This is a genomic window from Mameliella sp. CS4 (genome assembly GCF_019392335.1).
Taxonomy (GTDB): Bacteria; Pseudomonadota; Alphaproteobacteria; order Rhodobacterales; family Rhodobacteraceae; genus Antarctobacter.
The window spans coordinates 1-54,581 of the sequence record NZ_JAHXRQ010000019.1; the positions used below are offsets into that span (position 1 = coordinate 1).

The window sequence follows — 54,581 nt, forward strand, 5'->3', positions numbered from 1 at the left end:
GACCTTCTTCTCAGCGATCGCACTCGCCGCAACCGTCATCTTCTGGCTTTGAGTGAGAACGAGTCCTGACCCTAGACGCGCTCGATCCCCGGATCGCGATTCCAGCGATGCAGGCGATGAACGACAGCGTACGAAACGCGGTCTTTGCCCCGGCCTTTTTCGGCACGCCGCTGGTCTGCGCCCTGGCGGCCTTTGCGGCATTCCAAGCGGGACACAAGGGCGCAACACGCGCCTTTGCCGCTGCCGCGCTGGTCTACCTGGCGGGCGGGATCGGCGTGACCATCGCCGTGAATGTTCCGATGAACCGCGGTCTTGACACACTGGACGTGCCGCAGGCCCTGGCAGAGGCCTAGGCCATCTGGTCCGCCTATTCGCCGCGCTGGCAGGTCTTCAACATTCTGCGAACCATCGCCTCGGGTATCGCGCTGGTGCTGGCAGGCCTGGGCCTTCTCACCCTGGCACGGCCCATCTCCCGGGCCTGACCGGTCACGCCTTCAGCAGGGCTCGCGCCGCCGCGCGGGCCTCTTTCGTGACGGTGTCACCCGAGAGCATCCGCGCGATCTCGTCCTCGCGCTCTCCCTCGGCCAGCGGCACGACCTCGGACAGGGTCACCTCGCCATCCACCCGCTTGGCCACACGCCAGTGATGCCCGCCAAGCGCTGCAACCTGCGGCGAATGGGTGACGACCAGAACCTGACCGCCTTCCGACAGCGCCTTGAGCCGGCGCCCCACGGCATCCGCCGTGGCCCCGCCGACGCCGCGGTCGATCTCGTCAAAGATCATCGTGGCCCCGCGCCCCTGCGCCTCTGTCAGGCAGACCTTCAGCGCCAGCAGGAATCGCGACAGCTCCCCGCCAGAGGCGATCTTGTTCAGCGGCCCCGCCGGGGCGCCCGGATTGGTGGCCACGGTAAAGGCCACCATGTCGCGGCCCTCGGGCCCGGCGGGCGCCTCTGTCACGGCGGTATGGAAAACGGCCCGTTCCATCTTGAGCGGTGCCAGCTCCCCCGCCACCGCCTTGTCCAGTGCCTCGGCCGCCGTCCGGCGCATCTCGGTCAGCGCCGAGGCCGCTGCGTCATATTCCGCCTCTGCCGTGTCGACCGCCTTGCGCAGGTCGCCGATGCGCGCCTCACCCGCGTCCAGCGCGGCCAGCTTTTCCGACAGCTCCGCCGCCAGCCCGGACAGATCGTCCGGCATCACCTGATGCTTGCGCGCCAGACCACGGATCGCGAACAGACGTTCCTCGGCCTCTTCAAGCTCCAGCGGATTGAACTCCAGCGCCTCAAGGCAATCGGCCACGCCATTCGCGGCCTCGTCCAGTTCCGCCATCGCGCGGGCCAGCGCCGCGATCGGCGCCTCCAGACGCCCCTCTGCCTTGTCCGAGGCGCCTTCGAGCCAGCGCAGCGCATTGGCCATCGCCCCCTCTGCCCCGTCGTATCCCAACGCGCTGGAGGCCTGGGCGATGTCGTCGCGGATTTTCTCGGCCGATTGCATCATGCGGCGGCGCGCATCCAGCTCGGATTCCTCGCCGGGCTGCGAGTCCAGCTTGTCCAGTTCATCGACCGCGTGGCGCAGGAATTCCTCTTCGGACTGCACCGCTTCAAGCGCGGCCTGCGCCGTCTCCAGCTCTTTGCGGGCCGCGCCCACGGCGCGCCAGCGGCGGCGTACCTCGGCCAGGCTGTCGCCCGCGCCCGCATAAAGATCCAGGATCGCCCGGTGCCCCCTGGGGTCCAGCAGCCCACGGTCGTCATGCTGGCCGTGCAGTTCCACCAGCGTCTCTGACAGCCGCCGCAGAACCTCGCCCGACACGCGCCGGTCGTTGACCCAGCCGGTCTTGCGCCCGTCCCTGGTGTTCACCCGTCGCAGGATCAGCTCATCCGAGGCGGGCAGCCCCGCCTCCTCCAGCACCGCCCAGGCGGCATGGGTTTCGGGCAGCTCGAATTCGGCCACCACCTCGCCCTGCTCGGCGCCCGACCGCACCAGTTCCGCCCGCCCGCGCCAGCCCAGCACAAAGCCCAGGCTGTCCAGCAGGATCGACTTGCCGGCACCGGTTTCCCCGGTCAGCACGTTGAGACCCGGCTGGAACTCAAGCTCCAGCCGTTCGATGATCAACATGTCCCTGATTTCAAGCGCGCGCAGCATGGTCCGCCATTGCACCGGGCACGGGCCCGGTGCCTCTTACAGCCACTCGCCCTTGATCATCTGGCGATAGATGGCCGACAGCCAGTTATCGCCAAGCGCCGTGGGCTTCAGCCCCTGCTTCTGCAACAGCTTGTACCCGTCCTCGTACCATTCGGTCGACTGGTAGTTGTAGCCAAGGATCGCCCCCGCTGTCTGCGCCTCGTTCAACAGGCCCAGGGACAGGTAGCTTTCGATCAGGCGGAACAGCGCCTCCGGCGTGTGGGTCGTGGTCTGGAAGTCCTCGACCACCACGCGGAACCGGCTGATCGCGGCGCCGTAATGCTGCCGCTTGAGGTAGTACCGGCCAACCTCCATCTCCTTCGCCGCAAGATGGTCGAAGGCGAGATCGAATTTCAGGATCGAGGAGCGCGCATATTCGCTGTCGGGATAGCGTTCGATCACCGTCCGCAGCGCCTGCAAGGCCTGAAAGGTCAGCCCCTGGTCGCGGCCCACCAGTTCGATCTGGTCGTAGTAGGACAGCGCCAGCAGGTACTGCGCATAGGCCGCATCGTCATCGGCCGGGTAGAAATCGATGAACCGCTGCGCCGCAGAGCGCGCGTTCTCGTAATCCTTGTTCTCGTGATAGGCGTAGGCCTGCATGATCAGCGCGCGCTTGGCCCAGTCCGAATAGGGATAAAGCCGCTCGACCTCGCCAAAGTAGAAGGCCGCGTCCTTCGGGTCCTTGCGCGACAGTTCGTATTCACCACGCTCGAAGATTTGCTTGGCGGTATAGGTCTCAAGCGGGACATTGCCCGGCCCGACCTCGCGCCGCCGCAGCGAATCGCATCCCGGCAGGGCCAGAGCCACCGCCAACGCAACGATCACCAGTTTTCGCGATCTGCCCCCAGACATGCCCGAACACCCTCTACCTCGTTCGACGTCCCCTTGACGGGCCGCCCGTTGCGAGGGGTCTAGCACAGAAAATTCCGGTGCAAAATGTCTTACGGCCCGATTAATGCGTGCCATGCTGCCCATGCGTGCGGCTCAGGCCACAGCGGGTATTTCGTGGCGCCCGACTCCGGCGCCCGGCAACCGTGCTGCCTGCCCGCTGTCGCAGAGCACAACGCGATAGGCATCGGGCGCGGCAAAGAGCGCGCGCAGCAGCGCGTTGGTCATGGCATGGCCCGCCTTGTGGCCCTCGTAGTGGCCCAGGATCGGTGCCCCGGCCAGAGCCAGATCACCCAGGGCATCCAGCATCTTGTGGCGCACCGCCTCGTCCGAATGGCGCAACCCGCCCGGGCTCAGCACCCGGTCGCCATCGACCACAACGGCGTTTTCATAGGTTCCGCCCAGGGCCTTGCCCGCGGCGCGCATCGCCTCGACATCCGAGGCGCGGCAAAAGGTGCGGCTGTCGCACAGTTCCCGCACAAAGGCCCCGTTGGCCAGGTTCATCGTCTTGGTCTGTTCACCGATGGCCGCATCGGAAAAGGCGATATGGAACTGCATCGACAGCCCCTGCCCCGGATGTCCCGGCGACAGACGGGCCCAGCCCGTATCCGTCTTGACCTCGACCGGCGCCAGCACCTCGATGGCGCGCACCGGGGAAGCCAGTTCGCGCAGGCCGCGGGCCAGGAGACCGCGCACGAAAGGCACGGACGACCCGTCGAGGATGGGGGCCTCGGGTCCGTCGATCTCGATCAGGGCATTGTGCACGCCACAGCCGGACAGAGCCGCCATGACATGTTCCACCGTGGACACCGAGGTGCCCGCGCGGTTGACGATCTTCGTGCAGAGCGGAGAGGCCTCGACCGCATCCCACCGGGCGGCAATCATCGTGTCGCCCAGACGGATGTCCGTGCGTTTGAACCAGATGCCGTAATCGGCACTGGCCGGACGGATTGTCAGTCGCGCAGGTTGGCCCGAGTGAAGGCCGACACCTGAGAATGTGATCGAAGACCGAAGCGTGGTTTGCACGAGGCTGCCCCTGTGTTGCGCACGTCCCCCCAACCTGGACGCGGCTTTGGAGACGGGGGTAACCAAGCTGTCGCAGGGCCTCAAATCAAAGATTGTAACCGTGTGAAACATGGTGCGGAAACGGTCGGCAAAACCCCGCCAAGTGCATGAATTTTGCATTATAAGGCACTGTCTTTAAACTGAAAAATTGCGTGTCGAGAGGGCCTGCAACCAGCCGAGTCTCTCCCCTGAAAAACCGGTTTCTTGCCAAAGTGTTGCTGTTTGTGAACACATTGAAACACAGGCTCCCGACATGAAACCGCCCCCTGCCGGGGCAGAGGGCGGTTTCACGAGGTGTGGGAATATCAGCAGAAAGACTGGTCTCCTGCTGAAATTCCAGGCTTGGTTCAGTTGGCCTGACGGCGCAGGAAGGCCGGGATTTCGATCCGGTCGTCTTCTGCCTCGGGCTCTTGGTCGTGGACCGGCGCCGGGCGATGCGCCTGCACCGGCGGCTGGGCACGGCGCGGTTGCTGCTGCTGAGCCGCATGCTCGCCGTGGCCGGTCATACGACCGATCAGCGAGTTGACGCTGAAACGCGATTTTTCCTCGGCCGGGGCGGGCTGCGGCTGCGGCGCGGGCGCCTGCTGCTGTACTTCTTCACGGGTCCGGGCCGCGGCGGCCTTCAACCGGTCCAGCGTCGCCGGGCTGGGTGTGCCGGGGGCCGCGGGACGCGGGGCCACGAAATCCTGCGGGTCGGCTTCGATCGTATCGGGCGCCGGGCGGAACTCGGCCACCTGCGGGCGGTAGGCCGGCGGCGGCAGGCCATCATCCGCGGCCTGCTCCTCAATCACCTCGTCGTAGTCGCGGGACTGAACCGGCTCGGCATGCTCATGGCTGTCCATCTGACCAAAGAGCGAGGGTTCCGGCTCGGGCGCGCGCTCGGCAACCACCGGCTGCGGTTCGGGCTGCGCCTCGGGTTCGGCGGCGTGGGCCGAATTGCCCAGCGGCTGCGACAGTTTGCGGCGCGGCACCGGCACGTCGTGCACGTTCTCGGTGGCGTCGATGCCGGTGGCGACGACGGACACGCGCATCTGGCCGGCCATGCTGTCGTCCAGCGTCGAGCCGACGATGATGTTTGCGTCTGCGTCCACTTCCTCGCGGATGCGGTTGGCTGCCTCGTCCAGTTCGAACAGGGTCAGGTCGTGGCCGCCGGTGATGTTGATCAGCACGCCCTTGGCGCCTTTGAGGCTGATTTCGTCCAGCAGCGGGTTCGCTATAGCCTTCTCGGCCGCCTGGACCGCGCGATCCTCGCCGTCGCCCTCACCGGTGCCCATCATGGCCTTGCCCATCTCGTCCATGACCGCGCGGACGTCGGCAAAGTCGAGGTTGATGAGGCCCGGACGGACCATCAGGTCGGTCACGCCCTTCACACCCTGGTAGAGGACGTCGTCAGCCATCGAGAAGGCCTCGGTAAAGGTCGTCTTCTCGTTCGCCAGGCGGAACAGGTTCTGGTTCGGAATGATGATCAGCGTGTCGACGACCTTCTGCAGGCTGTCGACGCCCGCCTCGGCCTGTTTCATCCTCTTGGCGCCTTCGAACTGGAAGGGCTTGGTCACGACGCCGACGGTCAGCACGCCCAGTTCACGCGCCGCCTGCGCGATGATCGGCGCGGCGCCCGTCCCGGTGCCGCCGCCCATGCCGGCGGTGATGAAACACATATGCGCGCCGGCCAGATGGTCGACGATCTGCTCGATGCTCTCCTCGGCGGCGGCCGCACCGACGCTGGCGCGCGCCCCGGCGCCCAGACCCTCGGTCACCTTGACGCCCAGCTGCACGCGGCTTTGCGACATGCTCTGCGCCAACGCCTGGGCATCGGTGTTTGCGACGACGAAATCGACGCCCTCGAGCTGTTTCTCGATCATGTTGTTAACGGCGTTGCCGCCTGCCCCGCCGACGCCAAAGACCGTAATACGGGGCTTCAGCTCGTCCTGCCCGGGCATCGAAAGGTTCAGTGCCATGATATGTCCGCCTGTCTTTTTATTCCGGTTTCAGGCCTGTCCACGGCCTGTTCCCTTGAATCCTACCTTTTGAGGCCCCGTCCGTCACGCGAAAAACGCAAAAAAGCCACAAAATATGGCCATTTTTGCGGCTCAATTCCGCCGATTTGGAAGTTATCCACATATCTGGTGTGATACGCCATATCTGGCGCAAAATACGGTACAGGGCGCAGGGGCAGCCCCTGCGCGGATTCATGTCTCGACAATGTCCGGAGTGCCTGCCCGACCCTCCTGGCGCCTCTTATCCACGGGCACCTGTGCATAACCTAACGCGCCCCCAAACCGGTGTCACCCGCGAAAACGCGCCCCGACCTCAGAATTCTTGCCACACCCAGAGCCGCGCTCAGCCTGCTCCCTGTTGCCCCCTGAAGCAGACAACAGGCGCAGCCTGTTCAACCGGGTCGGCGGGCGGGCGCCTTTGCGGCGCCAGCCGCAAACAGACCCGTCCCGGCGCCCCTCACCAGTTGTCGCGGAACCACTGGACCGCCCGCTTCAACGAGCGCGCCGGCAGCCGGTCCACCGGGATCTCGAAATCCCACCATTCGTCCTGCGGATGCGCCGCGAAAAGGCACAGGCCCACCGCCGTCGCGAACCCCGGCCCTGTCGCCGCCTGCGGCAGCCCATGCACGCGCAAGGGCCGGCCCAGCCGCACCTGCTGCCCCAGGATCTTCGAGGCCAGACCGTCCAGCCCCGGGATCTGGCTTGCCCCGCCTGTCAGCACGATCTGCTGCGACGGCAGGTGATCGAACCCCGCCGCGTCAAGCTGCACCCGCACCTCTTCAAGGATCTCCTCGACCCGGGGCCGCATGATCCCGATCAGCTCTGCGCGGCTCACCGTGCGGCGGTCGTGTTCCCAGTCGCCGGTGTCGCCGCCGATCTCGATCATCTCGCGGTCGTCCATGCCGGTGGCCACGAGACCGCCGTAAAAGGTCTTGATCCGCTCCGCTGTCGCCATCGAGACCTTCAGCCCCTGGCTGATGTCGCGGGTGACGTGGTCGCCGCCCATACGGACGGAATCCGCGTAGATCATGTGCTTTTTGATGAAGATCGACACGCCGGTCGCGCCGCCGCCCATGTCGATGCAGGCCGCGCCAAGCTCCTGCTCGTCCTCGACCAGCGCCGAAACCCCGCTGACATAGGCCGAGGAGGCCAGGCCCGCCAGTTCCAGGTCGCAGCGCTTGACGCAATGGGCCAGGTTCTGGATCGCCTGCGCCTCGACCGTCAGCATGTGCATGTCGCAGCCCAGTTCGTTGCCGATCTGCCCGCGCGGGTCGATCAGGCCTGACCGGTGGTCCAGCACAAAGTTCACCGGCTGCGCGTGCAGCACCTCGCGGCCATGACCGAAATCCGGCACGTCGCAGGCCGACAGCACCCGCGCCACATCCTGTTCGTCCACCGTGGTGCCCAGAACGTCCGACTTGCCCGCCAGGCCATAGGACCGTGGCTCGGCGCCCGAGAAGGCGGCGATGACGTGATCCACCCGGATGCCCGCCATCTTCTGCGCCGCCTGAACGGCGGTCCGGATGGCACGCTCGGTGGCGCCCATGTCCTGCACCTCGCCGAAACAGACGCCGCGCGACCGTGTCGTCGCCGCGCCGATCACGCGAAAGCCGGACTGTCCCGCCAGCGAGCCGATGCCATCGTCCGAGGGATCGGTTCCGTCAAAGCGCAACACGAGGCAGGCCACCTTGGACGACCCCACGTCCAGGATGGCCACCACGCCGCGCTGCATCGCCGCGCGCCGCATGTTCCGCATTGCCCTCTGGGACTCGTACAGCTCGATCATTGTTTGACTTCCCTACCCGCCTCGATCGCCTTGATGCGCCGCATCTCCTGCGTGGCTGCATCGGTCATTCGTATCGTCGGCCGCCGTGGCAGCCTCAGGTCGACCGCCACCAGGTCGCGCGCCAGAAGGTCCACTCCTTCCGTCACCGCCATGGCGATCACCTGTTCCAACATCCGTTCAGCGCCCTGTTCGGGCAGCATGATGCGCTGGCCCCGGTCCAGAACCACGTCCCAGCGCCGCGCGCCGATCCGCTCGAACCCGCGCAGCCGGTCGCGGATCGGGCCTGTCAGCGCATCCATGCGCAGGGCCTCCTCGACGACCAGCGCCATGCGGGCCTGCGCCTCTTCGGCCAGTTCGGCCTCTGCCTCGCTCCGCTCCGCCGCGGGCTTCTGCAGCACCGCCGCCGCCTCGGGCTGCAGGATATCCCCCGCGATCACCGGCAGGTCGGCGTAATCCGCGCGATGCTCTGCCCGCGCCACAAAGATCCCGCCCTCGTCCAGCAGGTCCACCCCGGCGGTGGTCCGCCACAGCACCACCGGCTGGCGTTGCACGACGTCCACCTGCAGCACCCCGCCCTGGCGGACGCGCAGCTCGGCGGATTTCACCTCGTCCAGCGCGACCACCCGGCGTTGCAGCCGGTCCAGGTCCATGTCGAACGAGCTGATGGGAAAGTCGAGCGGCAGTTCCGCACGGATCATGTCCGTCAGCGTCTCGTTCGCGCCGTCGACCACCATCATGCGCACCTGGAACTCGGGGCGGTTCTCGACCGCCGCCCGCACTTCCGAGATCATAAGGGTGAAATCCTCGCGGTTCTGCTCGACCGAGAACCAGGCCGCCCCGGCACCGAGGCACAGCGCAAACGGCAGCAGGACCCGCAGGGAAAAGCGAAAGAACGGCGTCAGCATGAGCCGTTCGATCCGGTATTTCAGCCGCGACGCCCGTGGGTCCAGCCGCGCCATTTGCGGATCGTCGCCCTCGCGGAACTCTAGCGATCGCATGAGGCATCCTCCACCATCCAGGCGCAGAACTGGCCGAAGGTCAGCCCGATCAGCCCCGCGTGCTCGGGTGACAGCGAAGTCGGCGTCATGCCCGGCTGCGTGTTGGTCTCCAACAGGATCAACCCGTCGAGGCCCCTTGCCTCGTCCCAGCGGAAATCGGTGCGCGTCACTCCCCGGCAGCCCAGCGCCCGGTGCGCGCGCAAGGCGTAGTCCAGGCAGGCCTCGGTGATCTCCTGCGGGATATCGGCCGGGCAGACGTGGCGCGAGCCACCCGCCTTGTATTTCGCGTCGTAGTCATACCAGCCGTCGGTGACGATATCCGTCACACCCAAGGCGCGGTCGCCCATGACACTGGTCGTCAGCTCGCGCCCCGGCACAAAGGCCTCGACCATGACCACTTCGGGCATGGTCTCGTCCAGAACCGGCGGGCCGTTGGCCTCTTCGTGTACCAGGTAGACCCCGACCGACGATCCTTCGTTATAGGGTTTGACCACATAGGGCGGCGTCATGACGTGGTGCGCCTGCACTTCGGCCTTGTCCGCAAGCAGGCTGTCCGCCACCGGCAACCCCGCGCTGCGGTACACGTCCTTGGTCTTTTCCTTGTCCATCGCCAGGGCCGAGGCCAGAACTCCGGAATGCGTATAGGGGATGTGCAACCATTCCAGCAGCCCCTGGACACAGCCGTCCTCGCCCCAACGCCCGTGCAGGGCGTTGAACACCACGTCAGGCGCGGCCTCCTGCAGACGTGCGGCCACGTCCGGCCCCGCGTCCAGTTCGATCACCTGATATCCTTCGCCCCTCAAAGCGGCGGCGCATTCCCGTCCGGAAACCAGCGAAACCTCGCGCTCTGCAGAGGGTCCGCCCTTTAGCACCACCACTTTCGGGAGTGTCCTGCTCGACATCCCCAAATCGCCTCAACTGCCCGGGGGCCATGCCCCCAATTATGAACGAGGCGGCTTGCACCCCATTCCATCGCGCGGGGTTCACCCCCGTCGCCTTTATCTGTCGCGGGTCATCCCGCGAAATCTGGTGCAACCTGCCTGTGGTCGCCGGGCCCTGCTCTTGCTCTTGTCGTTTAACGGAGGCCCAAATCAGCGCGCCGGCTCACCGACCCGCATGATTTCCCAGTGTAGCTCTATTCCAGAGTGTTGGAAAACCTTTTTTCGCACTTCCTCGCCCAGCCCTTCCAGCTCTGCCGCCGTGGCGCCGCCGGTGTTTACCAGGAAATTCGAATGCTTGGGCGACATCTGTGCCCCGCCCATCGTGGCGCCGCGCATTCCGGCCTCGTCGATCACCTTCCAGGCCTTCAGGTCGTGGCTGTCATCGGCCCGACCCGTCGAGGAAAATCCCGCCGGGTTGCGAAAGGTGCTGCCAGCGGTGCGGTCCTTGGTCGGCTGCGTCTCGTCACGCGTCTTCAACTGCGCGTCCATGCGCGCGGCCAGGTCTTCGGGATCGCCCTCGGCGCCTTCGAACACCGCCTCGACCAGCACCCAGCCCTCGGGCAGGTCGCTTTGACGGTAGGCCAGGTTCAGATCGCCCGCCGGGATTGTCACCAGGGCGCCTGCGCGGGTCACCGCCCGCACCTCGATCAGGTGATCGGCGACATAGGTGCCATAACAGCCCGCGTTCATCCGCACAGCGCCACCGATACTGCCCGGGATGGTGCGCAGGAAGGTCAGATCCACGCCCGCCTCTGCCGCGCGCCGGGCCACATGCGCATCCAGCGCCGCCGCCCCCGCCGTGACGCGGGTGCCCTCGACCGAGATGCCGTTGAACCCGCGTCCCAGCCGGATCACCACCGCCCGCAGCCCGCCGTCCCGGACAATCAGGTTCGATCCCACGCCCATCGGAAAGACCGGCACCTCTGCCGGCAGGTCCGCCAGGAACGCCTGCAGGTCGTCCAGGTCCGCCGGTTGATACAGCCAGTCCGCCGGCCCGCCCACGCGCAGCCAGGTCAGTTCGCTCAAAGGGCGGCCCGGGGTCAGCCGGCCGCGCGGTTCGGGAAGCTCTGTCATGGCAAAGGTGCTAGGCCGCGTCGCGCGCTTCCGCAAGGGGTCAGCTGCGATCCGCCGCCGCCTCGGCCTTGTGCCGCCGGACGCGGCCGATCAGCGCGCCGCTCCCCAGCCCCACCAGCGCCGGCAGGACCCCCAGCATCAACCCGATGGCATAGCCAAGCGCGTCCCAGCCCTCGCCCGCCACCTGCAGGCGGTAGATCAGCCAGGCCCCGACGCAGATCAGGACCAGGGCCAGCACCGCCGCCGCAGCCCCCATCGCAAACCGCAACAGCACCCAGCCAAGGCCGAGTGCGCCCAGCGCCACGAGGGCGGGTATCAGGTAGATCATCTGTCAGCTCCTCCGGAATGGCGACAATCTCGCCATCCCCGGCGCTGCACGCCAGTCAGGAGCGCCTTACCTTGCGGTCTGCCGCACCCAGCGCAACAGGTAGCGCAGCGGCCAGCGCAGAATGCTCATCCCCGCGAAGAGGACAAAAAGCCCGACCCACGGGCCATTCTGGTAGGTGACATAGCCGACCAGCGGGATCCCCAGCGCGATCAGCACATAGGCGCGCGTCCAGTGATTGTCGCGCGACGGTATCATCGCAAGCACATTGGCCAGCACGGCCCAGGCACAGGCGAGGATCAGAGATAGTGACATTGTCTGCCCTCCGTGCCCCCCAGAGGTGCCCATAGAATGCGCCAGCCGCGCGGTTCACACAACCCCTGCGATAGATGCAATTGCAGAAAAGAAGGATGCCCCGGTCATCCCTAGCCGCTATGGAACACAGAAGTCCGGCGGCAGGACGCGCATCTTCACGAGCCGGTCACGACCGCCAGTGGAACCTTGATCCCGTGGCCGTCGGGCATGACCGTGAGCACGCCATCGCCGGTATCGGCATCAAGTTGAAAGTCCCCGGACCCGGTCGCGAACCACAGGCCCGTTCCGTCCCAGAGCAGGAGCGGCGACGTCTCTTCCGAGAGAAAGACAACAACCGCTGCCGTCCCCTGACCGCCGCGCGACACGCCGAAATCGCACCGCGACCAAGCGGCCTCGCCGACGGGTCGGCAATCCAGCTTGCCGATCTGGTCGAATTCGCCACCTTCGGCCCGGCTGCGGGCCGAGACGGGTTTCAGAAACTCGGCGGCGGCCCAGCCCTTGCGCCCGGTGTCGTCGAGGAACACCACCGAACACCAGAGCCGTGCGCCATGCGTCTCGCAACCGTTGTTCGTAAATGTCGTGCCGACCCGCGCCCGATCAACGATACGGCCGTCCAGCTTCGGGTTCGCACGGATGTTGAGCCGGCTCGACACGCCGCTCACGACCACGCGGTCGGCATCGGCAACGTCAACAGACAGACCACGCGGGCCGTCCTGAGCCACTGCTGCACCTGCCGCGCAAACCATCAGCATCGCGGCAAAAGCCCGTGGCCGATTGGCAAACCCGGTCATCCCCCGAACGCTCCGGGCCAAAGACTGCCCCCACGCCAATCGTGTTTGCGGCAGGGCCGTGCCCGATGCCGGCTTGGGCGTCCGCGTGCGCATCGCGCATTCGACGCGTGTCTCACGGTTCATTTTCATCTTGGAAGCCCCATCAAGACATGATGACAAAATCGCGGCCCGACCGGTTGTCGGGATGCAGCGGCAGGTCGGTAAAGACAAAGATCATCCCAGGATGCACATATTCGTGCATGACCTTGTTGAAAGCCGCGTCCGACTTGACCCGGTTCAGATCTCGCATCCCGTCGCTGCCATCTGCGCCGTAGGTCAGTGCCTCCCAGTGCATGCCCTTCTGCTCTTCGTGCGCGCCACGCAAGACGAAGACGTGAGAACCGAGCGGCTTTCCATCCCAGATCAGCGGACCCTTGGCCACTTCCCGGTCATTCTCGAGAATGACGACCGTCTCGTCCGTCGACGACGCGATCAGCGATGTCACCGGATGCGCCTCGTCGATGTCCCAGTCAGAGGGATGTTTTTTCGGCTCGAGCGTGGCCAGCACGTGCTCGAATTCCTGCTCTGCATATCCGGCGAGGATCATTCCGGGATGCACCACGGATTCCGGCGCGGAATGGCTGTCAGCGACGATGACGGGCGTGCCCAGGTGGGTCACGTCAAAGAGGCGCGCGGAAAAATCCAGCGGCAGCCGCACGCAGCCATGCGACGCCGGGTAGCCCGGCAGATTTCCCGCATGCAGCGCGATACCGTCCCATGTCAGTCGGTTCATGTTCGGCATCGGCGCGTTGTTGTAGGTCGAAGACCGGTGATCGCGGTCTTTCTGAAGAACCACGAAAACGCCCGTCGGGGTGCCGTGCCCCGGCTTTCCGGTCGAACAGGTCGACACCGCGATGCGCACGCCGTTGCGGTAGACGTGCACGCGCTGCTCCTCGATCGAAACCACCACGGCCACCGGCCCGTAAGGCTGCCGCTCGGGGTGCCAGGTGAATTCGCCTGGCTGCAACTCATGAATTTCCTTGAAGACATGTTGCCCGACAACCGGAGCGGCCGCGAAAACCAGGCCGGTCCCGCAAGCAATTTCGAAAAGACGCCGCCGCGTCAGACCTGTATTCTTCGTCATCCGGATCACTCCCGCACAAAGACCACCGAAACCGGTTTGACACAATTCTAGGTGCGGAGATTGGGCCTGTCCACCAGATGTTGGTTGAAATGCGACGATTCACACCGCTCGGGCGGGCCGCCGGCAAATTAGGCGACAATGCCTTGCCGGCGTCGACCGAAAGGCGACGGGACCACGCCGAGAACATACCTCCGGCATTGCGTCCCAAAACAAACGGCCCCACGCGTGGGGCCGTTTTTCAATCGTCAGCGAAAGCCTTTCAGACGCCGCACCATCTCCCCGTCCAGGCGCGAACGCCCGCGCGGTCCTATGGTTATCCTTCGGCTTTTTCCAGCCGCTTGGGCAGGTTGTTCGCCCAGGTCGAGATCGTGCCCGCGCCGAGGCAAACCACCATGTCGCCCGGCTGTGCCTGTTCGCGCACCAGCCGTTCCAGGTCGTCCTCGTCGCGGATAGCGCGGGCGTAGCGGTGGCCGTGGCGCACCAGCCCGGCCACAAGGTCGTCCCGCGTGGCGCCCGGGATGGGGTCCTCACCGGCGGCAAAGACCTCGGCAATGGCCACGACATCCGCCTCGTTGAAGCAGGAGCAGAACTCCTCGAAATGATGGTGCAGGCGCGTGTAGCGGTGCGGCTGATGCACCGCGATCACCCGGCCCTCGCAGGCCTGGCGCGCGGCTTTCAGCACGGCGGCGATCTCGACGGGATGGTGGCCGTAATCGTCGATTATGGTCACGCCGTTCACCTCGCCCACGCGGGTAAAGCGGCGGTTCACACCGCCAAAGCTCGCCAGCGCCGCGCGGATCTCGTCACCGGACATGCCCAGGTGACGCGCCACGGCAATGGCCGACAGCGCGTTGGACACGTTGTGATCGCCCGGCATCGGCAGGGTGCAGCCCTCGATCGTCTCGCCCGTCTGCTGGAACACCACGTCGAAATGCGCCACGCCCGCCTTGTAGGTCAGCCCCACCGCGCGCACGTCCGCCTGCGCGTTGAAGCCATAGGTGGTCACGCGGCGGTCGGTGACGCGGCCCACCAGCGCCTGCACCTCCGGGTGATCGGTGCAGCAGACCGCCAGCCCGTAGAAGGGAATATTCGACACGAAATCATAGAACCCCTGCCGCAGGTTCTCGATCGTGCCCCAGTGCTCCATGTGCTCGGGGTCGATATTGGTCACGATGGCAATGGTCGCGGGCAGGCGGTTGAAGGTGCCGTCGCTCTCGTCGGCCTCGACCACCATCCATTCGCCCTGCCCCATGCGCGCGTTGGACCCATAGGCATGGATGATCCCGCCGTTGACCACGGTCGGATCGAACTTGCCCGCGTCCAGCAACGTGGCGACCATCGTCGTCGTCGTCGTCTTGCCATGCGTCCCGGCCACGGCGACGTTGGATTTCAGCCGCATCAGCTCGGCCAGCATCTCGGCCCGGCGCACCACCGGCAACCCGCGCCGGCGCGCCTCGTCCAGTTCCGGGTTGCCCGGCTTGATCGCCGAGGAAATCACCACCACCTCGGCCTTGTCCAGGTTTTCGGCCCGCTGGCCTTCAAAGACATGGGCGCCCAACTCTTCCAGCCGCCTGGTGATCTTCGAGGATTTCAGGTCGGACCCCTGCACCTTGTAGCCGTGGTTCAACAGCACCTCGGCGATGCCGGACATGCCGATGCCGCCGATGCCGACGAAGTGGATTGCGCCCACGTCTCCGGGCAGTTTCGTCGCCCCCGTCATGCAGGCCCCCCGCTCAAGCTCCAGATCCTTCATGTCCCGCCTCTCCTTTTTCGAGGTTATTCTTGTCCTGTCCCCGTGGCGCTGCCGCCATCGTTTTCTTGTTCCGGCCCATGATGCCGGTCACGCTCATTCCGTCGTCATCCTGCCAGCGGCCAGTTCCTCGACCAGCCAGGCCAGGTGTTCCGCCGCTTCGGGTTTCGCCACCGACAGCGCCCCGCGCACCATCTGGATGGCCCCTGTCTCGTTCGACAGGATCGCATGGATCGACTCTGTCAGGCTCTCGATGGTCAGCTTGCTTTCCGGAATGCGGATCGCCGCGCCCGCATCCACCAGCGCCTGGGCATTGGCCACCTGGTGATCGCCTGTCGCATGCGGATAAGGGATCAGGATCGAGGGCCGCCCGATCACCGCGATATCCGCCACCGAAGAGGCGCCGGACCGCGAGATTACCAACTGCGCCTCGCTCATCCGCGCGGGCACATCGTGAAAGAAGGGCTGCACATCCGCCGAAAGCCCGTGTTCGGCGTAATAGGTCGCCACGCGCTCTTCGTCCTCGTCACGGGCCTGGTGGCTGACGCGCAGGTTGCCCACCATGTCCAGGGGCAGCGCGGCAATTGCCGGCGGCACCACGTCCGACAAGGTGCGCGCGCCCTGAGAGCCGCCGATTACCAGGATCGACATCGGGTAAGGACCGGGCGCGATGTATCCCGCCCCCGCCCGTTCGGCCACGGCCCGGCGCACCGGGTTGCCGGTGTGGATGCCCTCGACTCCTTCGGGCAGATCCGTGGGCCAGGTGCCGCAGGCCATGACATTCACGCGGGTGGCAAACCAGGTGTTCACCTTGCCCAGCACACCGTTCTGTTCGTGGATCATGCGCGGCAGCTTCAACAGCCAGGCGGCGGTCAGGGCGGGCACGCTGGGATAGCCGCCAAAGCCCACAACCACGTCCGGCCGGTCGCGCCGCATCCCGAAAATCGCCGACACCACGCCCGAGGCCAGTCGAAACGGCACCGCCAGCTTGGCCAGCGGTCCACCCCGGTCGAAGGTCGCGGCAGAGACCTGCTCGATCTCGACACCCTCGGGAAATCCACCGGTGTAACGTGCGCCCCGCGCGTCGGTCGAAAGCTTCACGCGCCAACCGCGCGCCAGCATGATTTCCGCCAGCGCCTGGGCGGGGAACATATGGCCTCCGGTCCCGCCGGCGGCCATCACCAGCAAAGGCTTGCGCTCGCCCATATTCCTGTCTCCGTCATCGATCCACGCGCCGATATAGCATCCGCGTGCTCACGTCCATGACAAGGGGAATACCGGCAGGTTCCTGCCCATACCGGCCTCATCCGCGCGCCCGTCCCCGCAGGATGTCGCGGATTTCTCCCTGGGGGCGCGTCCGGGTAAAGGCCAGCAACATGCCCACCGCGATACCCCCGGCGATCAGCGACGACCCGCCATAGCTGACAAAGGGCAGCGTCATGCCCTTGGCCGGCAAGAGCCGCACCGCCACGCCCATGTTGATCATCGCCTGCACGCCGAACATGGCCGCAAGCCCGGTGCCCGCCAGCCGGATAAAGGGATCGCGCTCGCGCATCAGCCGGATCAGGCTGCGCATGACGATGGCGGAATAAAGCGTCAGGATCAAAAGCACCAGGATCAGCCCGTATTCCTCGGCCGCCACCGCAATGATGAAATCCGTATGCGCGTCCGGCAGGCTCCATTTCACCTGGCCCTCGCCGACGCCGACGCCAAAGAAGCCGCCTTCGCGGATCGCGTTTTCGGCATAGCCCAGCTGCGAGGTCGGATCGACCTCGGGGTTCAGGAACCCGTCAAAGCGGCGCTGGAAATGCTCGGAGTAGTTGTAGGACACCATGCCCGCCAGCACCACCAGCCCGGCCAGCCCGACCAGCAGCAGCATCGGCGCGCCGCCGACGAACCACATCACGCCCCAGCCGAAAAGGATCAGCGCCGCCTGACCGAAATCAGGCTGCATCGCCAGCATCAGCACGATGCTCACCATAATGACAAAGGAATAGCTGCGCCCCGGCGGACCGCCCAGCTCCTGCCCCGCCGCCATCAGCCAGGCGGTGACGATCACGAAGAGCGGTTTCAGGAACTCCGAAGGCTGCACGCTGGCAAAGCCCAGACTGTACCAGCGCACCGCGCCTTTGCCGAAATCTGTGCCCAGAAGCGGCAGAAAAGCCAGCGCGATGAAAGCCGCGAAAAAGCCCAGCACCGCGAAACGCCGCACCATGACCGGCCCCATCATCGAGACCAGCACCATGACAACCAGCGCCAGCCCGCCGAAGAAGGCCTGTCGCTGGACGTAGTAGAATGGCGGCAACCCGATCCGCTCGGCCAGCGGCGGCGAGGCCGCAAGCCCCAGCAACAGGCCGATCCCGAACAGCATGAAAATGCAGGACAAGGTCCACTTGTCCACCGTGCGCCACCATTTCGGCAACACCGGCTCGCCACCCTTCACGGGCACCGTGCCGTAAACCATCTCTGTCATCTGAACACCGCTACTGCCTCGAACCGCCCGGTTTTCCGGGTCTGACGACCAGTGTAGCGCAGATTTTCCGATCAGGCCAAAGGATTCCGGCGGCTCTTGGGGGATGTGCCCCCGCCGCCACGCGTAGGGCGGGGTTTACCCCGCCGCCCCTCTCAGAACCGCGGGCGCCATTCCACGTCCTCGCCCCTCCGCGCCTTCTCGCGCGCCTCTTCCAGCCAGGTCAGGTGGTTGCCGCGCTCACGCAAAAAACGTTCACGCTCTTCCCGGTCGCGCTGGTCGATCTCTTCCAGCGCCTGCACATCCCAAGGAGAGACCAGCCCCGCCACAACCTGTCCGCTGCGCGTGATCAGAAAGCGGTCGCCTATCATCTCCAGCTTGCGCAGGTAGCGCGCCATCTCGGCGCGGAACGCGCCTGCGGGCACTTCGGTGGCCCGGAACATCATGATCGGTTTGCGTTTCATGCGGGCACCCTGCCCCGCAAGGGATTAACGCGCCCCTTTCTCACCGCGCGCTGCTCGGTTAAGAGCGCGTTACCGCTTTGTACAAAATGCGGAAATCGACGTACAAAACGTACAAAATGTACAAACTTCGGACCCCCATGCACGTCACGACCCTGATCCTTGGCGCCGGCGCCGCCGGCATGATGGCCGCCGCTTTTGCCGGGCCGGATGTGCTGGTCGTGGACCACGCGAAAAACCCCGGCGAAAAGATCCGCATCTCCGGCGGCGGGCGCTGCAATTTCACGAATATGTACTGTGATTCCAGTGCCTTCCTTTCGGAGAACCCGCATTTCTGCAAATCCGCGCTGGCCCGATACACGCAGTGGGATTTCCTTGATCTGGTCGGGCAATACGGCATCGCCTGGCACGAAAAGACGTTGGGACAGCTCTTTTGCGACGGAAAGTCCACGCAGATCGTGGACATGCTGTTGAAAGAAATGAAAAAATCTGGCGCACAGCTCTGGCTGCGGACCCAGATCCAGGACGTGCGTCACACAGACGAGGGCTTTGTCACGTCGCTCGAACGGGATGGGAAACCCGTTGAAATCACGTCGAAAAACCTGATCCTGGCCACGGGTGGCAAATCCATTCCCAAGATGGGCGCCACGGGGATTGCCTATGACATCGCCAGGCAATTCGGCCACCAACTGACCGAGACCCGCCCCGCACTGGTCCCGCTGACCTTCGGCGACCGGTTTGCCCCGCTCGCGGGTGTCTCGACCAACACCCTGGTTTCAAACGACAAAGCTGGTTTCGAAGAGGCCCTCCTTTTCACCCACCGCGGGCTTTCAGGCCCCGCGATCCTGCAGATTTCCAGCTATTGGCACGAAGGCGAAGAGATCTCGGTCAACCTCTTGCCGGGAAGGGATTTCCCCGAGATCCTCAAGGCCTGCCGCCAGACGGAAGGCCGGCGCACACTGACCACGGAACTGGCGACGCATCTGCCCGCGCGCCTTGTCGAGTTTCTGGGACAGGGCATTGATCTGAAAGGAAATATCGCGGACCTCTCCGACAACCGGATTGCCGAGCTGTCCCAGGCCCTCACCACATGGCGCCTGAAACCCACCGGGTCCGAAGGTTATCGCACGGCCGAGGTCACGGCGGGCGGTGTCTCGACCGAGGGGATCGACTCCAAGTCCATGATGTCAAAACATCTTCCTGGCCTCTACGTGATCGGAGAGGCGGTGGACGTGACCGGCTGGCTGGGCGGATACAACTTTCAGTGGGCTTGGGCCTCTGGCGTGGCAGCAGGCCGCCACATCACCGGATAACCCATTCTATTCCTTCGCCAATTCCGCTTCCACGCAGGCGATGAAATCCTCGCCGCGCTTCTCGAAATTGTCATACTGGTCGAAACTCGCCGCCGCGGGCGCCAGCAGCACCACCTCGCCCGGCTCTGCATCCGCCGCGGCCCGGGCCACGGCCGTGGCCATGTCACCGCAGATTTCCACATCCGTATCAACCAGTTGCAACGCAAAGCTCTCAGGCTCGCGCCCGATCACATAGGCCTTGGACACATGTGCCAGCCCCGGTTGCAGTGCCTCCAGCCCGCCTTCCTTCATCAGCCCGCCGCAGACCCAGCGCACCTTCGGGAAGGCCAACAGTGCCTTCAGAGCCGAATCCACGTTTGTGGCTTTTGAATCATTGACGTAGGTGACGCCCTTCGACTCGCCCACCCGCTGGGAACGATGCGGCAACCCGGTAAAGGTCCGCAGCGCGCCCTCGATCTCGCGCGGGCCAAGGCCGAGGCTGCGGCAGGCGGCATAGGCGGCGCAGGCGTTCTGGTGGTTATGCGCCCCCGGCAGTCCCGCGATCTCGCGCAGGTCGATCGACCCGACCTGCCTCCCCTTGCGCCATTCGGACAAAAAGCCTTTGCGCGCAAAGACATACCATCCGGGACCAGAGAGTTTCTGCCCGCTTGCCACCCGGATCACCCGATCGTCCGCGCGCCCCTCGGACAGTTGCCCCGCCAGGTAGGCCCCTTCGACCTCGTCCACCCCGATCACGGCCCGGTCCGGCCCGCCTTCGGCAAAGAGCCGGCGCTTGGCCGCAAAGTAGCCGCCAAGACCCCCGTGCCGGTCGAGGTGATCTGCGGAAAAATTCGTGAAAACAGCGACATCCGGGGTAAGACTGCGGGCCAGGTCGGTCTGGTAGCTGCTGAGTTCCAGCACCACGACTCCGCCGTCCCCCGGCGGATCGATGTCCAGCACGCCGCGCCCGATGTTGCCCGCCAACTGGCTGTCCCGTCCCGACGCGCTCAGGATGTGATGGATCAACGCCGAGGTTGTCGACTTGCCGTTCGAGCCGGTGACCGCAATCACCTTGGGCGGCTGGTCATAACTGTCCCAGCCATGCCCCAAACTCCTGAAAAACAATCCGATATCGTTATCGACGGGCACACCCGCCCGCAGCGCTGCGGCAATCGCCGCGTTCGGCTGTGGGTAGAGGTGCGGAATCCCTGGAGACGTCACCAGGCAGGCCACGTCGTCGAATGCTTCATCGCGATCCAGCCGCCGCGCCTCGAACCCCTCGGCCTCGGCCCGTTCCCGGGCGGAGGCCGTATCGTCCCAGACCAGAACGCGCGCCCCGCCGTCGCGCAGCGCGCGCGCCGCCGAGAGGCCGGATCGCCCCAGCCCGAGTACCGCGACAATTGCACCGTCAAACCCGCGTACCGGGATCATGCGCCCACCCTCGTCACTTCAATTGCACCAGCCAAATGGCTGGTGTCCTTCAACGAACCTTCAGTGTCGCCAGCCCGATGATCGCCAGGATCAGCGAGATGATCCAGAACCGGATCACGATGGTCGGCTCGGCCCAGCCCTTTTTCTCGTAGTGGTGATGGATCGGCGCCATGAGGAAGACACGCTTGCCCGTGCGCTTGAAGTAAAGCACCTGGATGATCACCGACAGCGCCTCGACCACGAAGAGCCCGCCAACGATGGCCAAAACGATCTCGTGCTTGGTCGCCACGGCGATGGCGCCCAGCGCGCCACCCAGCGCCAGCGATCCGGTGTCGCCCATGAAGACGGCGGCAGGAGGCGCGTTGTACCACAGGAACCCCAGCCCCCCACCGACAACCCCCGCAGCGAACACGAGAATTTCCCCGGTCCCGGGCACATAGTGAACGTCCAGATACTCGGTAAAGTCGACACGACCGACCGCGTAGGCGATCACACCCAGGGTCGAGGCCGCGATCATCACGGGCATGATGGCCAACCCGTCCAGCCCGTCGGTCAGGTTGACCGCGTTGGCCGCGCCCACGATCACGATCATGGCGAAGGGGATGAACATGTAGCTGAGGTACAGCAGAGTGTCCTTGAAGATCGGGAAAGCGACGCTGTAGGTCAGTTCCTCGGGATGATAGACCGAGGCCCAGAAGCCCGCGATCCCGGCAATGATGAATCCCAGCAAAAGCCGCAACTTGCCCGACAGACCTGCAGTGTTCTGCTTGCTGACCTTGGCATAATCATCGGCGAACCCGATGGCCGCATAGGCCACCGTCACGAACAGCACCATCCAGACAAAGGCATTGTCCAGACGTGCCCAGAGCAGCGTCGAGGTCACCAGCGCGCCGATGATCAGCAGGCCGCCCATCGTCGGTGTCCCCGCCTTGACGATATGGCCCTCGGGGCCGTCGTCGCGGATCGGCTGGCCCTTGCCCTGCCGCTTGCGCAGCACGTTGATCAAGGGGCGCCCGAAGAGAAAGCCGAAGATCAGCGCAGTCAGAAAAGCCCCGCCCGCACGAAAGGTGATGTAGCGGAAAAGGTTGAAGGCGTCCCCGCCGTCACTGAACTCTGTCAGCCAGAAAAGCATGGCCTGTCCCCTTACCCGTCCAAGTCCGGTGTCGCTTGGCGCAATTTGCGTATGGCGTCAACTACGCGCCCCACCCCCATCGAGAGCGATCCCTTGGCCAACACCACGTCCCCGGCATCCAGATCGCGCGCGACCCGTTCCGCCATCTTGTGGCTGGTCTCGGTCCAGTGCCCGCGCTTCTCCGCAGGCAGTGCGCGCCAGAGGTGTTGCATCAGCGGGCCGATGCAATGCACCATATCGATCTGTTGCAACGCCGGATTGTTGGCAACGGCGCGATGCAGGTCCACCTCGCCCGCGCCCAGTTCCTTCATGTCCCCCAGGTAGGCGATGCGCCTTCCCTTTGCCACGCGCCCGACGTCATGGCGCGGCTGTGCCGCTGCCAGCACCTCCAGTGAGGCCGCAAGCGAGGCCGGGTTCGCGTTATAGGCATCGTCGATCAACTCGACGCTGATCCGTGCATCCACCGGGTCCAGCATGATCTTCTCGCGCAGGCCGCGCCCGGCGCCGGGATGCCACTGGCCCAGCCCCATGACCGTCTCCGCCGGGTCGAGCCCTAGCGCATCGGCGACCGCCAGAACACCCAGAGCATTGACCGCAAAGTGCCGTCCGGGGGCCATGACCTTGAAAAGGCGCGGTTCCGGTCCCGCACGCCCGATCGCCACGGTGCAGGCATCGCGCACGGTGACGCGGTACAGACGGTACTGGTTGCAGGCGCGCTCGCCAAAGCTCACCGACCAGCGGCGGCCCTCCCCGGCCTTTTCCCGCAGGATCGGGCTGACAGCCAGATCGCCGTTGAAGATCGCGGTGCCATAGGGTTCCAGCCCGTCAAAGATCGAGGCCTTTTCATGGGCGATGCCTTCGATGTTCTCGAAGGCGGCCAGGTGCGCGGGGGCGACGGTGGTGATCAGCGCCACATGTGGGCGCGCCATCCGCGCCAGCGGCGCAATCTCGCCAGGGTGGTTCATGCCGATCTCGATCACGGCGAAATCCGCGTCACGCGGCATCCGTGCCAGCGTCAGGGGCACGCCCCAGTGGTTGTTATAGCTTTTCTCGGCCGCATGGACCGAGCCATGCGCATCCAGCGTGGCGCGCAACATCTCCTTGGTCGAGGTCTTGCCCACGGATCCCGTGACCGCCACAACCTGCGCCCGTGTCCGCGCGCGCGCAGCTTCACCCAATGCTTCAAGTCCGGCCTGCACGTCCTTGACGACCAAGAGCGGCGCGGATTCATCCACACCCTCGGGCACGTGGCTGACCAGCGCCGCCGCCGCGCCCTTGTCCAGCGCCTGCTGCACGAAGTCATGCCCGTCCCGCGCGGCCTTCAGCGCCACGAAGAGATCGCCCGGTTCCAGCGTCCGGGTGTCGATGGACACGCCCGTCGCCGCCCAGTCGCAGGGCGTGCTGCCCCCCGTCGCCGCGACGGCCTCGGCAGAGGTCCAGAGCGGTTCGCTCACAGGCCCCTCCCGTCGAGCGCCGCCACCGCCACACTCGCCTGTTCGACATCGTCGAAGGGATAAACCGTGTCGCCGATGGTCTGGCCGGTCTCGTGGCCCTTGCCGCAGATCAGCAGCGCGTCACCCGGTCCAAGACCGTCGACACCGCGCAAGATCGCCTCGGCCCGGTCGGGCACTTCGAAGGCGGTCGGCGCACCGGCCAATACCTCGGCACGGATCGCCGCCGGGTCCTCGGTGCGCGGATTGTCGTCGGTCACGATCACCGTGTCCGCGTGTTCCGTGGCCGCCATGCCCATCAGGGGGCGTTTGCCCCGGTCGCGGTCGCCCCCGGCGCCGACAATGGCCACAAGGCGCCCCATGACGTGTGGGCGCAAGGCCTGGCAGGCGGTCGCCACCGCGTCGGGCGTGTGGGCGTAATCGACAAAGATCGCCGCGCCATTGTCGCGCTTGGCGGCAAGTTGCATCCGCCCGCGCACGGTCCCCAGCAGGGGCAGGACGTCAAAGACATCTTCGGGATCGCCGCCACAGGCGATCACAAGCCCCGCTGCCACCAGGATATTCTCTGCCTGAAAGCCGCCGATCAGCGACAGCCGCTCCTGCCGGATGACCCCTTCGAAGCTGAGCCGGATTTCCTGCCCCGTGGCGTCGAAACGCTGCGCTTCAAGGCAGAGGTCGGCGGCTTCGCGCCCGACGGTGATGACCTCCTGCCCCCGCGCCCGGGCGATGGCCAACATGTCAACGCCGCGCGGGTCGTCGATGTTGATGACGGCCACGCCGTCCTCGGGCAGGACACGTGCGAAAAGCCCCGCCTTGGCGGCAAAGTATTCGTCAAAGCTCGCGTGGTAATCCAGGTGATCCTGGGTGAAATTCGTGAACCCGGCCGCCGCCAGCGTCACTCCGTCCAGCCGCCGTTGCGCCAAGCCGTGCGAAGAGGCTTCCATCGCCGCATGCGTGACGCCGGATTGCGCCGCCCCCGCCAGAACCCTGTGCAGGGTAATCGGTTCTGGCGTCGTGTGTTTCAGCGGCGTCTGCCAATCCCCCTCGACCCCAGTCGTGCCTACGTTGACCGCGCGCAGGCCCAACTCCTGCCAGATCTGTCGGGTAAAGCTGGCGACGCTGGTCTTGCCGTTGGTCCCGGTCACGGCAACCATCGTGGCGGGCTGCGCGCCGAACCACAGGGCCGAGGTATAGGCCAAGGCCTGACGCGGGTCCTTTGCGATGACCAGAGCTGCGTCCGAGGCGGCCAGTTCCTCGGCGGCGATGCGGGCGCCGTCGGCATCTGTCAGAATCGCGCTTGCCCCCATGCGCAGGGCATATTGGATGAACTCACCCCCATGCACCCGCGTGCCGGGAAGCGCCGCGAACAGGAACCCGTCCTGCACTTCGCGACTGTCCACCGCGAGGCCCGTCACCGTCACATCGCGCCCGCCACGGGCGTGAAGCCCCAGTTCCGACAGGCTTTTTGACAGGATCTTGCGTTCCGACGCCATCTCTCGTTTGCCCCCAAGGTCGTTTGCTTGTCCGCCGGTCCCGGCCATCCGGTACGCGGCGGACGACCTCAGTCCGAGGCCGTCGTCAACGTCTTCACTTGCCCCTTATCATACTCCGGAGGCAAGCCCAGAAGCGGCGCGATCCGCGTGATCATTTCGGCGGCCACCGGCACGGCGGTCCAGCCCGCGGTGCGCCGCGGCCTGGAGCCGGTGGTCTCGACCGGCTCGTCCAGCATTACCACAAGGGCATAACGCGGCGCGTCGGTGGGGAAAAGGGCCGCGAAGGTGGCGATGACCTTGTCCTTGTGATAACCGCCTGTCTTCTTGGGCTTTTCCGCCGTCCCGGTCTTGCCGCCGACACGGTATCCCGGGACCTCGGCAAAGGTGGCCGTGCCTTTCTTGCCGATCACAACCTTGCGCAGCATCTGCAAAGAGGCTTCGGCAACATCGTCCCGCAGCAGCTTGTCACCCACGCGCGGGCGGTCGCGTTTCAGCAGAGTCGGTTCCACGATGTGCCCGCCATTGCCGATCATCGCGTAGGCCGCCGCCAGGTGCAGCGGCGAGACAGAGATGCCGTGGCCATATGAAATCGTCACCGCCGACAGATCCGTCCAGCGCGAAGGCACCAGCGGCTTGGCCCCCTTGGCCTCGACGATTTCCAGTTGCGGCGGCTCGAACATGCCCAGGTTGCGATAGAACTCTTGCTGGCGCCCGCGCCCGATCATCATGACGATCTTGGCCGTGCCCCGGTTCGAGCTTTGCGCAATCACGTCCGTCACCGAGATCGTGCCGTAGTTCTTGCCGTGGAACTCGCCCACCTTGAAGCCCAGCACCTCGTAGGGCGGCGAGGTGTCGATCATTGTTTCCGGATGGACAAGGCCCAGTTGCAACGCCTGCGCGATCGTCAGGATCTTGAAGGTCGAGCCAAGCTCGTACAGGCCCTGCACCGCACGGTTGAACAGCGGGCTGTCGTCCGGCTGCCCCTCGACCGGTGGGCGGGGCCGGTCGTTCGGATCGAAATCGGGCAGCGACGCAATGGCGATCACCTCGCCCGTGTGCACATCCATCAGCACACTGGCAGCCCCGCGCGCGTTGAGCATCTTCATGCCCGCGTCCAGCACCTCTTCGGTCGCCGCCTGCACCGACAGGTCGATGGACAGCGCCAGGGGGGCGCCTTCGCGTGCCGGGTCCCGCAGTTCCTCGTCCAGGTATTTCTCGATCCCGGCGGTCCCCACCACCTCGGCCGAGGCAACCCCCTGCCGACCGAAACGTGCGCCGCCAAGGACATGGGAGGCGATGGCGCCATTGGGGTACAGCCGCATCTCGCGCGGGCCGAACAGCAGTCCGGGCTCACCGATGTCGTGCACGGCCTGCATCTGTTCGGGGCTGAGTTTCTGCTTCACCCATAGGAATTTACGCTTGGGATCAGCAAACCGCCGCGCCAGCGCCTCGGCCTCCATCTCGGGAAAGATCCGGGCCAGTTCCTGGGCCGCACGCAGCGGGTCGATCATCTGTTGCGGGTGCGCGTACAGGCTGTGGGTCGACATGTTGGTGGCCAGGACGCGACCCTGCCGATCCACGATATCCGCGCGGCTGGCAATGATCGAGGCGCCGCTGGCCTGGGCGCGCGGCTCTTCGGGTTCCGAGGCCGACAATACGCCCATCCGGGTCCCCACCACGCCGTAGGCACAGAGGAACATCATCGCCAGCACCAGCAGGCGACCCTCGGCGCGCAGGCGCATCCGGTCGCGCATGTCCTCGTGGCGCAGCCGGCGGTTCTCTCGCTCGATGACGTCGGGATTCTCGCCGTTCTGGCGGGCCTCAAGGATACGGGCAAGCGGGCGAAGCGGAATACGGGTCATGGGTTGGTCGCCCCGGCAGAGGTCACGTCGATGGGCTGTGTCAGGTCAAGGATCTGAAGCTGGGGAAAGGCCACCTGGTCGACCTTGGCAAAGTGGTTCGGTGTCAGCGGCAAAAGGCCCAGACGATCAAAGTTCAGCTCGGCCAGATCGCGCAGACGGTCAGGCCGGTTCAGGTAGGCCCATTCCGCCCGAAGGATCGCCAGCCGTTCACGCGCGCCGCCGATGTCGCGCCGCAGATCGTCGACGTGGTCAAGCTCTGCCTTGGTGCGGTAATTCTCGTAATAGGCCCAATAGCCGGAGCTGATGACGGCCGCGGCTGCGAGCAGGAACATAAGGCTGCGCATTTCATCTTCTCCTTGTTTTCGGTTTCATCTGGGGGGTGGACAGGTCCGCGGCCTCGACAGGCCGGGACGGGACAGTCGTCCGCCGCCCCACCCGCAGCTTGGCGGAGCGAGCGCGCGGATTGGCCGCCAGTTCGTCCGCATCCGGCCCGATGGCCTTTCGGGTCAGAACCTCGAAGGGTTCCGTGGCCTCGGGCGCCTCGGCGGCATACCGGTTCACATGCTCTTTCTTGCCGCCATGCAGCTGGAAAAAGCGTTTCACCATCCGATCTTCGACCGAATGGAAGGTCACGACCGCCAGCCGCCCGCCCGGCTTCAGCACCCGTTCGGCGGCCATCAAACCCTGCCACAGCGCGTCGTATTCTCCGTTCACCGCGATCCGGAGCGCCTGAAAGCTGCGGGTGGCCGCATGGGCCTGCCCGGGCTTGGTGCGCCCGATGACGCGTTCTATCAGCCCGGCCAGCGGCAGGGTCCGGTCAAAGGGCCGGTCCTGCACGATGGCCCGCGCAATGCGGCGCGATTGCCGCTCTTCACCATAAATATAAAGGATATCGGCGATTTCCGCCTCGTCACCCGTGTTGACGATATCCGCCGCCGACGGCCCGCCCTGCCCCATGCGCATGTCCAGCGGCCCATCCCTCATGAAGGAGAACCCGCGTTCGGCCCGGTCAAGCTGCATCGAGGAAACACCGAGATCCAGCACCACGCCGTCGACGGCTTCTGCCGCTTCGTCCATCTGTGCGAAATTGCTTTCGACCAGCTCCAGCCGGTCGCCATAGGCCGCGCCCCAGTCGCGCGCCATCTCATGCGCCAGCGGGTCACGGTCGATCCCGATCACCTTGTCGGCGCCCGCCTCCAGCAGGCCGCGTGTGTATCCGCCAGCGCCCAGGGTTCCGTCGATCCAGATGCCCTCGACCGGCGCAACCGCCTCGAGCAGCGGGCGCAGCAGCACCGGAACATGAGGTGCGCCGCCGTTATGCGCCGCGGGATCGCTCACTCAGACCTCCTCGGCCTCGTCCAGCCACTCCATCGGATCCTCCGGCAGTTCGTCCATCAGGTCATCTTCTTCGATTGCATCGGTCGGCTGGTAGCGGTCCGCCGCCCAGATCTGGAACTTGTTGAGACTGGCCACGGCGTAGGTCTCGCCATCGATGCCGTAGCGCCCGCGCAGCTTGGCGGGAATCACGATCCGCCCGGTGTCGTCAACGGAGGCATTGACCGACCCCGAGGAATAGATCTTGGACAACATGCGCTTGCGCTCGCCGGATTTCATCGCATCGATGCGATCCTCGATGCGCTCCATCTCTTCGACGGTGTAACATTCCAGGTAGGGCAGCCGCGGATTGCCATAGACCATGACAAAGCCCGGATTGCCGTTGTCCTTGGAGTCCTTTTCCCAGTCGGGGTCGCCAGCCTCGAGGACACGACGAAAGGAGGCGGGAATGCTCATCCGCCCCTTGCCATCGACCTTCAGTCGATGCTCGCCTCTGAACCTCAGCCTGCGGCTCACTGCCCTCGGCCCCTCTTCCCCCGTTTGAAACGAAATACGGCGGGTTGATCAGCTGCCATTGATCAACCCGCCGCTTGACCCGCTATGCGGGTGTCTCCGACTGCGCGCGCCACCTGGGGGGATGTCTGCTCGCCCGCGCGCCGGATCCTTGTTGTCACGATGAGAGCGAACGCCTGTATGAAACCTGCTCTTTTTGTTTTTGTGAGTTCGGTGCTGGGCCTTGGGTGCCCTTGCCTCCGCGTCTCATCGTGTGGATTATTGATGCCATGACACTTCATGGTAATCAATCCCTTTTTGGGGGAAATCGAGGAATGCGCCGGCAGACAGGGCCTTGGAAATAGGACAAAATCGACACCTCAGGAGCGAATTGGCGCAAACCTAGCGGGATGCGGAAAATTGGGCACAAGATGTAGACGCGCTCAGTGGTGAGAAAAAATTCCCCTACGGTCCCACGAAATCCACGGAAAAGGAGCACCAGGCCCTCGCGAACCCAATCTATCGAAGCTTGATGCCTGATTTTGACCTGCGAATCACCCTGAATCGGACCGATTCCGGCAGGTTCGGCGGGGTTCTGCCCGACCGGACCAGAATTTCCCACACTGAGTGCCACAAATTCCCAACAAGCAATCGCACCGGGATCTTCCTGGCGGCTTGTAGGGTGACGCAAATTCTTGCCGTAAATTACACCAGTGTAGCGTGACGCTAAGTTTTACAGTGATTTACACTAAGTTTTACAGCAACGGGGTTTTCGAGAGCTGCGCCTCGCAGCCGATTGACCCCCCGCTAAACGCCTGTTTAACGCCCGCTCACGGACCCGGCCCGACCAGTGCCGGAGGTCGATCAATCAAGACCCCGCAGCTGCGCTATCGCTGCCGACAGCGCCCCAGCCCTCCGGATTGTAGCTCTCGACGCGGACGCCGTAGGTGGCGCCAGCCGTCAGCCCGGTAATGGTGTACGACCGCGCGCGCAGGTCGGTCGCGACGACCGAGTATGTGCCGGACGCGGGGCTGTCCTCGACGCTGACGCGGTGCGCCTCTACTGGCCGTCTGCCATCGTCAGACGGCATGTCCCATGTGACGTCGATCTCGCCTGACGACGATCCTGTGACCGCAGCCACGGTCTGCGGTGCACCCGGCACCGCCACGGTGCCGGTCATGTCCCCGTTGGCAATCAGGGCGCCGATGATCGCGCGGGCAATGACGAGTTTGGCCGTGTCATTCGGGTGCGTACCGTCTCCGGTCTGGCTGCGCGGCCAGATGTCGTCCGCGATGTCCGACAGGTCATTTGCGCTGCCGTCGTTGAGGCACTGGATCGCGGCCAGGGTGCCCACGTAATAGCCGTCTGGCACCAGTGCTTCGGCAAATGTCCTCAGGTCGTTCCAGGCCGTGCGCAAAGCGGCGATCTCAGGATCTCCGTCGCTCTCGGAGCGGATCGGGTTTGCCTCGACAATATACAGGCTTGCCGTCAGTCTCTCATCAATCCGCGCGAGCGCATTTAGCCACTGGTCGCGCGTCTGGGTGCTGGCCAGTTCCCACGCGCCGTCGATATGGACGGTCACCGCGTCCCACATGGCCGGGTAGAGCGCGTGGCGCGCGGACTGCTCGGTCGCGGTGCTCCCACCTACCCCGTCTGTGCTGGTCAGGGCGTAATCGCCGTAATTGGCCAGCTCCTGCGAGATATACCGCTCGATTTTATTGCTGGCGGGAAAACTATCCCCCAACAGGTGCACCTGGGCACTTGTGTCTGCCATGAGCGCGCGCACCTCCGCGTCGGTGTAGCGCCCAGGATAGATTCCGGCGCTGTGAAGCGTGGCGTTGGTGAGCGCCGCGGCGCTGGCAGCATTGGCCCCGGTATGGATGCCGGTGGGAATGTCCATCGCCGTGTAAAACACTGTCGTGTTGCTCTGCGCCGGGCGTCCGTCAGAAAAGAACTCTGGCAGCCGGTCTTGCCGCAGCCGCAGCCCTACCCGATGCCGCCCCCAGCCCACGATGCCCGTGGACTGTCCCGGCCAGTCCAGAACCATGTCCGTGCCCTGATTTTGCACCGTCGCCTGCACCCGGAATGTGTCAGTGCCGCCGATATTGATTGTCTCGAATGCGCAACTGATCACGGTACCCGCGTCTGACTCTATTTCCAGCAGCGTGCCAGAAGGCGAGGCCCCCTCTGCAAATTCATAGTCGAGCACTAAGAGCATTTCCGGCTCGAACCACGCGTCTTCGGTCAGGCTGTAGTGACCGCCCCCGTTGTCGGTCAGATCACCCAAGACACGATCAACCCCCGCCCAGGAAAACTCAGAGTTTTCGTAGTCGAGAATGACCGGATTTCCCCCGTTCGGTGTGCGCGAGACGTTCGGGAAGGTCCCCCGGAAAATGTCCGCACGAATGATCTCTTTCTGGGCGGCAGTCGGGATCGGCCCCCAGTATCCACCGTAGAAACGACCCGTCGGCGCAGACGTGGACGCCGTGTTGCGCGATGTGAAAATGGCGAGCCCCTGCGTATCTGCGCTCACATCGTAAGGCACGATAGTTTTCGTCACGGTCGCCGGATTGGCTCCGAGGGGCGCGTTTTGACCGTTTGAGATGGTGCAAGTCAGGTCTGCGCCCGTGCGTTCGATATCGACAACGTGTGGTTTACCATACCCCAGGTTGCCAGCGATTTGCGTCAGGCTGCCCGCCGCGTTCGGCCAGCGCAGGCCCGCCGCGCCGTCAAATCGCAGCCCGCCATTGGCGGTGCTTGTGGTCCCGAAATAATAGGTGCCGGTACTGCCGGACTGATACCAGCCGCCGATGTGGCACCAGTCCGTCCCGAGGTCGAGCACGTTGCTGTTGCTGTCAATGGGGACATAGATCTCGCCGCTGCTGGCGGCCTCAATGTAAAACGAGCCCGCCGCGTCCTGCCGCAGGGTGCCGCGTGCCGCGTCAGAGGTGGCTACCGCACGGTATGTCTCATCGGTGCAGCGGATGCAGCCCACGGCGTCCCCCACCGCCGCTGGCGTCGTCGCTCCGTAATCCGCCTCCTGAAAGCACAGCGTGGGGTCGATGCGCACCAGCAGACCGCCAATCGTGGCCGCGAGCCTCCCAACGTCACTGCCGACACGCTGCACGACCGGCGTGAGTGTACCGTCAATATCGGTATACGCGCCGGTGCGCTCCCACCCAGCAGGGGTTTGCACGCCGAGCGGCTGCACAGCCATCACACCATAGGGAATACCAGCGCCAGATGCCTCCGTCGCCGCATCAAGTTGCCCCTTGTTAACCGCATGCCCGTCCGCCGTGCCGTCCGGCACCGCCACGCTATCGGCGCCGGTCATGTCCACGTCGCCCGTGAACGCGGGTCCTGCCAGTGGGGCCTTGGCATTCAGCGCGGTCTGTGTCGCTGTGCTGACAGGCTTGTCCGCATCGGCGGTATTGTCGACGTTACCCAGGCCCACGTCGCCCTTGACCAGCGTGACCGTGCCGGTCTTGCCTGCGACCGACAGCACCTGTTTGTCCTCCAGCCTGTACCAGTTTCCCGCGTAGGTCGTCGTGCTCGCGGCATCAACCAATGCGACCACCTGGTCACCGACAACGAACGGGATGCCGTCCACCGTGCCAGCGGTATTCACCTCCCAGAGGTCATTGGCCGATGCTGCGGCGGGGAAGCTTCCAGACGACGCATCCCATCCACCCTGTAGGGCAAAGTCACCCACGGCGGCCTCCAGCGCTTCGATGCGTGTCTCGTGATCGTCGGTGACCGTCGTGGGGGCCTTGGCCGCAATCGCATCGGCCACCGCCCCCGTCGCGGCGAGAGCCGTCGCAAGGGCGGTCGAGGACAATGGCCCGGTGGATCCGTTGTGCAGCGCGAAGACAAAATCGAACCCTGCCAAAACGTCCTTGTCGGAAATGCGTATGCCTGTGCTCATGTGGGGCCTCAGATGATGGTGACTGTGATGGCGGCGGACACGGCCGAGCCGATCCCGTCGCTGTTGAGGGCTGCAAATCGGTATTCAAACGCCCCTTGAGGGGCACTTGCGGCGGTCTCGCGGATCAGGGTCAGGCTCTCGACCGTGCCGTCGAAATCGGAGGTCGACACAACCTCGATCCTGTCATTTCCAGTCACCGCGTCGAGGCTGAAGAGCGCCTGGCCATCGGCACTGATCGCGCTCGTGGGCACGGCGGTCCCGCCCGCCAGCTGCACGGTGACCGACCCGGCCGTCCGGCCGGAAATCGTGACCTGACCCCGGTAGGTCTCTCCTACTGTGAGGCTCAGGGACTGTGACAGGGTGGATGCCGCGCCCGGCGTGTGGCTGGCGGGCAGCGTTGCGCTGCCCCAGCCGCCGCCGTTCGTCCAGGTCGCCGCCAGCAGATCGGCACGGGTGCTGTCGCCATCGGTGAAGGTGACGGGCTGGCCGGAGGGCACTGGTTGGCCGAGGAAATCCTCGTCCGTCTCGGTCTCCGGCGCACCGAGGACATCCGCAACCGGGTCGAAACTGTCGCCGACCGCCGTGCGGAAGATCTGCACGCTCGCGGTGTTCAGATCGCCCACCGCCACGGTGATCTGCGTCACGCCCAGGCCGGCGGACACGGTGACGGCCTCCAGATCGATCTCCTCCGGCAGGGCGCCCAGGTCCGCGCCGACGGTGACGGTCGCGGTGGCGGTATAGGCGCCCCAGTCGCCATCGAAGTCGAGCGCACGCGCACGCAGCTCGACCACGTCGTCCTGGTCATAGCTCAGCTCGGCCGAGAGCGCCGTCGCCACCGTGGTCCAGGACCCTGCTCCCTGCAGCCGGTGGTCCAGCTCGAAGGAGGCGATCAGCGCCCGGTCGTCGGGGGCGGTGGCCAGGGTGACCTGCAAGCTCCGCGCGTCGCTGCCGTAGACCCCCTCGGCCGCCGTGGTTTCGATCCCGGCGAAGACCGGCGCCAGCGGGTCGATGCCGACGTCCACGATCTGCCCGACGATGGGGGACCAGGTCTCGGGCACATAGGCATCGGTCAGTTCTTCGATCTCTGGCGCGGCATTGGTCAGCGTGACCGTGGCCGAGAAATCCTCACCCGGCTCGATGTCCAGCACCAGCGCCCGCTCGGAGACGTCCGAGACCGGACCGAAGAGGATCATTGCCCCCTCGGCCGGAACATCGGCCCCGGTGACATGCAGCGTCCTGGTCTGCCCCGGCACCGTCTGCACCGCGCTCAGCACAGACTGCCCCACCGGATCTTCCTCGTCGAAGCCGATGAAGCGGATCGCGTAGCTCTGCCCGGCCTCCATTGTCACCATCTCGTCGAGGATGATCAGCGCGTCCTGGGCGGACAGCACCCATGCCGAGGCCTGCGTGCTGTCCAGGACCGGGTGTGTCAGCCAGACATGATCGCCGCGCGTCTCCACGCGTGCCGCCCCCGATCGTTCGACCGTCCAGCGGTCGCGCCGATGCTCGACCACCAGCATGTCGCGGTAGATCTCGCGGGCGATTTCTGTGGCGTTGGTCTTGCCCGGTTTCTGCCACTCCTCGACCAGGTCATAGGGCGCGCTCTTGCCTGGCCAGGGCACCACGACCTCGCCGTCGAGATAGTCGTTGTCCTCGTCCTTGAAGTGGACCCTTACCGCATCGGGCGTGCGCAGGAAGCTGCGCTGCCCCTGGAAGTTGCGGCTGTTGCGCGGCGCGATATGGGTTCGCTCGCGGGGCGGTTGCCGGTCGATGATCACCGACCAGGCCGCGCCATCGTGCCAGGGGCTGGCCCGGCCGGCGGCGGCGATGACGGTTAGCCGGTCCAGCAGGCTTTCCCAGCGCCGCTGATCGCGGTCATAGTGCAGGCCCTTCGCGGTGCAGAATTCGTGCCAGTCCGCCAGCGCTTCCCAGTCGATCTCCGCGTCGGCGACCGGCTCGGGATTGTCCGGCCCCTGCAGCGCCAAGAGATAGGCCGAGGCCGGGTTCCGGGTCAGCGCCTCGGTCCAGGTCTCGCCATCCCAGTCGAGCGCGTAGCGCTGCACCAGCGCGTTGAGCTGGTCGAGCGTGCCGGAGAGCTGATACGTGGCGCGCATTTTCACCGATATCATCGCAAGCGGCGCGCTCATGCGCTCAAGGTCGATCGGGTATTCCGGCCGGTAGCCCTGCACCGCGGTCAGGTAGACCGTGCGGGAGATCCTCGAATGATCCTCGCTGGAGGAGGTCCGTGTCAGGCGGATCTCCCAGTCCCCGCGCGAGGGCAGCGCCCAAGTGTATTGCCGGCGGAATGGCTTGGCGCTGGCGGCGGAGTATTCCAGCTCAGCGACCTCAGTCCAGCTCACTGACCCGACCTCGCGCTGGTCGAGCCGGAACGTCACGGTGTGGCGCTTGTTCTCCTCCGAGTTCACGTCGAAGCGGTAGAGACCGCCGGGGAAGTTCAGCACGATCCCGCCGCGCACCGCGTCCGATGCCAGCCTCCGGATCACCGGCGTCTCGATCAGCCCACCCGCCTTGTCCGGGTTGCCGTCGTCGTCAAGACCGTAGTCGTGGATCAGCTCGATCTGCTCGGGTTGCTCGATCGCCTGGATCGACGTGATGGTCACCGGATCATCGTCGAGCGCCCCCTCGCGCAACTCGTACTCGATGTCGCTGAACTCGGTGATCGGCGTATCGCCTATGCGGATGTCAGAGATATCAAGACGGCCATAGCCGAAGAGGAACAGCGCCCGGATATACTGATCGTCGCCGACGATCTGCTGGTAGGGTTGCATGGCAAAGACGGGTGCGACCCGGATACGACCCATCGGCATGGGAACGGGCTCGCCGTGGATGGCCTGGTTGCGCAATCCCTCAACCGCGTAATCGGTCTCGGGATCCCCCGGACCATCCGGCGACTGCGGCAACTGGATCAGCGAGTTCAGCGCCGCCGCCCCCAGCGCCGTGACGGCCAGGGCTCCCCCGAATGCGAGGATGTTGACCACCGGCGTGGCCAACCCCAGACCGGAAAGGAAAACCGCAGCCTTGATGGCTAGGGCGCCCACGCCCGGCACCACGCGCAGGGCGACATGGGTGCCGGCGTGCGGCGTGATGCGGCACCACCAAGCGCGCGGGACCGGGCGCCAGTCACGTCCATGCGCCATCGTCACCCGGACCCGGCTCAGCACGCTGTCCGGCGCACCGGGGAACACCCGGTCGACGATCTGAGCGATGGTCAGTGTGGGCGCCAGATCAAAGCTCTGGCGCAGTTGGTCAGGCAACATGCCCCGCGCGGCGATCACATGGACCGGCGCGGGCCGGGCATAGCGGTAGACCCCCATCAGCCGCTTGCGCCACATCGGATCCCGGATCGGGACGGTACAGCTCTCGCTGTGGCCGTGGATGTGCAGCATGTCGCGGGCATCCACGGCCACGGCGACATGGGTGGCATGCGCCCCCACCCGGAACAGCAAGACGTCGAAAGGCGCGATCTCCTCGACCGCGCGCCACGGTCCCTTGTCCCGCTCGCCCGTGATCAACGCGCCCAGTTCCGCCCGTTCCGCCAGGTCCGGGCAGACGTCGGTGTAGCTGGGCAGGTCGATCCCCAGCTCGCCCCAATAAACCAGGCGCACCAGCCCCCAGCAGTCCGCGCCCGCGCGGCTGCGCCCGTGGTCCTGCTGCGGGATCCCGAGGTATTCGACCGACCAACAGCTCATCGGAACAGCCCCGGGAACCGGTCCTTGGTCATCAGGTCGCGCGGGACGCCACGCTCTTCGATGGCCCGGCGGGCGGAGGTGATGACCAATTGGTCGCTGTAGGAGATGTCCGAGACCTCCAGGCCCCGGTACTCGATCTCGACCGTGTCCGGCGAGGCGGCATAGACAACCGCCAGGTGCGCCGTCGCCGGCGTGATGGTCGAGCGCAACTTCTTGACCAGGGTGTCATCGAAGAGACTGAGGATGACGCGCACGGCCGCAGGCGCATCCTCCTGGTCCCCGGGCATCTGGTAGCTGGCAAAGGCGAACTCGTAATACTCGGTCGCAGGGTCCGCCCCGTTCCAGGTCGACCGTGTGCCGTAAAGCAGCGGGTCGACCGACAGACGTGTCGCGTCCGAGGAGATGCGGATCGGCGCGTCGAGATCCGCATGCTCGAACTGCATCAGCAACACCTCGACCTCGGTGGAACTGCGTGCCTCGTCGTGGCGGCGGGCGGTGATGGAAACAGAGCGGCTCATGGCAGGTCGTAGACGGTGAAGGAGACGTCGATGGAGGTCCCGCGAATGGGGCCACTAAGCGGCGGTTCATCCCCCCAGAGGCAGAGCATCACGCGCTCGCCCAGGATCGGTGTGTCATCCTCGAACAGGAGCGGCGTGCCGTCGGTATCGAACAAGGGAAGCCCGTCGCGGCGCGGGTCCGGCATCCAGAACGGCAAGGTCCCGGTGACCAGGTCCGCCCGGAAGAACCGGTCGAGTATGCCCTGCTGCTCGGGATCCAGCACCAGCTTCAGCTGCAGCAGCGCGGGCACGCCGGAATAGCGCGGGGCGTAGCGCGGCACGCCGTGCTCGGCGGCGCGGCGGCGGCGGTTGTCCTGCAACGTCTCGGCATAGGCATTCCGCAGGGGCCGGGGCAGTTCGCTGGGCCAGGTCGGGACCGTCATGTGCGCACCAGCGGCTCGCGCAGCCCCTTGCGGCGCAAGGAGCGGCGGGCCTTGCCGCCCGGCAGGTTCATGGCCTCGTTGACCATGTCGGAGGCGACGAAGGCGGTCTGGCGCGACCCGTCCGGGCCGGTCTCTTTCACCTGTTCCAGGCGAATGCCCCGGCTGGTCTGGTCGTAGAGGTTAAGGCTCACCTGGGGCGCGGGCGCAGCGTAGCTGCCGCCGCCATGCGCGCCACCGGACGCAAATCCGGGGATCGGCGCGCCGGCATTGATCGCCTCCAGCAGCGGGCGGTGTTTCTGGGTCGCGCGGGCGTTGACCGTGAACTCGCCAGCCGAGGTCAGGATCGGGATCTTGTCGGCCTTCGGCCCGCCCAGACCGTAGTGCATCCCGACCGCATCGTGCCCTCCGCCTTCGGCCAGGCCGAAAATCTTGCCGATCCAGCCAAGGGCGCCGCCACCGCCCCCCGAGATCCCGAAGAGCATGTTGACCAGCCCCATCAGGGGGCCCTCGCCCAAGAGCAGCGCCTGCCAGGCGGCGTCCTCCAGCGACCGGGCCATGCGCTGCCAGGCCGAGGCCGCCTCATCCCCGCCGCGCACCAGGTCCGGGATCAGGTCCGCCATGCTGGAGCGGAAGAACTCCGAGGTCTCCGCCGCCTGGGCCTTGGCCAGTTCCTCCTCCTGGATCGAGGCGATCAGCCCCGCCACCGCCCGCCGCTCTCCCTCCGTCGCCCCGGCGAGGTCTTCGCGCAGGCGGATCATCTCCTGCTGGATCGGATCGCTCTCGCGCAGGAGGGCAAGTTCATCCCGCTTGGCCGCGATCAGATCCTTGACGGCTTCGCGTTCCTTGTGGCTTGCCTTGGCCGCACCTCCAGCGGACCGCCCAGCTTCGGCCTGCTCCTTCCTCCAGGCGATGGTCTTCTGCCGCAGTTCCTCGACGGCCTTGGCATTGGCGACATACTCCGCACGCTGCAGCGAAAGACCTTCCTGCACAATCGGATCAAATCCAGTGGTGTCGCCAAGATTGGTGTTGAACCTCTCGCCGGCCAGCGCGCCGGCCCGTCCGACAGGGTCGTCCCGGTATTCCCAGTTGATCTCGGCGGTGCGCATGTCGGCAATGCCCTGCGCGGACAAGGAAATCGCGGCACCCACTGCACGCTGCAGCTCATCCGCCAGCGCCTTTGCCATCCGGTACCCGGCGCCCAGCCCGCTTTCGATGTCGACCGACGCCAGCCGGAGCTTTTCCTCAAGGGTGGCGCGGATCGCGTCCTTGAGATCTTCAGAAACAGTCAGGCCGTCGAGGGCGCGTTCCATCGCAGCGCGGGCTGCGTCGGCCCGGGCGCGTTCCAGCATCACGCTGTCTTCGCCGAAGGTCAGGCCAATACGAGTGAGTTCATTTTCCTGCTGAAGGCTTAGCAGCATCTCTTCAGCGGTCGCCAGGTCTTGTTCACGGCGCTTGCGCGCCTCCTCTTCCAGGCGCGCCTTTTCCTTGGCCTCGTCGGTGAGCTCCTTGTTGATCCCCTGCGCGTCGCGCAGCGCCGTGAGATTGGCTTCGGCGGCGGCCAGCCGCTCTTTCGCCTCTCGTACGGCAAGTTCGAAGGGATAGGAGCCTCGGCCCTGGTTGTCTGCCAGTTCGGCCTGCGCCTCCCTCAATTCCTGGCGTGCCTTCCTGGCATCGTCCAGGAGCGTGAGTTCCTCCGGCGATGCCAGACCGGAGGTCAGGAAACGGTTCTCGAAGCGCAGCTCGTCGATCTTGGCCTTGGCATTCTCCAGGCGCTCGGCAAAGTGATCCGCCTCGTCGGAGCTGCTGCTCAACCATTGGATCAGCGCCCCGCCCATCGCGATGGTGCCGATGGTGATCAGGTTGATCGGGCTGATCATCGCCGTGGCGCCCTGCAACAGCAGCTTGAAGGCATCCTTGCCCTTGGCGCCCGTCGACTGGAACACCTGCCCGATCTGGGTCCCCTGCTGGATCGCCAGCTGCAGGGGGTTCTGACCAGCCGCCAGCATCACGCCGATGTCGTTGAACTGCGAGGTCAGGTTGCCCACGGATCCTGCAGCGCTATTGATAGGCGCTTTGGTCTCCTTGGCCTTTGCCTTGAGCTTGGTCAGCTCACCGCGCAGCGCGTCGATCTGCTTCTTCGCCGCCGCGTGCTCTTTCCCGAGATTGACCAGATCGACCTTGTAGGCCTGCATCTGTTTCTGCAGGGCCATAAAGTCGGTCGAAGCGCCCTGGCCGCTTTGCCCCAGGGCATCAACCTCGGTTTTGAGCCCCCGCGCGCCCTGGCCGGTCTTGGCCAATTCCGCCTGCGCCTGTTTGCCGTCGGCGGTGAGGCGCGCATGCATATTCAGCGTCATGTCACCCCCCGTTCAATCCCGGTTCAAGGCCTCTTTGGCCCCCTGTTCGATCTGCCGGATGTCCGCCCAGAGGTCGGGCGTGACCTCGATCCCCGCCAGGCTCAGCCCGGCCTTGACGGCGGCGTGGTCCAGGCCCACCCAGCGGGTCGGGGCACCAAAGCGCGGCTCGATCCGCCACTGGGTGCTGACGACGGCAAAGGCCTCCAGCGCGGCGACATGCTCGGGCCAAAGCGCCTCGTCCGCGTCCTTGGCCTGCAGCAGCTCGGGCGGGATGCCCCAGAATGCCGCGTCCTCGTCGATCTGTCGGGCCGGGCCGGACTGGTCCGAGAAGTGCCCCTCGATCAGTGCCCGCCCGGCCCATCTCAGTTTCCCCGGCGGGCCTCCACGCGGCCTTCGTTGTAGGCCCGCAAGAGCGCGATCCGCAGGTCGGCAAAACCGATGACCTGCTCCAGCAGCTCCGGCGAGTGCGGGATCGGCTGCTTGTCCGCGCCCTCGATGTCGTCAAGGCGCCGGATGATCTTGCGCATGACGGCCTTTTCGCCCTCGACGCCCTGGGCCTCGATGCCGGTCATCTCGTCGTCGGGCAGGATCAAGAACTCGGCGCGAAAGTCCTGACCGTCTGCGGTCTGGACGGTGCGGGTGAAAACACGCTCTTCGGCGATGCGAAATGCCATGGGGTTTCCTCTACTTGGTGACGTGCTTCACGGCCCACATGACCGCCTGTTCAGCATTGGTGATCGCGATCGACATTTCGCGGCTGCTGCCGGTCCGTTGGCACGCGTCGATGAAGGCCGCGCCGAGATCCTTGAGTTCCTCCATCGCGGCCTTCTCTTCGTCGCAGAGGACGCGATACTGATGGCGCACCGCGTTGTTCGCGGTGCGGTCGTCCGAGGTGCTGTCGACATGCGCCATTATGGTCTCCGGTCAGGTCAGGGTGAGGGTCCACTGGTCGTTGCCCGAGCCGGGCAGCGGGACCAGGTTCAGCGGCCATTCCATGATGCCCTGCGCCTCGGTCGGATCGCCGGGGCGCTGCATCTGGCAGGTCGGGGCCGAGAGCGCCGCGATGCGGCCTGCGCCGGTACCGTGGGTCAGCGCCACGGCAACGGAGGTCTGGTCGCGGGCCAGCGCCCAGGGATCGAGGGTCGCGACGGCCACCGCCTCGACCTGTGTCTCGATCATCTCGGACCGGTCGACGATCACGATCTCCTCGGCGCCCACGAGGAAACGGCCCTCGACCTGGTTGCCCAGGCCGATCTTGAAGCTGCGCATCACCATTTCTTCACTGTCGATGGTGAAGGTCGGCGTGGCGGTGTTCGACGCGATGCGCGGCTTTTGCCAGGCACTGTAATCGGGCGTGGGCAGGGTGCCGGCGGCGGGCTTGGTCCAGAGGCCGGTGAAGGTGAATTCCAGCACCGGGATCCCGCTGGCATTGACCGTGACGTCACAGTTCCCCCGCGCGCCGGTCAAGCTGAACAGATGCCCGTCGATGTGAAGGTAAATCGTCACGCTCTCGAAGCTGTCCGAGATCGGGTTGTAGACCACGTCGGTACCGGCATCGACGGTCTCGGCGCAGCCGCAAGCGCGCATGAGCGGCCCCCAGGCGGGCGCGGTCCCGGCGGTACCGGAGGGTTCCAGCTCCACCTTGAAGCTGATCACGGCATGCAGATCGTAGGGGATCGTCGCGTTGGCGCCCAGGTAAGGCGTGTCGTGGCCACGGTCGGCATCGGCGCCCTGCATGGGCTGGATGCTGATCTCGGAGGCCAGGATCGCGTTGGCGCCGCCGGTGGGCGTCGGATCGGTGCCGTAGGTGGTCTCGATCTTGGCCAGCAGGACCTTCTTGCGGAAGTACAGGGGCATCTATCAGGCCTCCTTCTGTGCAGGCTCTGCCGGTTCCGGCTTGGGACGCGGCGCGGGTTTGGGGGGCTTGACGGTCTGCTTCAGCCCGCCCTTCTCGGTGCGGACAAAACTGCCTCCGGATTGCGGGAGCCTGGTCATGTGGTGATCCTCAGCTGGTCGGTGATGCGGAACTCTGTGACAAAGGCCATGAGGCCGTTCTGGGTCGGCGCCGGGCGTTCGGCCGCAAGCTCGAAAACGCCCACCTCGTCCCCCGGCGCCCAGCCGCAAATCGCCTGCTGGATGTCCGCCAGGAAGTCGTCGAGCCGATCCAGGGCGCGCTGGCCGCGCGGGTCGGTCGATTGCAGGAATGTGGCGATGGAGACGCCCCGCCGGACCGGCTGGATGAAGAGGCCCGCGCCCAGCGTGGCGGCTGGCAGACCGGTGGTGGTGCCCGGCAGGATATAGGCGTTCACGCCGCCGCGCGGGGCGGTCCCGCCGCGCAGGACAGAGACGAAATCGCTTGCCAGTCCGACCCGGCCGTCCAGCTCCACGACCCGCTCCTCCAGACGTGTCTTGATATCGGCCAGCATCAGATGAAGCCCTTGAGGTTGTCAGCCGTGAAGGGTCGGTCGCGGTCGTTGACGCGCACGCCGCCTGCCCCGGTCTCGGAGGGGGTGACGCCGTCGGCGTCCAGGATGACGTTGCCCCTGGCGATCTCCTGCAGCGTCTTGATGGCCTGGCTGTAGTCGCGGACGATCTTCTCGTTCGGCTCGTAGACGTGCAGCGTGTAGATCGCGATCTCGCGGCTGATCTTCGGGATCGGGTCCGGCGTCACGGCGAAGGGCAGCCTGTAGCGGCCCTTGACGTAGCCGTCGATCAGCGCGTCCGCCTCGGAGATTGCGCGGGTCACCGTGTCGGCGTCGATGGCGCCCGTGGCCAGCTCGCCCCGGTCGGTCAGGTCGACCAGCAGCTGGGTGCCGTAGCGCTGTTCGAGATCTGCCTGGGTGCAATAGGGCATTTGAAGGACCGTTCAACAGGGGTGAAAAGCCCCGGCGGCGCGGGGGCGCAGCCGCCGGGAAAGTGGCCCGCCGCGCCCCCCGGCACGGCGGGCGGTGTCAGTCTTGAGGCAGACCGGACAGGGTGAGTTTCGGATCGTTGGCCAGCATGGCGATCTCGTCATCGCTCAGCTCGGCCAGGGGGATCTTCACCGGCTCGGGCGAGAAGTGCCGCCCGGCCCGCCAGCGGCCACGCTTGGGGCCGATGACGGTCAACACGCCTTCGGGCGGCTGTTCCGGGTCGGGGACGGCAGGCTTTGCCACCTCTTGAGGCGCCGCCGCCGCTTTTGCGACGGGCGCGGACCCCTGGTCTTCCTCGGCGGCGGATTGTGTGGGGGCGGCGCGCTCGCCCGCCCCCTCCACCGGCCCGGGGCCGTCGCTGGTCCCTTCCGGCGTGGTATCCGATCCGGCTTGCTCTGCCTCGGCCTCGGCGATCTTCTCGGCCACCGTCTCGTCCTTCCAGCGCGAGCTGGTGGAGATCCCGAGTTCGGCGGCGCGTGCGTCAAGCTCCTCGCGGGTCATGGCTTACCCCCTCACGCCAGCCAGGGCACGACGAGCAGCTCGGCGGTGCCTTTCCACTCGTTGGTCTCCCCACCCGAGCCGTACTCGGAGTTGAGGATCTTGCGGCCGGCGCTTTCCAGCGAGGGCGGAACCACCAGGAGGTTGGGCATCAGGCCCAGCGGGCGGCCATAATCGCCTTTCATGCCCGAGAGCGCGGTGCGACCGGCGGCATATGCGCTCGCATTCAGCGTCTGCTTCGATCCGTAAGCCATCTGCCAGAACCCGAAGCCGACATTCGCCCGCGCATCGGCACCATAGACGAATTCCTTGTTCATGAAGACGTTCTGGTCTTGCTCGCGATCCAGCGAGACGAATTTGAAGTCCTTGCGCTTCTGCAGGATCAACGGCTTCAGCGCGCGGCGCGTGTCCAGCAAGTACCAGGGCGTGCCCGAACCGCCACCGGTGTTCGAAACGGAGGTCGGGGTGCCATCCTCGTCAAGGACCGGGTGGTCTGTATCGAAGAAGTTCTGCTCGTCGTAGCACTCGGTGGTGAAGCCAAGGGGCAGCAGACCGAAGACCATCAGGTCCCATTCGGAGCCGGTCGACATACCCATCTCTTCGAAGAGCGGCGCGTAGATGCCGAGGTTGTCGGTTTCGATGTCGTCACGGTCGACGCCGACGGTCAATTCCAGCGGCTTTTCGGTGATGGCGTAATCGTGCTGCATCAGGTTCTGGACCAGGCGCGGGCCGATCCATTCACGTACGCGCGGGATCTTCCCGAGCCAGCCGTACTTCTGTTCCTTCTGCGTCGACCGGACCTCGGTCGCGACCCGGTTCCACATCGGCTGCGCCTGTCCCAGCCCACGCTGAAAGGAGGCGTTGAACCCGACCCGGAGGCTGTTCAGGTTTGCGGCGTTTACAAGCATGTCAATGTCCTCAGAGGGTCAGCGCGGGTTGCGCGGTGGCACCGTGGGCGCCGGTGACGATCCAGCCGACGGTGGCGTCGATGAACTCCAGCGTCGCGGTGTCGCCCGCGTCGGCGAAAACGATGGTGGCAAAGCCCGAGCAGGTGTCGGGCGTCAGGGTGCCGTCGCCGCCGTCAGAGACCAGCGAGACGGTCAGCTTTTGCCCCGGAGTGCCGTCGGCCAGCGTCAACGCCTCTGCGCCGCCGGTGGTCTTGGCGACGTAGCGGTGCGTGACCGGGATCGCCAGCGTGGCCCCGGCGACCGCTACCGATCCGGCGGTGATCGCGGTGGCAAAGGCGGCGGCGGTCGCACCCTCGTCCATCAGGACCCAAACGCCGTTGCTGTCCAGCCCGGCGACGATCCCGGCAGGCGAGCGCGTGCCGGACCCATCGGTCTTGGCGACGGTCTGATCGTCGACGGCATAGCAGACGTCGCCGATCTCGGCCTTGGTGATCTCGTCCGCCGCCGACGAGTTGGCAAAGCGGTAGATGCCGGGGCGATAATCGCAGGTCAGGTCACCCGCCGAGCCTGCGGAGTTGTCGACCCGCTCTTCTGCGCGGCCGGCGCCGACAAGGCCCGTGGCGGTCTGGCCCTCGACCAGGTTGCCCGAGGCATCGCGCATCACCAGGGCGCCGGCATAGATCACGGTCGAGGCGGCAACGTCGCCCTGGCGGATGTCACCCTCGAACCGGGCAGTGTTGCGGTCTGCGGTCAGTGCGGCCATCAGGCTGCCTCCTCTTCGCCCGCGTCAGCCTTCAGCTGCGCAAGGAAATCCTCGTGGGACACCCCGAGCTGGTCGGCGACCGTCTTCTGGTCGGCGCTCAGTTCGGTGATTGCCTCACCCTTCGGGGCCGACTTGGCTGTATGGGTCGCCGAGAGCTTCGGCAGGCGGCTCACCACCATCTCGGCGCGGTCGGGATTTTCGAGCCAGAGCGCCGAGAGCTCGACGCGGAAGTCGGCATCGATGGCGCGGCCTTCGGCCACCTTGTTGTCCAGCCACTGTTCAGCGCGCAGCTCGCCCAGCTGCTCGGTCAGCTCGGCGACCTGGTCGGCGTCGCCGGCATTCGCCACGGCTGCCTTGGCCAGGACGGTCAGTTCCGCCACGCTGGCGCCCTCCTCGGCCCCCAGCGCAAGCGCCAGGGTGGAGAGCTCGGCGGGCTTTTCCGCGCCTTTCTTCAGCTTGGAGATGGCGGCGAGGATCGCGTCCTCACCAGCATCTTCCGCGAGGCCCAGGGCCTTCGCGATTGCGGCCATGTTCATGTCGTCTGTCTCCTCGGAAAGGGATGCGATGGCCCCGCCCAGGGCGGGGGTATTGGTCAGGGAGGCGTGGAAGATCCGCGCCACCTTGCCGGTGGCCTTGTTGAAGGACATCACCGGCGAAATGCCGTGGTAGGCACGGTCCGCCATCAGCTCGGCGCCCTTGCTGTTCCAGGTCACACGCCCCCAGATCCCGTCCGGGCGGCCCTGCAGCTCCTCGATCCAGCCCACGGCCGGAGCGTCACCGCCCTTCGGGGCGGAGCGCGTGGTGGCATGGTTCACATCGATAAAGATCCGCTCACCGGAGGCGGTGCTGGCGGCGATCAGCTCCTCGGCACTGTCGTAGAACCAGGGACCCCGCCCATCGACAGAGCGGAACTTCTCGCCCGGTGCGGGCAGGAGCTGGATCCATTCGGGCGGGGCCTCGCCTTCCAGCGAAAGAGCCACTGCCTCGAATGACGAGATATCTGGACGCGTGTTCATGAGGGCAAAATGCCCGGTTCCGCGCCCCCGCTACATTGGGAAGGTTGCGCGGAAGATCAGTCGTCGATCAGGTCTTGAAGGTAGTCTTCAATGGTCTTCAGGATGGCGCTCTCACCCTCGGGACCGATGCCTACGAAGGGCCGGGCCGGGATGTCGCCCCAGGGGATCGAAGCACCGCGCGACGTGGTCCCGAACTGCCCCTGGGCCGCGCCGAACTGCATCACGGCGGCGTAGATCATGTTTGATCCCCAATCGACGTGCCCCGGCGCAACCTCATAGGCAATCGTAGTCGACAGCGCGCGTGTCACCCCGACCAGCGGGCCACCTTTCGGCGTGTCGCCCCGAGCGGCATAGGCGTCCAGCGTTGCCTGGCTGCGCGGTGCCCAGGCCGTGCCATCCGGCGCTGTGCCAGTCTTGAAATTGCCCTTGGTCCGCTCGACCATCAATTCGCCGATGTCCTGAAGGAGCGGCGTCAGGTCGGAAAGCGCCTGTTCTGCCTCGGCCAGGGCGGGGCGCAGCGTGTCCGTGGTGACGTCGACGGTGATCATGCCGGCTCAGAGATCCAGTTCGACCGTTGGTGCGGCGGGATCGAAATCTGCGGACTGCCGCGCCATGAACAGCGCCTCCGACCAGGTGGCGCGTGCCATGTCCTGGTCTTCCTCCGGCAACTGCTCGATCAGCTCCGACAAGCGATCCTCCGCATCCGCCGGCAGTGGCTCCGCGTTGATCAGGTCCATGATCTGCTGCGTGACGTCAGACATTCCGGCGGTCCCTTGCCTTGAACAGAGTGAGCAGCTCGGGCTTGATCCGGGCGTGATACTCCGGCCCCAACATATACAGCACGAAGCTCTCAGCGACAAACTCCTTGAAGTTTGTCGACCCGTAGATCGAAACCGCGAAGTTCCACCCGTCGCGATCCCAGCCTTCAATCGCTGCGTTCACCGCCTCCCAATGGGAAAAGTGGAACTGGTGGCCGGTCTCGTGAATGGCCACGGAGCGTGGATAGTCGTCGCCCCCGATCACCACCGTGTGCTGCCATGTTGCGCGTTCGGCCGCGCGGCGTGCTGGACCATCCGGCAGCTTTGCAATCGCCTTCGCATGTTCCGTTGCCCAGGTCTCCAATCGCTTGGCTTGTGCCTCGGGCGCATACCAGGGCTCCCTGGACAGCCCGACCCTGTTCCAGCCCATGACCTTGTATCCGGGTGCGTACCAGGCACTGGCGTTCGGCGAAGGCTTGAGCCTGCCTCCGGTTGCCGTGGCTATGACCTTCGCGGAGCCCACGGCCTGCAACGGCACCATATCGAAGCGGTTTTTCAACTCCCAGAGCGTTTGCACCACCTCGTTGACCGCATCGAGCTTCACCTTCCCGGGCCAAGCGACCTGTTTCTCGGCCAGCCCGCTTTCCACCACCAGCACCGCCGCATCCTTCAGGGACGTCGCCGGTCGCAGAGGCGGCACGGACGGCGACGGCGGGTCGGCGGCATCTTCGGTCAGCGCCGTGAACAACCCTTCGGGCAAGGCACCGGCCTTGCGCCGGATCTGCTTCCGCACCTCCTCGACCACGCTGCCGCCCGGCGCATATCCCCAGCCCCGGTCGATCCCGTCCGGCTCGCCGGTCTTCGGGCTGAGATCCCGCCAGTTCTCGGGCAGCGTGACGTTCGGGTTGCCGCCTACGCGCCGCGCGCCCCGGATAGAGCGCGCGCCGATGACGTAGCAGCTGCAGCCCCAGCCGTTCGGGGGATAGTGCGTGGCCCAGAACGGGTGGTCCGCCGGCAGGATCAGCCCGTCCCAGGCCAAGTGCTGCTCGCGCGGCTCGATTGAGCCACCGTGGCGATAGACCCAGTATTTGAACCCGCCCTCGACCAGCTGGGCGTGCCGCCCGGCGGCGTAACTGGTGCGCATGTTCGTCTGGTAGATGATCCGGGTGCGCCAGGCCTCGCCCTTCTTCGTGCCCTCGCCGGTCCAGCCGTGCCAGCCGCGCTGCTCCACGATCTTGCGGAAGTCGCGCCGGAACTCTTCCAGGGACGTGCCCTCCGCGATGGCCTTCTCGACAGCCTTGGCCAAATCAGCCAGCAGATCCGCCTTGGCAGCGCCCGCCACCATGAAGGCGCGGTCGTGCTGCGCCTTCCACAGATCGTCCCATTTGGCCGTGGGCACCTGGTTGCCCAGGCGCAGCCGGAAGGCCGCCACCTGTTCCTTGAACGGCTTCCGAAAGCTCGTAGCGAGATCAGCCATCGCCATCCCCGGCCATCAGACGCCCTGCAAGGTCACCCGCAATGAACGCCTGCGCCAGCACCTGTGCCAGCGCGTCCTGCGAGATCGCGGGATAGGCGCCCAGCAGCATCTCGCGCAGCTCGTCCAGGCTATCGGCCGTGCCCATCATCGCCTCGATCTGCGCCAGCATCGCCTCGATCTCGGGCGCGGCCTCCTCGGTCAGCTGATCGACCGCGATGTCGAGAGGCGCTGTGCCGCCCGCTGAGCGGCCTCTCTCGTCGTCACGGCCCACCGCCGCCGAAAGAGCGGCAAGGGTATTCAATGGGTATTTAACGGCGCTCTCATGAGGGTTTCCGTCCCCTGCCCCCGGTTGACCCGGCGCCTGCAGCGCATTCTGCCCCCCGGGACGCAGGATTTTGGCCCCTTCGGAGGGGCGGCGCAGGCCGAGCTTGGCATAGACATCGTCCTCTGCCACGGCCAGCCCGCGATCCACAGCCTCCCCCACGGTCTCCATCCACTTGGCAAGGTCCTCGGCCTCGGGGCGGGCGATCACGATCCGGGGGTAGCGGCCATGCTCGCGGTAATTCAGATCCACCCAGGGCCGCACCAGGTCGCGGTTGAGCGCCCCGGAGAGCGCCTTGGCGTCCGCCCGCTCGATGTCTTCCTGCACCATCCGGTGCTCCTTGCCGGAGCCCAGCCCGCCGACCTCGGCGTCGGTGGTCGCGGTCTGGCCCAGCACCGCCTTCGAGACCTGCTTGTCCAGCCAGTCGGCCCGGCTCTCGTAAAGATCCACCGAGGCGCCGACATTCTTCGTCTCGACAAACTCGATCTCCATGCCTTCGGGCATGATCGCGGCGCAGTCGCCAGCGATGTTCGCCACCGCCCGGAACAGCGTGTTGCGGTCATCCTCGGAGGCGCCCACCGGGTATCTGCCGACGCGCAGGGGTTGGCCATAGGTCTGGGTGAAGATCGCCCAGTCCCGCAGCGTGTACATCTTGAACAGGTAAGCCCAGGTCACGGCCCGGCAGATCCCCGAGCGCGGCGTGATCCCGCTCTTGGCCCTAATCCGGGGGTGGATGAACTTGTACGCGGGCATCGGCTCGTCCTGGCCGTTCTCGCCGATCAGGATTGGCGTCTTGAGATCGCGGCGGTCGAAGCGGAACCAGCGTGGGTCCCGCGCCTCTAGCCGCACCGGCCAGATCTGACCCGTGCTTTGCTCCCAGATGATCTCCGTGAACGAATAGCCCTTGCCGATACTGTCGAGGATATCGAACAGCTCCTCCTCCAGCTCGTCGCGCAGGAGCCAGGTCCGAAGATCCTCGGCGATCCGCTTGTCGATGGCGTCCGAGCTGGCGTCCTCGACCGTGATGTCGAGTTGGGTGACGCTGCGCTTCCGCGTGCCCAGGACACCGACATAGTGCAGGTCGCGCTCTTCCATCGCCTCGGCCAGCTCCAGCTGGCGTTCGGGATGCCCCTCGTCTGCCTCGCGCAAGATGTTGGCCAGGCGGCGCGGATCGAGCCCGTCGCCGGGATAGCCGGTGAGCGGCGAGCGCACGCCCGTCAGGGACGGCCCGGCCACCTCGCGGGTCAGCTCACGCCGACGGACCGGGCGGCCCCATTGATCGACCAGTTGGGTCATTGGTCACTCCTTGTCAAAACACGCCACCGCGCAGGCGCGCGCCCAGCGGCTGGCGCCACCAGGGCCGGTCATTGTCCCGATCCTCGGGACCGTCCTGGCGTTCTGTCACCGGCTGGTAGGCGATCTCGGTACCGGTCTGTCGGCTGGCGTACCAGGCGAGCGCCCCTGCCACGGCGCTGTCGCCGTGACGGTCCAGCCCGTCCGATCCCTTGAACCGGAAGTCGCGCGGCACGCGGATGATCCCATCCACGAACTGCAACGCCTGGTGATCCGCCAGCACGTCGGCGTGCCTGGGCAATTCGATGGTGCGGTCGGTGAAGGCCTCGATGTAGGAGGGCATCTCGGAGGCGTACCATTCGCGGCTGAAGCTCACCTCCTCGATCCGGCTGCCGTAGCGCATGGCCGCCTCCTCGGCGAGGTAGGCACCGTTGCCGGTCTTGTCGACGGCGCCCTTCATGAAGCGTGGCAACCGGTCCGCGATGTAGAAGAAGACCTGCTTTTGCTGGCCGAAGGGGATGTTGCGCATCTCGACGATCAGCTTGCAGCGCTGGCGCAGGTCCTCGCCCTCTTCCATGATCACGATGTCGGTGGCGTCGCCGGACCGGGCAAAGTCCTCGCCCAGGTTGTGGCGGCGCTTGGGGTCCAGGCTGTCGAGAACCGGCTTGAGGTGTTCCTCGCACCAGGCCAGCGTCTCGGCCTTGCGCTGTTCCTCCGGCGCATTCTTGAAGGCGTCCGGCTGGTGCCAGCGGAGGAAAGGCGCGCCCTTCACCAGGCAGGCCTCGATCTGCACCCGGGTCAGCGCGGCGCCGGCCATCTCCGAGGGGATCGCGTCGAGCTCCTGCTTCATCGCGGCGTCGCGCGCGCCGTAGGAGCTGCGGATCTGCGCCTCCCAGGCGTCCTGCGCCTCTTGGCTCCACGCGTCGCCCTTCATCAGGCAGACCTTGTTGAAGAGACCGTTCAAAACCGCGTCGCCGAAAGTGTAGGTGTGGACTTTGAAGCCGTTCTTGCCAGCCTGGGCTTCGCGGATCAGCTCGTTAAACGGGTTCAGGTGCCCGTTATGGGTCGAGATCACCCGCACCTTGCCGCCCCAGATCAGCAAGGCGTTCACCGCGTCGATGACCTCGCGCACGTCGCGGTGGAAGGCCGCCTCGTCAATGACAACGGTGCCCTGAAGGCCGCGAATGTTCGCCGGGTTCGACGACAGCGCCTCGACACGGAAGCCAGAGGCAAAGCGCACGCGGTAGGCCGCGATCTGCTTGGTCTTGCCGTCGGGCTGCTGGTCCTCGAAGAGGAACTCCTCGACCTGGCCCAGCTCGCCGGCCACCACCTTGGCGAAGTGGGCGACATAGCCGATGGCCTCGCGGCCCTTGTCCTTGGTGTCACCGATGTAGAAGCAGTTCTGCCCGCCGGCGGACCGTTTTGCAGCGGCGATCAGGGTGCAACCCAGCATCTCGGCAAAGGTAATGCCCGTCCGGCGCCCTTTCTCGCAGACCTTCAGGTCCGACAAATCCTCCAGCCAGCTCTTCTGGTGCTCCATGAGGATGCCCTCGGCGAGCGGGTCGAGATCCGCCGGGATGTCCCCGCCGCGCGGCAGATCGGCCGGGAGTTCCTCGGGATCGCGTGAGAGGACGGGAGCGTTGGTCAAAACTGAACTCCCATCAGGGCCTCCTGAATGGCCCTTTCACGGCAACGCGCCCAGGCCCGTTGCGCCACGTCTCTCCAGCGGCTGTCGCGCGCCGCTCTATCGCGAAGTCGAAACCAACGACGACGCATCCAGCGAGGCACGGCAATCCAGTGCTTTCCGCAAATCCACTCGGCGTAGGCTCGCGAGGTAGTCCGGATGCAACCGGGGCAGAGACATGTGACACGATCAGTCATGCGGCGCGCGCCTCCAAGCGGAGGCGCTCGATGCACAGACGCGCCCGGAGGAAATCGGGATAGCCCTGGACCATTGTCTCCAGGCGCTCCAGGCGAAGCAGCCGCCCATGCAGCCCGCCCCAGAACCGGCCATCCAGCCTTTTCCCGGCCAGCAAGTCCCGGATCGCGCGGGCGGCGTCGCGGCAGGCGCGTTCGGCGTCTCGGTCGCGCCCCGCCCAGAAGCGCGCGTGCGCGTCCATGTCGTTGGCGATTTCGGCGGGGCTGGCCATTAGAACGAACTGTCCGCCTGGAGGACCCAGAGCAAAGCTGCACGCTCGACTTTCAACCCACCAGTTCCCACCGGGTTTGGGTCTGGGCCGCCGTAGGATGCACCCAATTTCAGCTCGCCTTCAATCTGAGCAATTCGGCGGCGGATCTGGTCCTCGGTTTTCATCAGCCTCTCCCCCCCTTCCGGTTCTTGCGGGTGGCCTTGCGCGCCGCACGCTGTGCCTTGCGCGCCTTGGCCTTGGCCGGATCGGCGGCCCGCGGCGCGCTGGACAGCCGGGGCACCACTGCGCATCGGCAATTTCCCAACGCAAGCATTCCAAATCCCACGGCGTATTTTCCAAAGCTCAGCATCACGCCACCTCCCAGTAGCCATCCCGCAGCCAGCCATGCCAGCCGGCGCAGATCTCGTTGCGGTGGACGTTGACCGACGGGTGCAGCGTCGGCTCGGAGCGGGACCCGTTCCAGTTCCAGGTCGCGCCGTGGGCATGCGGCTTGTGCCGGTGGCCGACCGTGATCCGGCTGACCTGGCCGCACCCGCAAGGGCAGACGAACCAGAGCGCGGCTTCCTCGCCCTCCTCGCAGGGCGCGATCCAGATTGAGCCGCAATCAGCTCTGCGGCGATGCTCTTGCCGGTCGGTGAGGACGATGGCGCGCAGCGGTTCGGTCATGTCGCCTCCTTAAGTGTGATCAGGTACGGTTCCCCGCGCCACCAGCTGACGGTGGCCTGCCCGCCCAGGTGCGTCGCAAATCGTTCGCGTTTGCCGAATGCCCAGGCCAATGCCGCTTTCCACTTCGGTCCTTTGCGCCAGTGGTGGTCCCCGACCAGGAGGATCGCATTGACCTGTGTCCGCGACCGCCTCATGACCGCAACCCCAGCACGCCCCTGCGCAGGCGGTCGAGCATCTCGGCCGAGAGCCCGGCCTCGGTGGCCGTTGCCTCCAGCGCCTCGTCCATCTCGGCCTGCGCCGCCTCGCGCGCCTGACGGGCGACACGGGCGCGTTCATCGGCCAACAGCTTCTCGCGCATGCCCGAGCTGCTCATGAGATCCTTGAGCATCCGGCCCAGGCTCATCAGGTCTTTCGGGTCGAGGTGTTCGTCCTTCTCTCGCACCGACTGGATCATGTGGACCGCGCTCGTGGCGATCATCTGCATCAACACCTTGTGCAGCTCGCCCTCGGCCTCGATGTCCATGTCCGAGAGCAGCGTCTCGGCGATGGCGAAAGCCTCGCGCTGGTCCTTCAGCGCCTTCGAGAAATCGCCGACGGCCGTCTTGCCCACCGACAGTTCAAGACCCGCCTCCTGCAGACGGAAATTCAGCCCCTCGGTGACATCGACGATGTCGGCGAAACCCCGGTCGCGCAGCTCCTCGGCCAGCCAGCGGCGTAGCTCCTCGGGGATCAGGTCCAGTTTCCTTGGCGGAGGCATGGCTCAGCTCCCCGGACGGGGGCGCTGGACACCGGGGTGCTTGGCGATGCCCTGGGCGATCTCGACGCCGCGCGTCGTGGCCGTGGCGACGATGAACCCGCCTGCCAGATCCTCGGTGGTCAGCATGCCCTGTTCGGCCAGCCAGCTCAGCTCGGTCACCACCTGGTCGCGCGAATAGGTGATCCCGAAGCGCGGCAGGAGATCGGTCATGATCGAGACATTGGAGGTGTAGCGCGGCGCGTCCTCCAGCATCCGCAGGATCGCCAGGCGGGCGTGTTGCTGCAGTTCTTCGGCGTAGCTCATGGCCGGTTCCTGTCGTTCAAAAGGTGGTCCTCGTGGCGGCTGACGATGGTCTCCAGCCGCTGCATGATCTTGGCGTTGCCCTCCATCACGGCCTCCATTCGACCCAAAGATCCGGTCATCTCGGCGATGCTCAACTGGATGTTGTGGACGTCATCCTTGGACGGCAGGCCGCTGACAGTCTGTTCCAGCCGCGCGATCCGGATCTCGTGCCGGTCCATACGGTCGGACCCAGCCTTGAACCGTTCATCGACCTCGGACCGCCGGGTGCGGATCACCGCCACGATCATGGCAGCGAAAGACAGCAGGATCGGGATGGCCTTCATGGCCATGTCGAGAAGATCGGCAGCAGTCACAGCGCATCCCCCTCGGGCGTGGGCGCCTCGGAGAGCGTCTCATAGGTGTCCCCGCTGGCCACCAGGCAGGAGATCCCGTTGGGCATCGTCATGGTGACTGTCCATGTGCCCGTCGCATCCGACGCAAACACCTCCATGATCGCGCCGTTCGCACCCAGGCCTATGGCCCGCCGGGTTTCGCCATATTTCTCAGCCAGCCCCTCGATCAGGGCAGCACGGGGCACGCAGTGGCGCAGGGTCTGCGCCTCGGCAGGCACAGACAGGGAGGCGAAGACGAGGAGCGCAAGGATTGCCCCAAGGCACCAGGCGATCATTCCAAGGGTCGCGGATTTCATGGTCAGTCCTTTCTGGATCAATTCGACGCCCGCCAGGCGTCGAGGGCGGGATTGTCGGAAAGCACGGGGGTGGAGGCGCGGGGCGCCTCGCCATCTTCCAGCGCATCCAGGCTTGCGCGGCTCTTAAGGACCGCTTGTGTCTGGGTCAGAAGCCCCGCCACGTCGCGCTGGAAATCGAGACCCTTCACCTGCTGGCGCCCACCGAAGAAGAAGGTGACGATCACCAGGATCACGGCCCAGACGCTCTGCGGGATCACCCCCCAGGCGGCAAAGACCTGCGCCATGAAAACCGGGTCATAGGGGGTCCAGACCAGCACCCAGAGCGCCCAGAGCGCCAGCAGCGGACGCGGCAAACGATTGAGACCGTCGATCAGGCTGTCCCACCAGGTGCGGCGTGTCCGGCGGCAGAACTCGGCCGCGAACTGGTCCAGCGCGGCGCTGTCCAGGTCATGGCCGCGTTTCGAAGCGGCCTCTGCGTTGACCCGGAACAC

55 protein-coding genes (1 of these 55 running past the window's edge) are annotated in these 54,581 nt (G+C 65.9%); 2 read left to right on the forward strand and 53 right to left on the reverse strand.

Annotated elements, in window-relative coordinates; all coding sequences use genetic code 11:
- Positions 1-116 precede the first annotated feature (116 nt).
- Positions 117-353, forward strand: coding sequence for an anthrone oxygenase family protein (locus tag KZZ07_RS19375; protein WP_219516547.1), 237 nt, complete (start codon positions 117-119; stop codon positions 351-353).
- 133 nt (positions 354-486) lie between these two features.
- On the opposite strand, the gene recN is transcribed toward KZZ07_RS19375, so the two are convergent.
- From recN to KZZ07_RS19455, 16 genes are all read right to left on the reverse strand, one after another.
- Positions 487-2,139 carry a DNA repair protein RecN gene (gene recN / locus KZZ07_RS19380; protein WP_219516548.1) on the reverse strand — a complete coding sequence of 551 codons (1,653 nt, stop codon included), beginning with the start codon at positions 2,137-2,139 and terminating at the stop codon, positions 487-489.
- A 36-nt stretch (positions 2,140-2,175) separates the two neighbouring features.
- Complete coding sequence (locus KZZ07_RS19385) at positions 2,176-3,030, reverse strand: outer membrane protein assembly factor BamD (RefSeq protein WP_219516549.1); 855 nt, start codon at positions 3,028-3,030, stop codon at positions 2,176-2,178.
- A gap of 132 nt (positions 3,031-3,162) precedes the next feature.
- A complete protein-coding gene (gene lpxC / locus KZZ07_RS19390) occupies positions 3,163-4,092 on the reverse strand; it encodes a UDP-3-O-acyl-N-acetylglucosamine deacetylase (protein ID WP_219516551.1) in 930 nt (309 codons plus the stop codon).
- A gap of 386 nt (positions 4,093-4,478) precedes the next feature.
- Positions 4,479-6,089, reverse strand: a complete 1,611-nt coding sequence (gene ftsZ / locus KZZ07_RS19395) for a cell division protein FtsZ (RefSeq protein WP_219516552.1) — start codon at positions 6,087-6,089, stop codon at positions 4,479-4,481.
- Between the two features lie 496 nt (positions 6,090-6,585).
- Positions 6,586-7,914, reverse strand: coding sequence for a cell division protein FtsA (gene ftsA / locus KZZ07_RS19400; RefSeq protein WP_219516553.1), 1,329 nt, complete (start codon positions 7,912-7,914; stop codon positions 6,586-6,588).
- A complete protein-coding gene (locus KZZ07_RS19405) occupies positions 7,911-8,912 on the reverse strand; it encodes a cell division protein FtsQ/DivIB (protein ID WP_219516554.1) in 1,002 nt (333 codons plus the stop codon). The genes ftsA and KZZ07_RS19405 overlap by 4 nt, the downstream gene beginning before the upstream one ends.
- Positions 8,900-9,820 (reverse strand): D-alanine--D-alanine ligase, encoded by a 921-nt coding sequence (locus KZZ07_RS19410; RefSeq protein ID WP_219516555.1) that lies wholly within the window; start codon positions 9,818-9,820, stop codon positions 8,900-8,902. The genes KZZ07_RS19405 and KZZ07_RS19410 overlap by 13 nt, the downstream gene beginning before the upstream one ends.
- 183 nt (positions 9,821-10,003) lie before the next feature.
- The gene (murB, locus tag KZZ07_RS19415; protein ID WP_219516556.1) at positions 10,004-10,927 is read right to left on the reverse strand and encodes a UDP-N-acetylmuramate dehydrogenase; all 924 of its coding nucleotides are present in this window, start codon (positions 10,925-10,927) and stop codon (positions 10,004-10,006) included.
- Positions 10,928-10,967: 40 nt separating this feature from the next.
- The gene (locus tag KZZ07_RS19420; RefSeq protein ID WP_219516557.1) at positions 10,968-11,255 is read right to left on the reverse strand and encodes a hypothetical protein; all 288 of its coding nucleotides are present in this window, start codon (positions 11,253-11,255) and stop codon (positions 10,968-10,970) included.
- Between the two features lie 66 nt (positions 11,256-11,321).
- A complete protein-coding gene (locus tag KZZ07_RS19425; protein WP_043137912.1) occupies positions 11,322-11,567 on the reverse strand; it encodes a DUF2484 family protein in 246 nt (81 codons plus the stop codon).
- A 155-nt stretch (positions 11,568-11,722) separates the two neighbouring features.
- Entirely contained in the window at positions 11,723-12,358 is a 636-nt protein-coding gene (locus tag KZZ07_RS19430; protein ID WP_219516558.1) for an SH3 domain-containing protein, read from the reverse strand.
- A 142-nt stretch (positions 12,359-12,500) separates the two neighbouring features.
- On the reverse strand, positions 12,501-13,481 hold the full coding sequence (locus KZZ07_RS19435) for a L,D-transpeptidase (RefSeq protein WP_219516559.1): 981 nt from the start codon (positions 13,479-13,481) through the stop codon (positions 12,501-12,503).
- Between the two features lie 313 nt (positions 13,482-13,794).
- A complete protein-coding gene (gene murC / locus KZZ07_RS19440; protein ID WP_219516678.1) occupies positions 13,795-15,201 on the reverse strand; it encodes a UDP-N-acetylmuramate--L-alanine ligase in 1,407 nt (468 codons plus the stop codon).
- 126 nt (positions 15,202-15,327) lie between these two features.
- A complete protein-coding gene (locus KZZ07_RS19445; RefSeq protein ID WP_219516560.1) occupies positions 15,328-16,437 on the reverse strand; it encodes a UDP-N-acetylglucosamine--N-acetylmuramyl-(pentapeptide) pyrophosphoryl-undecaprenol N-acetylglucosamine transferase in 1,110 nt (369 codons plus the stop codon).
- Between the two features lie 97 nt (positions 16,438-16,534).
- Entirely contained in the window at positions 16,535-17,704 is a 1,170-nt protein-coding gene (locus KZZ07_RS19450; RefSeq protein WP_219516561.1) for a peptidoglycan glycosyltransferase FtsW, read from the reverse strand.
- A 152-nt stretch (positions 17,705-17,856) separates the two neighbouring features.
- Complete coding sequence (locus tag KZZ07_RS19455) at positions 17,857-18,165, reverse strand: hypothetical protein (protein WP_219516562.1); 309 nt, start codon at positions 18,163-18,165, stop codon at positions 17,857-17,859.
- 137 nt (positions 18,166-18,302) lie between these two features.
- On the opposite strand from KZZ07_RS19455, the gene KZZ07_RS19460 reads away from it, so the two are divergent.
- Positions 18,303-19,475: a BaiN/RdsA family NAD(P)/FAD-dependent oxidoreductase gene (locus KZZ07_RS19460; protein WP_219516679.1), complete on the forward strand. Its 1,173-nt coding sequence runs from the start codon at positions 18,303-18,305 to the stop codon at positions 19,473-19,475.
- 6 nt (positions 19,476-19,481) lie between these two features.
- Here KZZ07_RS19460 and murD read toward each other — a convergent pair whose 3' ends face one another.
- The 37 genes from murD to KZZ07_RS19640 all read right to left on the reverse strand — a co-directional run.
- Positions 19,482-20,885: a UDP-N-acetylmuramoyl-L-alanine--D-glutamate ligase gene (gene murD, locus KZZ07_RS19465; RefSeq protein WP_219516563.1), complete on the reverse strand. Its 1,404-nt coding sequence runs from the start codon at positions 20,883-20,885 to the stop codon at positions 19,482-19,484.
- Positions 20,886-20,934: 49 nt separating this feature from the next.
- Complete coding sequence (mraY, locus tag KZZ07_RS19470) at positions 20,935-22,017, reverse strand: phospho-N-acetylmuramoyl-pentapeptide-transferase (protein WP_219516564.1); 1,083 nt, start codon at positions 22,015-22,017, stop codon at positions 20,935-20,937.
- Between the two features lie 11 nt (positions 22,018-22,028).
- The gene (locus KZZ07_RS19475) at positions 22,029-23,471 is read right to left on the reverse strand and encodes a UDP-N-acetylmuramoyl-tripeptide--D-alanyl-D-alanine ligase (protein WP_219516565.1); all 1,443 of its coding nucleotides are present in this window, start codon (positions 23,469-23,471) and stop codon (positions 22,029-22,031) included.
- Positions 23,468-24,961: a UDP-N-acetylmuramoyl-L-alanyl-D-glutamate--2,6-diaminopimelate ligase gene (locus tag KZZ07_RS19480; protein ID WP_219516567.1), complete on the reverse strand. Its 1,494-nt coding sequence runs from the start codon at positions 24,959-24,961 to the stop codon at positions 23,468-23,470. Before KZZ07_RS19480 ends, KZZ07_RS19475 begins: the two co-directional genes overlap by 4 nt.
- Positions 24,962-25,029: 68 nt before the next feature.
- Positions 25,030-26,823 (reverse strand): peptidoglycan D,D-transpeptidase FtsI family protein, encoded by a 1,794-nt coding sequence (locus tag KZZ07_RS19485; protein WP_219516568.1) that lies wholly within the window; start codon positions 26,821-26,823, stop codon positions 25,030-25,032.
- Entirely contained in the window at positions 26,820-27,167 is a 348-nt protein-coding gene (ftsL, locus tag KZZ07_RS19490) for a cell division protein FtsL (RefSeq protein WP_219516569.1), read from the reverse strand. Before ftsL ends, KZZ07_RS19485 begins: the two co-directional genes overlap by 4 nt.
- Before the next feature lies 1 nt (position 27,168).
- The gene (gene rsmH / locus KZZ07_RS19495) at positions 27,169-28,161 is read right to left on the reverse strand and encodes a 16S rRNA (cytosine(1402)-N(4))-methyltransferase RsmH (RefSeq protein ID WP_219516570.1); all 993 of its coding nucleotides are present in this window, start codon (positions 28,159-28,161) and stop codon (positions 27,169-27,171) included.
- Positions 28,162-28,674 carry a division/cell wall cluster transcriptional repressor MraZ gene (locus KZZ07_RS19500; protein WP_219516571.1) on the reverse strand — a complete coding sequence of 171 codons (513 nt, stop codon included), beginning with the start codon at positions 28,672-28,674 and terminating at the stop codon, positions 28,162-28,164.
- Between the two features lie 844 nt (positions 28,675-29,518).
- A complete protein-coding gene (locus KZZ07_RS19505; RefSeq protein WP_219516572.1) occupies positions 29,519-32,575 on the reverse strand; it encodes a fibronectin type III domain-containing protein in 3,057 nt (1,018 codons plus the stop codon).
- 8 nt (positions 32,576-32,583) lie between these two features.
- Positions 32,584-36,285, reverse strand: a complete 3,702-nt coding sequence (gene gpJ / locus KZZ07_RS19510; protein WP_219516573.1) for a TipJ family phage tail tip protein — start codon at positions 36,283-36,285, stop codon at positions 32,584-32,586.
- Positions 36,282-36,803 carry a hypothetical protein gene (locus KZZ07_RS19515; RefSeq protein WP_219516574.1) on the reverse strand — a complete coding sequence of 174 codons (522 nt, stop codon included), beginning with the start codon at positions 36,801-36,803 and terminating at the stop codon, positions 36,282-36,284. The genes gpJ and KZZ07_RS19515 overlap by 4 nt, the downstream gene beginning before the upstream one ends.
- Positions 36,800-37,225 carry a hypothetical protein gene (locus tag KZZ07_RS19520; protein WP_219516576.1) on the reverse strand — a complete coding sequence of 142 codons (426 nt, stop codon included), beginning with the start codon at positions 37,223-37,225 and terminating at the stop codon, positions 36,800-36,802. Before KZZ07_RS19520 ends, KZZ07_RS19515 begins: the two co-directional genes overlap by 4 nt.
- A complete protein-coding gene (locus tag KZZ07_RS19525) occupies positions 37,222-39,579 on the reverse strand; it encodes a phage tail length tape measure family protein (RefSeq protein ID WP_219516577.1) in 2,358 nt (785 codons plus the stop codon). Before KZZ07_RS19525 ends, KZZ07_RS19520 begins: the two co-directional genes overlap by 4 nt.
- Positions 39,580-39,591: 12 nt before the next feature.
- Positions 39,592-39,945, reverse strand: a complete 354-nt coding sequence (locus KZZ07_RS19530) for a DUF1799 domain-containing protein (protein ID WP_370631208.1) — start codon at positions 39,943-39,945, stop codon at positions 39,592-39,594.
- A complete protein-coding gene (locus tag KZZ07_RS19535) occupies positions 39,942-40,253 on the reverse strand; it encodes a hypothetical protein (RefSeq protein WP_219516578.1) in 312 nt (103 codons plus the stop codon). Before KZZ07_RS19535 ends, KZZ07_RS19530 begins: the two co-directional genes overlap by 4 nt.
- A 10-nt stretch (positions 40,254-40,263) precedes the next feature.
- The gene (locus KZZ07_RS19540; RefSeq protein WP_219516579.1) at positions 40,264-40,491 is read right to left on the reverse strand and encodes an Acb2/Tad1 domain-containing protein; all 228 of its coding nucleotides are present in this window, start codon (positions 40,489-40,491) and stop codon (positions 40,264-40,266) included.
- A gap of 12 nt (positions 40,492-40,503) precedes the next feature.
- Positions 40,504-41,436, reverse strand: coding sequence for a phage tail tube protein (locus KZZ07_RS19545; protein ID WP_219516580.1), 933 nt, complete (start codon positions 41,434-41,436; stop codon positions 40,504-40,506).
- A 3-nt stretch (positions 41,437-41,439) separates the two neighbouring features.
- Complete coding sequence (locus tag KZZ07_RS27795; protein ID WP_255564462.1) at positions 41,440-41,574, reverse strand: hypothetical protein; 135 nt, start codon at positions 41,572-41,574, stop codon at positions 41,440-41,442.
- A complete protein-coding gene (locus tag KZZ07_RS19550) occupies positions 41,571-42,005 on the reverse strand; it encodes a phage tail terminator protein (protein WP_219516581.1) in 435 nt (144 codons plus the stop codon). Before KZZ07_RS19550 ends, KZZ07_RS27795 begins: the two co-directional genes overlap by 4 nt.
- Entirely contained in the window at positions 42,005-42,433 is a 429-nt protein-coding gene (locus KZZ07_RS19555; RefSeq protein WP_219516582.1) for a gp436 family protein, read from the reverse strand. Before KZZ07_RS19555 ends, KZZ07_RS19550 begins: the two co-directional genes overlap by 1 nt.
- Positions 42,434-42,530: 97 nt before the next feature.
- Positions 42,531-42,992 carry an HI1506-related protein gene (locus KZZ07_RS19560; protein ID WP_219516584.1) on the reverse strand — a complete coding sequence of 154 codons (462 nt, stop codon included), beginning with the start codon at positions 42,990-42,992 and terminating at the stop codon, positions 42,531-42,533.
- Positions 42,993-43,003: 11 nt separating this feature from the next.
- Positions 43,004-43,897 (reverse strand): Mu-like prophage major head subunit gpT family protein, encoded by an 894-nt coding sequence (locus KZZ07_RS19565; RefSeq protein WP_219516585.1) that lies wholly within the window; start codon positions 43,895-43,897, stop codon positions 43,004-43,006.
- A gap of 10 nt (positions 43,898-43,907) precedes the next feature.
- Complete coding sequence (locus KZZ07_RS27800; RefSeq protein WP_255564463.1) at positions 43,908-44,660, reverse strand: hypothetical protein; 753 nt, start codon at positions 44,658-44,660, stop codon at positions 43,908-43,910.
- Positions 44,660-45,676 carry a phage protease gene (locus KZZ07_RS19575; RefSeq protein ID WP_219516586.1) on the reverse strand — a complete coding sequence of 339 codons (1,017 nt, stop codon included), beginning with the start codon at positions 45,674-45,676 and terminating at the stop codon, positions 44,660-44,662. Before KZZ07_RS19575 ends, KZZ07_RS27800 begins: the two co-directional genes overlap by 1 nt.
- A gap of 56 nt (positions 45,677-45,732) precedes the next feature.
- Entirely contained in the window at positions 45,733-46,224 is a 492-nt protein-coding gene (locus KZZ07_RS19580) for a phage virion morphogenesis protein (RefSeq protein WP_219516587.1), read from the reverse strand.
- Between the two features lie 6 nt (positions 46,225-46,230).
- The gene (locus KZZ07_RS19585; protein WP_219516588.1) at positions 46,231-46,437 is read right to left on the reverse strand and encodes a hypothetical protein; all 207 of its coding nucleotides are present in this window, start codon (positions 46,435-46,437) and stop codon (positions 46,231-46,233) included.
- A complete protein-coding gene (locus KZZ07_RS19590; protein ID WP_219516589.1) occupies positions 46,430-47,911 on the reverse strand; it encodes a phage head morphogenesis protein in 1,482 nt (493 codons plus the stop codon). Before KZZ07_RS19590 ends, KZZ07_RS19585 begins: the two co-directional genes overlap by 8 nt.
- The gene (locus KZZ07_RS19595) at positions 47,904-49,529 is read right to left on the reverse strand and encodes a DUF935 domain-containing protein (RefSeq protein ID WP_219516590.1); all 1,626 of its coding nucleotides are present in this window, start codon (positions 49,527-49,529) and stop codon (positions 47,904-47,906) included. Before KZZ07_RS19595 ends, KZZ07_RS19590 begins: the two co-directional genes overlap by 8 nt.
- A 13-nt stretch (positions 49,530-49,542) precedes the next feature.
- The gene (locus tag KZZ07_RS19600; protein ID WP_255564464.1) at positions 49,543-51,174 is read right to left on the reverse strand and encodes a hypothetical protein; all 1,632 of its coding nucleotides are present in this window, start codon (positions 51,172-51,174) and stop codon (positions 49,543-49,545) included.
- A 229-nt stretch (positions 51,175-51,403) separates the two neighbouring features.
- On the reverse strand, positions 51,404-51,676 hold the full coding sequence (locus KZZ07_RS19605) for a hypothetical protein (protein ID WP_219516592.1): 273 nt from the start codon (positions 51,674-51,676) through the stop codon (positions 51,404-51,406).
- Positions 51,676-51,840, reverse strand: a complete 165-nt coding sequence (locus KZZ07_RS19610; RefSeq protein ID WP_219516593.1) for a hypothetical protein — start codon at positions 51,838-51,840, stop codon at positions 51,676-51,678. Before KZZ07_RS19610 ends, KZZ07_RS19605 begins: the two co-directional genes overlap by 1 nt.
- Positions 51,841-52,024: 184 nt before the next feature.
- Positions 52,025-52,342: a ubiquitination-like system serine protease family protein gene (locus KZZ07_RS19615; protein WP_219516594.1), complete on the reverse strand. Its 318-nt coding sequence runs from the start codon at positions 52,340-52,342 to the stop codon at positions 52,025-52,027.
- A gap of 190 nt (positions 52,343-52,532) precedes the next feature.
- Positions 52,533-53,099: a phage protein Gp27 family protein gene (locus KZZ07_RS19620; RefSeq protein ID WP_219516595.1), complete on the reverse strand. Its 567-nt coding sequence runs from the start codon at positions 53,097-53,099 to the stop codon at positions 52,533-52,535.
- Between the two features lie 3 nt (positions 53,100-53,102).
- The gene (locus tag KZZ07_RS19625) at positions 53,103-53,402 is read right to left on the reverse strand and encodes a VpaChn25_0724 family phage protein (RefSeq protein WP_219516596.1); all 300 of its coding nucleotides are present in this window, start codon (positions 53,400-53,402) and stop codon (positions 53,103-53,105) included.
- Entirely contained in the window at positions 53,399-53,755 is a 357-nt protein-coding gene (locus tag KZZ07_RS19630; protein WP_300534901.1) for a DUF2730 family protein, read from the reverse strand. Before KZZ07_RS19630 ends, KZZ07_RS19625 begins: the two co-directional genes overlap by 4 nt.
- Entirely contained in the window at positions 53,752-54,090 is a 339-nt protein-coding gene (locus tag KZZ07_RS19635; protein WP_255564465.1) for a hypothetical protein, read from the reverse strand. The genes KZZ07_RS19630 and KZZ07_RS19635 overlap by 4 nt, the downstream gene beginning before the upstream one ends.
- A 17-nt stretch (positions 54,091-54,107) precedes the next feature.
- A protein-coding gene (locus KZZ07_RS19640) for a 3TM-type holin (protein ID WP_219516597.1) crosses the window boundary here: on the reverse strand, positions 54,108-54,581 show its 3' portion. Its footprint extends 72 nt past the window's final position; only the last 474 of its 546 coding nucleotides appear in the window; the start codon falls outside the window, past its right edge — the gene reads right to left on this strand; the stop codon is at positions 54,108-54,110.

Bases quoted from the DNA above. Each gene is read 5' to 3' on its own strand.
- KZZ07_RS19485 (WP_219516568.1), bottom strand. From the start codon at position 26,823: ATGACCCGTATTCCGCTTCGCCCGCTTGCCCGTATCCTTGAGGCCCGC.
- KZZ07_RS19550 (WP_219516581.1), bottom strand. From the start codon at position 42,005: ATGCTGGCCGATATCAAGACACGTCTGGAGGAGCGGGTCGTGGAGCTG.
- KZZ07_RS19605 (WP_219516592.1), bottom strand. From the start codon at position 51,676: ATGGCCAGCCCCGCCGAAATCGCCAACGACATGGACGCGCACGCGCGC.
- KZZ07_RS19580 (WP_219516587.1), bottom strand. From the start codon at position 46,224: ATGATCACCGTCGACGTCACCACGGACACGCTGCGCCCCGCCCTGGCC.
- KZZ07_RS19515 (WP_219516574.1), bottom strand. From the start codon at position 36,803: ATGAGCCGCTCTGTTTCCATCACCGCCCGCCGCCACGACGAGGCACGC.
- murB (WP_219516556.1), bottom strand. From the start codon at position 10,927: ATGACAGAGCTTCCCGAACCGCGCGGCCGGCTGACCCCGGGCCGCCCT.
- gpJ (WP_219516573.1), bottom strand. From the start codon at position 36,285: ATGAGCTGTTGGTCGGTCGAATACCTCGGGATCCCGCAGCAGGACCAC.
- KZZ07_RS19445 (WP_219516560.1), bottom strand. From the start codon at position 16,437: ATGGGCGAGCGCAAGCCTTTGCTGGTGATGGCCGCCGGCGGGACCGGA.
- KZZ07_RS19425 (WP_043137912.1), bottom strand. From the start codon at position 11,567: ATGTCACTATCTCTGATCCTCGCCTGTGCCTGGGCCGTGCTGGCCAAT.
- KZZ07_RS19545 (WP_219516580.1), bottom strand. From the start codon at position 41,436: ATGCCCCTGTACTTCCGCAAGAAGGTCCTGCTGGCCAAGATCGAGACC.
- murD (WP_219516563.1), bottom strand. From the start codon at position 20,885: ATGATCCCGGTACGCGGGTTTGACGGTGCAATTGTCGCGGTACTCGGG.
- KZZ07_RS19585 (WP_219516588.1), bottom strand. From the start codon at position 46,437: ATGTCTGACGTCACGCAGCAGATCATGGACCTGATCAACGCGGAGCCA.
- KZZ07_RS19625 (WP_219516596.1), bottom strand. From the start codon at position 53,402: ATGAGCTACGCCGAAGAACTGCAGCAACACGCCCGCCTGGCGATCCTG.
- KZZ07_RS19635 (WP_255564465.1), bottom strand. From the start codon at position 54,090: ATGAAATCCGCGACCCTTGGAATGATCGCCTGGTGCCTTGGGGCAATC.
- KZZ07_RS19565 (WP_219516585.1), bottom strand. From the start codon at position 43,897: ATGCTTGTAAACGCCGCAAACCTGAACAGCCTCCGGGTCGGGTTCAAC.
- KZZ07_RS27795 (WP_255564462.1), bottom strand. From the start codon at position 41,574: ATGACCAGGCTCCCGCAATCCGGAGGCAGTTTTGTCCGCACCGAGAAG.
- KZZ07_RS19540 (WP_219516579.1), bottom strand. From the start codon at position 40,491: ATGGCGCATGTCGACAGCACCTCGGACGACCGCACCGCGAACAACGCG.
- KZZ07_RS19525 (WP_219516577.1), bottom strand. From the start codon at position 39,579: ATGACGCTGAATATGCATGCGCGCCTCACCGCCGACGGCAAACAGGCG.
- KZZ07_RS19610 (WP_219516593.1), bottom strand. From the start codon at position 51,840: ATGAAAACCGAGGACCAGATCCGCCGCCGAATTGCTCAGATTGAAGGC.
- KZZ07_RS19430 (WP_219516558.1), bottom strand. From the start codon at position 12,358: ATGACCGGGTTTGCCAATCGGCCACGGGCTTTTGCCGCGATGCTGATG.
- KZZ07_RS19615 (WP_219516594.1), bottom strand. From the start codon at position 52,342: ATGACCGAACCGCTGCGCGCCATCGTCCTCACCGACCGGCAAGAGCAT.
- KZZ07_RS19595 (WP_219516590.1), bottom strand. From the start codon at position 49,529: ATGACCCAACTGGTCGATCAATGGGGCCGCCCGGTCCGTCGGCGTGAG.
- KZZ07_RS19405 (WP_219516554.1), bottom strand. From the start codon at position 8,912: ATGCGATCGCTAGAGTTCCGCGAGGGCGACGATCCGCAAATGGCGCGG.
- KZZ07_RS19375 (WP_219516547.1), top strand. From the start codon at position 117: ATGAACGACAGCGTACGAAACGCGGTCTTTGCCCCGGCCTTTTTCGGC.
- KZZ07_RS19460 (WP_219516679.1), top strand. From the start codon at position 18,303: ATGCACGTCACGACCCTGATCCTTGGCGCCGGCGCCGCCGGCATGATG.
- KZZ07_RS19535 (WP_219516578.1), bottom strand. From the start codon at position 40,253: ATGGCATTTCGCATCGCCGAAGAGCGTGTTTTCACCCGCACCGTCCAG.
- KZZ07_RS19555 (WP_219516582.1), bottom strand. From the start codon at position 42,433: ATGCCCTATTGCACCCAGGCAGATCTCGAACAGCGCTACGGCACCCAG.
- KZZ07_RS19480 (WP_219516567.1), bottom strand. From the start codon at position 24,961: ATGGCGTCGGAACGCAAGATCCTGTCAAAAAGCCTGTCGGAACTGGGG.
- KZZ07_RS19575 (WP_219516586.1), bottom strand. From the start codon at position 45,676: ATGAACACGCGTCCAGATATCTCGTCATTCGAGGCAGTGGCTCTTTCG.
- KZZ07_RS27800 (WP_255564463.1), bottom strand. From the start codon at position 44,660: ATGGCCGCACTGACCGCAGACCGCAACACTGCCCGGTTCGAGGGTGAC.
- KZZ07_RS19505 (WP_219516572.1), bottom strand. From the start codon at position 32,575: ATGAGCACAGGCATACGCATTTCCGACAAGGACGTTTTGGCAGGGTTC.
- KZZ07_RS19620 (WP_219516595.1), bottom strand. From the start codon at position 53,099: ATGCCTCCGCCAAGGAAACTGGACCTGATCCCCGAGGAGCTACGCCGC.
- KZZ07_RS19450 (WP_219516561.1), bottom strand. From the start codon at position 17,704: ATGACAGAGATGGTTTACGGCACGGTGCCCGTGAAGGGTGGCGAGCCG.
- ftsA (WP_219516553.1), bottom strand. From the start codon at position 7,914: ATGATCGAGCTGTACGAGTCCCAGAGGGCAATGCGGAACATGCGGCGC.
- mraY (WP_219516564.1), bottom strand. From the start codon at position 22,017: ATGCTTTTCTGGCTGACAGAGTTCAGTGACGGCGGGGACGCCTTCAAC.
- ftsL (WP_219516569.1), bottom strand. From the start codon at position 27,167: ATGCGCAGCCTTATGTTCCTGCTCGCAGCCGCGGCCGTCATCAGCTCC.
- recN (WP_219516548.1), bottom strand. From the start codon at position 2,139: ATGCTGCGCGCGCTTGAAATCAGGGACATGTTGATCATCGAACGGCTG.
- ftsZ (WP_219516552.1), bottom strand. From the start codon at position 6,089: ATGGCACTGAACCTTTCGATGCCCGGGCAGGACGAGCTGAAGCCCCGT.
- KZZ07_RS19455 (WP_219516562.1), bottom strand. From the start codon at position 18,165: ATGAAACGCAAACCGATCATGATGTTCCGGGCCACCGAAGTGCCCGCA.
- KZZ07_RS19560 (WP_219516584.1), bottom strand. From the start codon at position 42,992: ATGACCCGCGAGGAGCTTGACGCACGCGCCGCCGAACTCGGGATCTCC.
- murC (WP_219516678.1), bottom strand. From the start codon at position 15,201: ATGACGGGGGCGACGAAACTGCCCGGAGACGTGGGCGCAATCCACTTC.
- KZZ07_RS19385 (WP_219516549.1), bottom strand. From the start codon at position 3,030: ATGTCTGGGGGCAGATCGCGAAAACTGGTGATCGTTGCGTTGGCGGTG.
- KZZ07_RS19590 (WP_219516589.1), bottom strand. From the start codon at position 47,911: ATGGCTGATCTCGCTACGAGCTTTCGGAAGCCGTTCAAGGAACAGGTG.
- KZZ07_RS19420 (WP_219516557.1), bottom strand. From the start codon at position 11,255: ATGATCTACCTGATACCCGCCCTCGTGGCGCTGGGCGCACTCGGCCTT.
- KZZ07_RS19435 (WP_219516559.1), bottom strand. From the start codon at position 13,481: ATGACGAAGAATACAGGTCTGACGCGGCGGCGTCTTTTCGAAATTGCT.
- KZZ07_RS19520 (WP_219516576.1), bottom strand. From the start codon at position 37,225: ATGACGGTCCCGACCTGGCCCAGCGAACTGCCCCGGCCCCTGCGGAAT.